Raw genomic sequence first — 54,241 nt, 5'->3', positions numbered from 1 at the left:
GAGCCCGGCCCCGGCCGCGCCGCCCGCGCCCCGCGCCGCCACGGCCCCGCCCGGCTTCAAGTCGCGTGGGACGCCCACGCCCGGCGGCGACACCCTGCGCCAGGCCGCCCGCGAAGGCGGCGGCTGCAACCACGCCGACCTCTACCGCCTGACCAAGGCCGAACGCGCCGCCTGCGACGACAAGCTGGGGATCAAGTCCCGCGACGCGCCGATGTACGCGGTGATCGACCAGGCCAAGAAGGACTTCTTCGACGGCGCCTGCAAGAAGGACGACGAGTGGTGCCTCTACCGCACGGGGCAGGGGCCGTATCCGGGCCTGCTGGCCCTGATGAAGAAGAAAAAGGACGAGTGGTGATCCAAGATCCTCCCCCTTCTGGGGGAGGTGGCCCGGAGGGCCGGAGGGGGGGCGTTTTCAGCTTTCGAGGAGCCGGACGGTCATCACCGACTTCCCCCTCCGTCGGCTTCGCCGACACCTCCCCCTTCAGGGGGAGGATCTTTCAACAAAAAAGGCGGCCCTTGCGAGCCGCCCTTTCCGTCTTCAACCCAAGAAAGCCGGCGCCTAGAAGCGCTTGCTGACGCTCAGGTACAGGCGACGCTCGACTTCCAGGCCGGCGCTCTGGCGCTGGCGGCTGTCGCCGAGGTTCTGGCCGCTGAGGGCCACGGTGACGTCGCCCTCGAAGGTGCGGGCCACGCGGCCGCCGATGGCGGCGTAGGCGTCGATGTCGACCAGGCGCGGATTGGCGCCGACGGCGTAGAGGGCGTAGGCCTGATGGTCGCCCACCAGGGTGACGAAGGCGTCGGCCGTCCACGGGCCGCCGGTCCAGCCCAGGGCGACGTTGCCGCGGTTCTCCGGCGTGGTCGCGCCGAAGGCGGCCGAGCGCAGCACCGGCGAGAAGCCGGCCAGCGGCTCGTCGTCGACCTCGGTGTGGGTCCAGTCGGCGTTCCAGCGGAAGCCGGCTTCGAACTCGCCCGAGGCGGCCAGTTCGAAGCCGGTCATCTTGCTCTCGCCGATGTTGCGATAGCTGAGCACCGGCAGGCTGACGGGCGTGGGGGCCACGTCGATCTGGGCCGAGGTCGGCTGGCCCTTCACGTCTTCGGTCTTCTGGACGAAGGCCTTGGCGCTGACCTGGGCCTTGAGGGCGGGCAGGGCGCGCTCATAGGTCAGCTGGTAGTTGGTGACGATCGCCGGTTCCAGGGTCGGGTTGCCGGCCAGGCCCAGGGTGTAGGGACCGACGCTGACGCGGGCCTGCAGGGCGCCCAGGTCGACGAGGGTCGGCACCTGCACGCCGCGGGCGGCGCTGGCCTTGAAGGTGTCGGCGTCGGTGGCGCGCCAGACGAGGCCCAGGTTCCACGACGGCTCCTCGATCTTGCGATCCCAGTAGCCGTTGCCCAGCGGCGGCGAGCCGGCCGGGAAGGCGCCCTCGCGCGACAGGTCCAGGCTGTCGTAGCGGCCGGCGGCGGTGAAGGCGAGCTTGTCGGTGATCGCCCAGTTCCACATCGCCGAGGCCGACAGCACGTCGTAGCTGACCTCCGCGCCGCCGATCGGGGCGGTGTTGACCTCGTTGTGGCGGTATTCGCCGCCGAGGCGGATGGTGTGCTTCGCGCCGATCTTGAACAGGTCCTGGGCCGAGACGACCGTGATCTTGTTCTCGAACCGCGCCTGCTGGCCAAGGATCACGTGCTTGGCGGTCAGGTCGTTCTGGTAGGCGGAGAATTGCAGCTGGCCGACTTGGGTCTCGGCGGTCAGCGTGCCCTTCAGCGAGCCGGTCAGGTACTTGCTGGGCGAGTAGGCGTAGTTGGACAGCATGTCGCTGACCTGGACGTTCGAGTACGAGCCCTCGATGCGCAGCTCGGCCTTGTCGGTCAGCTGGGTGACGGTGTCGAGGTTGGCCGACACGCGCGAGGGTTCGTTCTGCTGGCTCTTGGCCACGCCGACGGTGTTGTCGAACTCGTCCGACTTGGCCGCGCCGGCCGAGAAACGGGCGCTGAAGCGCTCGCCCAGCTTGAACGACTTGGCCAGCGAGACCTCGCCGTAGCGGGCCGAGCCGCCGCGCACGGTGATGTCGCCGGTCTGGTCGAACTTGGGGTTGGCGGTGATGATGTTGACCACGCCGCTGACGGCGTTGAAGCCGAAGAGGGCGCTATTGGGGCCCTTCACGACCTCGATCTGGCGGATCTCCGACAGCTGCACGGGCAGGGTGGCCCAGGCGGTGTAGCCGTAGTGGTCGAGATAGACCTGGCGGCCGTTGATCAGCACCAGCAGGCGCGGCGACATGGCTTGGTTGTAGCCGCGAACGCTGACGTCGGCGGCGCCCGCGCCCCAGGTCGTCACGTCCAGGCCCGCGATGCGCGACAGGATGGTCGGCAGGTCGACGGCGCCCGAGCGCTCGATGTCGGCGGCCGAGATGATGGTCATGTCCACCGGCGCTTCGGTCGAGCGCTGCGGGGCGCCGGTGGCGCTGGTGGTGACCGGTTCGTTGAACAGCTGCTCGAGCGAGCCGTAGTCGATCGACTGGGCGTGAGCGGCCGAGGCGGCGGCGACGAGGAGGCCCGCGGAAGCGCCGGCCAGGAGAGTCTTTTTCATTGGGATGTCTCTTGTGCTGGCGCGGATCAGACTTCGCGGATCATCATGCGGAAGGCGGACTTGAAGACCGCGCCCACGGCCGCGGCGGCGCCGCGGTTGACGATGATCTCGACCTTGGGGTCGGCCGACACGCTCATGACGCAGGCGCCGCTGGCGGCGCAGGACGCGTCCGAGCCGATGGTGATGATCTTCTTGGCCTTGGCGGCCGCGCCCACGGGGGCGGCGTTGACGCCGGTGGTGACGTAGAGGGCGGCCACGCCGCCCACGCCCGAGACGGCGCCGGCTTCGACCGGCTTGGCCGTCAGGGTCAGCGTGCCGGTGTTGAGGCCGCCGCCGATGGCGGCCATGACGGCGTTCTTCTCGGCGACCGAGGCCGGCTTGGACGGGTCGAACACGACGCCCAGCACGGCCTTGCCGGTGGGACCGTTCTCAAGGAAGGTCAGCGCGCGGCCGGCGATCTGCACGTCCTTGGCGGCGTCGGCGTGGGCGCTGAACGGCGCGACGGCGAGGAGCGTCGCGGCCAGCGCCACGACGGGTTTCTTTTTCGACATTCTGTTGAAATCCCCTGCCCTTTGTTGGGCTTGTGGGCGGGGTGATGGCGCGGCGGATGTAAAGAAGACGTAACGCCGCCCATGTGACGGCGTTATGCAAAATCTTGCACTGGTCGGGTAGCCGACGGATAGACAACTTCAGGTCTGCGCGTGACCTTGCGGCAGGCAAGTTCTATGGCCGCCGACGCGTCATCTTGAGTTGTGTTCGGACAGAATGTCGCAGCCCGGGATTTATTTTCGGATCGCCGAACTTCAGAGGGACAGGCGCTCGGCGGCGACGCCGGCCGCGCGCAGGGCCGCCAGGCGGGCGAAGGCCAGGGTCAGGGCCTTGCGGCGGGCGCCGGCCAGCGGCGTGACCGGCGCGGCCCGCACCACCGCGCCGCCGAAGCCGTCGGCGACGATCAGGCCCGGCTCCTCCGGCAGGATCCCGTCGGGGAACTGCGGGGCGACGGCGAAGTGGAAGGCGTCGCAATATGGGCCGTACTCGCCCCACTTGCGGTCGACGCGATAGTCGTCCAGCCCCGACTTCACCTCGACGATGACGATGTCGCCCTTGGGGCCCAGGGCCATCAGGTCGGCCCGGCGGCCGTTGGGCAGGGTCACCTCGGCCAGCGGCGCATAGCCCAGGTCGACCAGCAGCCGCGCCGCGCCGCGGGTGACGGCCAGGGTGGTCTCGGGGCGCCCCAATGCCGAGGGGGTGAGGCTGATGTCGACGACGACGTCCATGTCGCCACCATGTTCCATCTTTGTTCGCGGTGCAAGCAGGGCGACGGCCGATCAGTCCTGGTCGCGCGTCTCCTCGCGCAGCCTTGCCATCAGGGCGTCGGGGTCGACCGGAGCGCCCGCCAGGGTCGCGACGACCGTTGGCCCGGAGTGGTCGATGACGACCCCGGTCCGGCGCGCCTGCTCCAGGACTTCCTCGGACCGGTCGGGGAGGGAGGATCCGCACCAGGGGCAATGAAAGATGGCCGTGCTGCCGATCACATAGAGCCCGATGCTCTCGTTCCAGCTGACCACGGGCGACCACTCCTGCGCGTGCAGGGCGTCGTATCTCGGGTCGGCGGCGTACTCCTCGGCCGTGCGGGACATGACCTCGAGGGTGTCGCAGCAGGTCTTCACGGCCTTGTCTCCGCGTGGAAGGGCGTCGGCGAAGCGAGCCTGTCACGACCGGCCGCCGATCGCCAGGGCGGGGGCGCTTAGCCCCGGGCGTGCCTGGTCACCCGCAGGCGCGAGACGTCGTAGCCCATGGCCTTGGCCCGGTCGGTCAGGGCCTGGGTCAGGCCGGGCGTGGGCTTGTCGCGGGTCAGCAGCCAGAGATAGCGGCCGCTGCCTTCGCCGACGATCGCCCAGCTGTAGTCGTCGGCGTGGTCCAGCACCCAGTAGTCGCCGACGAAGAACGGGCCGAAGAACGACACCTTCAGCTTGGCCCCCGTGGCCTTGTCGACCACCTTGGCCTTGCCCAGGCTGACCTTCTCGATGCCTTCGGGGCCGCCCTGGCGGCAGGTGTTGCGCACCTCCACGAGGCCGTCTGGGCGCAGCGAATACTCGGCGGTGACGCCGTCGCAGCCCTTCTCGAAGCGGAAGTCGTAGCGGGCCGCCTCGTACCACAGGCCCAGGTACTTGCTGAGCTCGACACGCTTGGCCGGCTGCGGCGGACGGGGATTGCCGGGCGGGCCGGCCCCGGCGCAGGCGGCCATGGCCAGCAGGGCGACGCCGCAGGCGCCGGCGACGGCGAGGCGGATGGCGGCCACCCTCACGTCTCGGGCTGCTGCGGGAAGACCAGCTTCTCGTAGCCCAGGGCCTTCACGCGGGCCAGGGCGGCGCCCTTGGCCGTCTCGTCCATCACCGGCTTGCGTGACAACAGCCAGACGAAGTTGCCGCCGGGCGTGGCCATGATCGCCCACGACGCGTCTTCGGCGTGGTCGAGCACCCAGTATTCCTGCTTCTTCAGGCCGCCCAGGAAGTTCATCGAGAACTTGGCGTTCTCGGACCCGGCGAGGATCTTGCCGCTGGTGTTGAAGGTCTTGGCCTTGCCGGTGGCGCTGTCGCGGCGGCAGACCTGGCGCACCGAGAAGCTGTCGGCGCTCTTGGCGGTGAACTCGGTGGTCGGGGCCTCGCAGTTGCGCTGGCCGGAGTTGGGCGTGCGGGCGATCTCGTACCACTTGCCCGAATAGAAGGCCGCCGCCACCGGCTTGGACGGCGGCTGGGCGCCGGCCAGGGCGGCCGAAGCGATGGCCAGTGCGGGAACGGCCGTCAGGGCGGCCGCGACGGAGATCAGGCTTACGCGCATTCCGACACCTCGCTGCCCCCCAAAGGCTGCGTGGTCTAGTTCAACCACGAGCGGTGCAGAACGCAAGCGTCCCCGCCGAAGTTCCGGCGGAGGGAGCGGAATGCCTCCGGTCCGCTTGCGAGGTCGGAGGCTGCAGCTATTCTGCCTCCATGCACGAGTTCCACCTGGTCGAGCTGCCGGCCGGAGGTTTGGACAGGGTGGAAGAAAGGACGCGGTGCGCGTTGGCGATAGGCGCTATCAGAACGTATGTCTCCTCGCTCGCGGCGCTCGTGGGAAGCGGCTGCACTGCGTTCGCTTCGCCGATCGATGCGGAGCCGACCATGATCGTCGATTTCACCAACGGCAGGGTCACGACGCCGGCTTGGCAGGCCTCGTTCGTCGACTGCTCGACCGCCACGATTGCATGCATCGAGGCGCCCGACCGCTTCCTGATGGCCTTTCCGCGCAATTGTTCGGCGGCTTCCGGACCCTGGAGCGCCGCCGGCCGCGCCTTTCGCATGACCGCCCCCGCGGCCCATCGCGCCCCTCCGAGCGGGGGGTACATTTCCGACAAGTACCCGCACGTCCATCTGTCCTGGAGCGCCGGCGCCGGTTTCGACAAATGGTCCAGGACCGCCGCTACGCCCTATGACGCGGGCTGGAGCCCAGGGGAGCGCCTTGAGGCGTACCGGATCACCTATGTCGGGGCATCGGCGCACTTCGCCTGCACGCCGGATTGACGCGCATCCGCGTCCGCGATCGGCGCCGTTGTGGGCGCCTCGCGCGATCGACGTCGCACAAGGATAGGCGCGGAGGGGAGGGCAAGGGCCTCCCCGCCGGTCTCGACGGCCTTATTCCGCGGCGATGGTCACCGGGACGGCGCGGTCCTTGAAGTTGATGGCCTGCAGGTGGCGGATGCCTTCCTCGGCGATGTCGTCGCCGACCATGCGGTCGCCCTCGGCCTTCAGTTCCTCCAGGTCGACATACATGGCGTAGAACGCCTTGGTGCGGTCGGTGATGATGCCGGCGTTGAGCAGGGTCTTCACCAGCACCCGGAAGATGTTGGTCTGTTCCTTCATGTGCTCGCGACGCAGGTCATCGGTCATGATCTGCCCGTACTCCTCGACCACCTTGTCGGGATCCAGGCCGAACTCGCGATAGAGGTCCAGCTGCTGGTGCGGCGAAACGAGGTTGAACAGCAGGGTCTGGAAGCAGTGCGCCGCCCAGTCCTCGATGATGGCGTGCTCTTCCGGCGACAGCTTGGGCACCGTGCGGTCGGCCCAGATCTTCCCGAACTTGTGGTGGAAGGCCTCGTCGGTCATCACCAGCTGCAGCAGCTTCTTGCCGAGCGGGTCGTGGATTTCCTTGAAGAAGGTGGCGAAGGCGCCCATGGCCAGGCCCTCGACCAGCATCTGCATGCCGATGATCTTCTTGTAGACCTCGGGGGCGGCGATGATCTCGACCAGCAGGCTCTTCAGGGCCGGGCCGCACTCGACCGGCTTGCCCCAGCGGGCCTTGATGTACTTGGCGAAGGCGGTGACGTGGCGCGCCTCTTCGCGGGTCTGGTTGGCGGCGTATTCCTGCGCGCCCTGGTCCTTCAGCACGTGGCACAGGCTGGCCGACAGGTTCAGCGCGCCCTGCTCGCCGTGCAGGATCGACGAGAAGCTGCGCAGCACCGACTGGTTGATGAAGCGGGTGCGCTGCTTGGGATCGGAGAGGTGGTTGGAGACGTAGTCGGTCGACAGGGCGATGACGAGGTCCTCGGGAACCAGCGGCTGGTTCTCCATGTCGAACGGCTCGTCGAAATCGATATAGGCCTTGTCGAGCGGGTCCCAGAAGTGGTCGTGAGTGGCCGAGATGATCTTGTCGAAGGCGCTCGAGCGGTTTCCGTACCGGTCGAGCTCGAGCATGGACTCGAAGTCGTCGGGCGCCACCGCGTCGTACATGGCGTCCTTGGTGATGTTCTTGTCCGTCACGGTCGGCTCCTCTCCTGTGGCCTCTCGGCTGCTCGATGGGGCCCGTCTGTCGCGGGTCTCTCCTCGAGTGAACACTGTCCACTCAAACTTCCGGTACGGTCAAATTAAAAATGACGATGGCGTCACCTTTGCCGCAGCCGCTTGAACCAGAATGGGAAACGCCGCCATGGGCTTGAACGTCTTTGTGCTGACCGGCGCCGGGGTCTCGGCCGAGAGCGGCCTGGGCACCTTCCGCGACGAAGGCGGGGTATGGACGCAGTACGACCTGGCCGAGGTCGCCACGCCCGAGGGCTTCGCCCGAGACCCGGCCAAGGTGCGGGCCTTCTATAACGCCCGCCGGGCCAACCTGGCCGCCGCCGCGCCCAACCCCGCCCACTTCGCCCTGGCGCGGCTGGAGCGCGAGCTGGCGGCGCGGGGCGGGCGGCTCTTCCTGTGCACCCAGAACGTCGACGACCTGCACGAGAAGGCGGGCTCGACGAGCGTCGTCCACATGCATGGCGAGCTGGCCGTCACCCGCTGCCACGCCTGCGAGGCCGTGCGCCCCGATCCCGGGCCGCTGGACGCCGGGGCCGTCTGCGGGTCCTGCGGGGCGGGCGGCATGGCCCGGCCGCACGTGGTGTGGTTCGGCGAGGTCCCGCTGTTCATGGACGAGATCTTCGAGGCCCTGGAGGACAGCGACCTCTTCGTCGCCATCGGCACCTCGGGCTCGGTCTATCCGGCCGCCGGCTTCGTCACCGAGGCGCGGCGGATGGGGATTCGCAGCTGCGAGATCAACCTCGAACCCTCCGACAACGCCCGCGCCTTCGACGAGCGTCTGTACGGGCCGGCCAGCGAGATCGTGCCGGCCTGGGTGGAGGCGGTGCTGTCTTAAGCCAGGCGCGGGCGGAACTGGTCCATCAGGGCTTCGGCCTGTTCGACATCGTCCTCGTCGACCGTGTCGGACGACAGAACCCTGGCCAGGCAGCGCACGGCGGCCTCGATCGATCGCCGCACGCCGAGGCCTTCCAGATAGCACTTGGCCAGCGGCAGGCAGGCGGAATCGTCGCCGGCGGCGGCGCATCGCGCGAACCAGCGGACCATGGCGCGGTGGTCGCCGCGCTCGCGATAGAGGATGGCGATGTTGTTGGCGGAAATCGTGCACTGGGCGCGGCGCCAGGCCCGTTGATAGAGACGCATCGCCTCGTCCTTGTCGGGCGGGGCGCCCAGGCCGTTGTCGTACAGGTAGGCCAGGTTGGTCAGGGCGGTGATGTCGCCCAGCTCGGCGCAGCGCGCATAGCCTTCGCGAGCCCGGGCGTAGTCTCCGGCCTCCTCGGCGTCGAAGGCGATATGCAGCAAAGCTTCGGTCTCGATCATCGGCCAAGCTATGGCACGGCCGCATCGGTGCAGCCTAGGTCGGATCGACATTCAGGGAGGGGCGGCTGTCCGTCCAATCCGTCTTTCCCCCCTTCGCGGGGAAACTCGGTGAGAAGCGACCAAAGTTGCTGGATGCCGACCAGCCTAGTCCTCAACCGCCGGCGGCGGGATCAGGGCCAGGAAGTTGCGCACCAGGGGCGAGGCGTCGCCGGCGCGGGTGGCGATGGCCAGCGGCACCTTGGGCACGGCCCCGTCGAGCGGCCGGTAGACCACCCCGCGCACCGCCAGCTGGGCGATCGAGCCGGGGGCCATGGCCACGCCCAGGCCCGCGGCCACCATGTTGATCATCGCCACGATGTGCGGCGTCTCCTGGCCGATGGTCGGCTCGAAGCGTTCCTGGGCGCAGGCCTCGCGGATCAGGCCCAGGAACGTGCGGCCGATCCCTTGCGAGAAGATCACGAACGGCTCGCCGGCCAGCGCCGCCACCGGCACGCGGGCCTGGGCGGCCAGGCGATGGCCGGCCGGCAGGGCCAGGATCAGCGGCTCTTCGCCAAGGGGCAGCAGGTCCAGGCCCTCGGCCGCGACGTTGCCGGGGCGCACGAAGGCCGCGTCCAGCTCCGAATGCAGCAGGCGCTCGGCCAGGCGGGCCGAGTGGCTCTCCTCGACGATCAGGCTGGCGTCGGGATATTTCCAGTGGAAGACGGCGAAGGCCTCGGTCACCGCCGGGTGGAAGTTGGCCGACGAGGTGAAGCCCACCCGCAACGCGCCCACGTGGCCGCCGCCGGCTCGGCGCGCGGCCTCCCTGGCCCGTTCGGCCTGTTCCAGGAGCAGCCGGGCCTCGGCCAGGAAGGCGCGCCCCGCCTCGGTCAGCTCGGCCCCGTGCGGCCGGCGCAGGAACAGCGGGTAGCCAATCTCCTTTTCCAGGTCGCGGATCTGCTGGCTCAGCGGCGGCTGGCCGATGCCCAGGCGCGCGGCGGCCCGCGTGAAGTTCAGCTCTTCCGCGAGGGCGACGAAATAGCGGACGTGGCGCAGTTCCATGGGGTGTGGCGCGGGACTCGGCGGAAAACTCAGGCGGGCGGAAACTTGCCCCGAACGGTCGGGCGGACGCTTCTCCAGAGGAGCACGGCCAGGGCCGCCAGCGCCGCCGGGATCAGGGCCGCCAACCATACCAGAACCACGACCACCAGTTGCAGCAAGGACAACGCGACCACGAGGGCCTTGTTCTCCGGCTTGCTGGCCTTGGGGGGCGGTATGGACACTGACGCAATCTCTCGCAACGCGGCTGGCCGGGCCGCGCACCGGTAGACGGAGCGCTGCTGACCAGTCGTCAGCGGTGTTGCATCGACCTCCGACGAATCTGCGGGAAGTATTGCGCAGAATCCGTGATATTCAATCGCAAACTCCCGCGACGGGGGATATTGTGTATTTACGCACCGTTCGTTGGGCGAATTTTGAGGCAAAATATGGACGGTGCTCCAGGTATATCTGGAAAGTATTGCTCCATATCTTTTGAATATCGTCGGTCAGCCTTCGAGAGTGGCGAGCACTTTCGGATGGCGACGGGCCAGGTCCACCAGCCGTTCGACCAAGGCCTCGCGGCTGTCCAGCGCCAGGCCGTCGCGCAGCCTCGACATTCGATCGCGCACCGCCTGCAGGCCCGGCTCGTCCAGCGCGTTGGCGGCCACGACCACGGCCGCCTGGTGCTTGCAGGCGCCGAACTTTTCGAACCCCGGACAGTCGCAGCGACCCTCGCCGGCGGGCGCGCGCAGCTCGACCACATAGAGGTCGCCGGCGCTGCCGGTGACGTGGGCGGTCACCGCGTCGTCCTCGATCGACACCAGGGCGACGTCGCCCTTGTCGGCGATGGCCACGCCGCTTTCGAACCAGCGCTCGTCCATCCGCTCGCGCCAGGTTTCAGCGTCAAACAGGCTCATGCCTCGTCCTCGATGCGGTGGATGTCGTCGTCCGACAGTCCGAAGTGATGGCCGATCTCGTGGACCAGCACGTGCTCGATCAGCGCGCCGAGGGTCACATCGCCGCGTTCGCACCATTCGTCCAGGATCGGCCGGCGATAGAGGAAGACCATCGAGGGCTGGGCCCCGACGTCCAGCACCGAGCGGCGCGACAGGTCCACGCCCTGGTAGAGGCCGGTCAGCTCGAACGGATCCTCGATGCCCAGGCTGTCTAGAACCTCGTCGGTGGCGAAGTCGTCGATGCGGAAGACGACGTCGCCGGTCAGGCGGCGGAACTCTTCGGGCAGGCCGTCGAAGGCGGCCTTGGCCAGGGCGGCGAAGTCGTCCAGCGAGGGGGCCAGCGACGGAGCGAGGCGGTCGGTCCAGGTCATGAACTTCACATAACGCGATCCGCGCTTCGGGGAAGGGGCCAGATCGCGCTCGCGCCACACCCGGTCTAAGCTGCCAGATCTGATTCGACCCTTACGCCTTCTGGGGCTAGCGACACGCCGGATGACATCGCTCGATCTGATCCTGGCCGCGACGGCCGGCGCGGTCTGCCTGGCGATCTGCGCCACCCTATGGGCCCTGGCCCAGCGCCGCGCCTTCGACGCCCGCCTGGCCGGCATGCGCCAGCGCCTCGACGCGCTGGAGAGCGGCTCGGTGGCCGCCCAGGCCTCGGCTGAAGCGTTCGACAACGCCCTGGTGGCGGTCGAGGACGGCGCGGCCCGCCTGGTGTCGGGCGACGACAGCCTGCACGCCTGCGCCCAGGTGCTGAACGTCGAGGCCACGCCCGACGCCCTGGTCGAGGCCCTGATCGCCGGCGACCCCGACCACGCCGCCCGCCTGAAGGCCCTGTTCGAGCGCGGCGAGGCCTGCGCCTTCGAGGCCCGCGGTCCCGGCGGCCGGGTCATCGTCGAGGGCCGCGCGGCCGGCGCCCTGGCCTGGCTGCGCCTGGCCGCCCAGACCGGCGACCTGGGCCTGCCCAGCGCCGCCCGTTTCGCCGCCTTCGTCGATGGTTTGTCCGAGCCGGCCTGGATCGCCGCCGCCGACGGCGCGCCGACCTGGGCCAACGGCGCCTATCTGCGGGCCGTGGGCGTCGACAACGCCGGCGAGGCCGCCCGCGCCGGCAAGACCTTCGACCGCGCCGTCGACGCCCTGGCCGTCGAGGCCGCCGCCAAGGCCGAGCGCCGCGAGACCGTGCGCTGGACGCCGATCGACGGCCGCCGCCGTGCCTTCCGCTTCACCGTCAAGCCGCTGGACGGCGGCGGGGCCGGGGTGTTCAGCGCCGACGTCACCGAGGTCGAGGACGTCCGCGAGACGCTGAAAAACCACGTCGCCGCCCACGACGAGACCCTCAACCACATCGCCGACGGCGTGGCGATCTTCAGCGCCAGCCGGCGCCTGTCGTTCCACAACACCGCCTTCGCCGACCTCTGGGGCCTGGAGCCGGCCTGGCTGGCCGAGCGGCCGACCCATGGCGAGGTGCTGGACCGCCTGCGCCAGCGCCGCCGCCTGCCCGAGACGGTGGACTACGCCAAGTGGAAGGCCGCCGAACTGGCCCGCTACGAGGACCTGGGTCCCCAGGCCGACGAGCTGTGGGACCTGCCCGACGGGCGCACCCTCAAGGTCGTGCGCCAGCCCCACCCGCTGGGCGGCATGCTGCTGCTCTATTCCGACATCACCGGCGAGCTGCGCCTGAAGGCCCAGTACAACGCCCTGATCCAGGTGCAGCAGGCCACGCTCGACAAGCTGAACGACGCCGTGGCCGTGTTCGGCTCGGACGGCCGCCTGCGGCTGCACAACGAGGCCTTCGAGACCTTCTGGAACGTCACGCCCCAGGCCCTGCAGGCCGCCGGCGACTTCGAGGGCGTGGTCGAGCTTTGCGTGCGCCGCCTTCATGACCTGTCGTTCTGGCGCGAGCTGAAGGGTCGGGTGGCCGATCCCGATCCGCAGATGCGCGCCCCGACCTCGGGCGAGGTGCGCACGTCCGACGGCCGCATCGTCGTCTACCAGAGCCGGCCGCTGCCCGACGGCGCCACCCTGATCGCCTTCGCCGACGTCACCGACACCCGCCACCTGGAAAGCGCGCTCGCGGACCGCTCCGCGGCTTTGGCCGAGGCCGAACGGCTCAAGCGCGACTTCGTCGGCAACGTCTCCTACGAGCTGCGCACGCCGCTCACCACGATCATCGGCTATTCGGAGCTGCTCGAGCGCGCCGAGGGCCTGCACGAGCGCGGCAAGGGCCACGTGGCCGCCGTGCGCGCCGCCGCCACCCAGCTGGCCCGCTCGATCGACGACGTGCTCGACATGGCCCAGATCGACGCCGGCGAGATGGCGCTGGAGATCGAGGACATCCGCGTCGTCGACCTGTTGCAGGGCGCGTATCAGCGCGGCGGCAAGGACGCCGAGATCGGCGGGGTGACGCTGGAGGTGATCTGCGACGAGGAGGTCGGCCTGATCCGCGGCGACGCCAAGCGCCTGAACCAGACCGTCGACCACCTGGTCGAGAACGCCCTGCGCCAGACCCCGCCGGGCGGCAAGGTGACGATCTCGGCCCAGCGCGCGCTCGGCGAGGTCAAGCTGCACGTCAAGGACACCGGCCGCGGCGTGCCGTTCCACGTCCAGGCCCACATCTTCGACCGCTTCGTCGGCCGCGACCGCGGCGGTCCGGGCCTGGGCCTTGCCCTGGTCAAGGCGCTGGTCGAGCTGCATGGCGGCTGGGTGGCTCTGGAGAGCGAGCCGGGCGCCGGCTCGACCTTCACCTGCCACCTGCCCGAGACCCAGCACCCGGGCGCGGCCCAGCCGGAGTTCGGGTTCTAGGGTCGCTGCCGCCGTGCGTGATCCTCGCCCTTCGACAGGCTCAGGGTGAGGATCAATTCAAGCGGCTGCATTCGTCCCTCATCCTGAGCTTGTCGAAGGACGAGGGACGCGGAACAAAAAAGGGCCTCCCGAGATCCTCGGGAGGCCCTTTCCGTGTCCGGCGAGGCTCCCGGTCGCCCGGGAGCCCGCTCACCCTCAATACTTGTAGGTGAAGCCCATGAAGAACCGGCGGCCGAAGTAGCCCAGCTCGGTCAGGCGGATATCGCCGGCCGTGGAGCGCTCCTCCTCCTTGGTCAGGTTCTTGCCTTCCACGAACAAGGACAGGCCCTTGGGGCCCGGCTTCCAGGTGATCTTGCCGTCCAGATAGCCGGTCGGATCGCGGAACACCGGCTGGCCCGAGGTGTCGGCGGCCGAGACCAGGTACTTGGAGCGGTAGTTGTAGGCCAGGCGGGCGTTGATCGGGCCCTTGTCGTACCAGACCGTGAAGTTGGCGCTGCTCTTGGACAGGCCCGGGAAGGGCAGGGGCGAGCCGTCGAGGGTGGAATAGAGCTCGACGTCCTTGGCTTCCTGGTAGGTGTAGTTGGCGTCGATCCCCAGGCCCGACAGCGCCCCCGGCAGCCAGGTGAAGGCGGTCTTGCCGGTCAGCTCCAGGCCCGAGATCTTGGCCCCGTCGCCGTTGATGTAGGTGCTGTAGTTATACAGGACCCCGTCGCCGTAGTAGTCGACCTTGCCGATCAGGGTGCGCGACGAGACGTAGAACGACTTTATGTCCTTGTAGAACAGCCCCAGCGAGATCTGGGTGTCGCTGTTGGGATAGTATTCGAACGACAGGTCGTACTGGTTGGCGCGATACGGCTTCAGCTCCGGATTGCCGGCCGTGCAGCTGGGCTCGTCGAACTCGCCGTTGGCGTCGGGCGAGTTGTCGGTGGTGCAGCTGACCGTCGGCATCAGGTAGTCCATGCGCGGACGGGCCATCAGCTGGGCGAAGCCGGCGCGGGCCGCCAGCTTGTTGGGCGACAGCCACAGGCCCACGTTGAAGCTGGGCAGCCACACCGTGTAGTCCTTGGTCATGGTGGCGATGCTGTTGCTCAGCACATAGGTGGTCGAGGTTCCGCCGTTGGTCGCCGCATAGGTCTCGCTGCGGGTCTGGGCGCCGGTGCCCTGGGTCTTGGTGTGGACCCGACGCCAGCCGAAGTTGCCGTTCACGTCGTAGCCCAGGAGCGGGAAGGCGTAGTTGAACTTGAGGTACTGGGCGTCGGTCTGTTCCTGGATCCGGTAGGGGATCTGCTCGTAGGTCTCGCCGTCGTTGCCCGTGGTGGTCGTCAGGTTGTTCAGGTTGAAGTGCGACGTGTCGAGGTACTGGGCGACCTTGTTGAAGTCCGGGTACAGCCAGGTCGAGGGCAGGCCGCCGCCGCCGTAGTAGAAGGCGCTGGGCAGCTGGGTCATGGCCTGGGCGAAGACGGCGTTGGAGAACGCCCGCGACCAGGTCTCGCTCGTCGACCAGTAGCCGGTGGTGTAGGCGGCCGAGGCGTTGGTCGGATTGGTCTGGTCGGCCGTCTGGCTGGCCAGGATCGTCGCCGTCGAATTGACCGCGTTGCTGTAGATCACCGTGTCGTCGGTGGTCGAATAGGCGTTGGCGCCGCCGTCGATGATGTAGCCGCCATAGCCGTAGCCCGAGGTCGAGAAGTCGGTGGCGCGGCCGCCGAACTCGATCTTCTTCAGGAACGGTAGGTCGACCTCGTAGTCGAAGTCGATCTTGTACTGCTTCTCCTCCGACTGCGAGTTGGAGGGGCGGTACTGGATCTGCCACTGGCGGATCGCCGAGGCGTCCGAGGGGCTGTAGCCCTGGGCAAACGTGAAGGACGGATTGCCGGTCGACGGATCCAGCGTCACCGTCATGCCGGGCGTGTCGAAGCTGACGCTGACATTGTTGGTCTGCGACACGGTCGAGGTCTCGGCGCTGGAGGCCTGGAACTCGATCTGCAGGCGGTCGCCGCGGTAGTTGGCGCCGATGTTGTAGTAGTCGCTGGTGGACTCGTAGGCGAAGTCGCGGGCGCTGATGCCAAAGCCGTTGTAGCCGCCCGCGCCCGAGGTCGTGAGGCAGTTGCCCAGGGTGTATTGGATGACGTTGTGGTTGGCGTCGGTGACCACCGAGCCGGCCGTGGTGTCGGTGCTCGAGCACGACGTGCCGTTGGCGGCGGTGTTGCGCAGCCGCGTGGCGGACGTGAAGTCGGTGCCGTAGTTGATGTCGTTCAGCCGCTGGCTGCGCTCATTGCGGTTGTAGCTGACCCAGGCGTCGAGCTTGTCGGTGAACTTGTATTGGGCCGTGAACTCGGCCGAGATCCGCTCGTCGGTGCGGGTCCAGACGCCGTAGCGGGCCACGCGCGGGGCGTAGTCGTACCACTGGCTCTGGCAGGCGGTCCGCAGGTTGGTGGTCGAGATCTGGGTGGCGTCGGGCGTCACCAGCGACGAGCAGCCGGCATAGGTGGAGACGCCGCTGGCCAGGTCGACGATGTCCTGGCCGTAAGCGGTGGAATAGTAGTCGACGGTCTTGTCGGCCGAGTTGTCGAAGTCGGCGAACCGGCCCCACGACGAGTTGCGGACATAGTCGCCGCGGGTGTTGACCTTGTCGTAGGTGACGTTGGCCATCAGGCCCAAGCGACCATCGAAGAGCTGGGTTGCGGCGAAGACGTTGCCGCGCGGCTTCCAGCCGTCGACCGTGTCGAGGTTCTGCAGCGAGCCGGTGAACGACAGGGTCGGCTTCTTGAAGTCGAGCGGCTTGCGGGTGGTGACGCTGACCGTGCCGCCGACGCCGCCCTCGGTCATGTCGGCGGTGAAGCCCTTGAAGACGTCGATCGACTTGACCAGCTCCGAGGCCAGCTCGCGGAAGTCGTTGGAGCGGCCGCCGCCGCCGTAGACCTGCAGGTTGCCGGCCGTCGACAGGGTGCTCATGCCGTTGATCTCGACGCGGTTGAGGTCGGGCTCGACGCCGCGGATCGACACCGCGTTGCCTTCGCCGAAGTCGCGGGCCAGCTGCACGCCGGTCACCCGGCCGAGCGCCTCGCCGACGTTCTTGTCGGGAAACTGGCTGATGTCCTCGGCGACGATGGAGTCCGAGATCGTGCCGGCCCGCTTCTTGCGGCCCATGGCCGACTGCAGGCTGGCGCGGGTGCCGACGACGACGATCTCCTCGACCTTGTTCTCGACGGTGGCGGTGGGGGGCTGTTCGGCGGCCTGGGCGAGGGCGGCGGGCGCGCCGATGCCCAGGATGGCGACGGCGAGGCCCGTGGTCGCCAGCAGTTGGTGTTTCATGGGTTTCCTCCGATGAGAGACTGGCGGTGTCCCGCCTTCTTTCGCCGCCGGGCCGCGCGGCCCTTGGGCGTGTTGGTGGATGGCTGGAGGCAAGGCGCGTCGAGACGGCGGCCGCGACTGGCAGGGCGCGGCGGAACGGATGTCGATGCGGACTTGCATGGACGCCGGGGCTCGACGCGGCGGGCGTCGGAGCGCTGGCCGGTCGCCGGATGTCCGGCGGCGGGCTTCGGCGTGTCGCGGTCGGGCGGGGGTTTTCGCGCCGTCGCGGATATAGAGCGGTCTTCACGGTCGTCGCGGATCTCTTGATCTCTGCGACGGCGTCAAAAATCTTATCGAGGAGGCGCTGTTGTCAATCTCTGTTGTCTGAGTTTTGACAACATAACCGTGTATTCGCCTTGATTTGCGTCAATGAAAACTATTCGATCATTTTGATTTCGAATTGTTTCATTATGGAAAATATTGATACGCGATATTCTCATCTTGTGAAACTACATCGCAGAAAGCGGGATTCGTCTTGCAAGGCGGGCGGCGTGAGCCTAGTGGACTGGCTCAGGCGGCAGGCTCCGCCCCTGAGGCGGGCCTGTCTGGGAAGGGGAAATGGGAGGACCAGGATCACCGGCTTCGCAGGGCGCGCCAGGACGCGCGCGGCGGCGCCGGCGGACTTCACGGATAGGATCGAACTGAGCGTGGCGGGTTTTGTTTGTGCGCCACCTGACATGTCGAGGAGGGGCCGGCCGGTTCAGCCCGGACGCCAGCGCATGGCGACGGCGATCTCGGTCTCCGACGGCGCCTCGACGAAGCCGGCCTTGCGATACAGCGCCTGGGCGGGCGCGTTGTCGAACCCGACGTCCAGCGTGATCGACGCGGCGTGGGCCCGCGCGGCCGCGTCCTGGATCCAGGCCATGAGCCCAGATCCCAGGCCAAGGCCGCGGGCCTCCGGCGCCAGCAGCAGGTCGATCAGCCGCCAGTCGGCGTGGGCGCGGTCCAGCAGCAGTTGCCCGACCGGAACATCGCCCGCCAGCACCAGCCAGCGATCGGCCTTGGGATAGGCGCCGGCCACATGGATCTGCTGCAGGCGCAGCTGGTCGGCCATCATCGCCGTCACCTGGTCCTGCGGCCATCCCATCGCCAGGAAGGCCGCGCCGCGGAAGGCCGCGTGCCATTGCGCCAGCAGCGGGCCGTCGCCGTCCTCGATGGCGCGGACGGCGACGTCGCGGGCCAGAAGCGCCTCGGGCAGGGAGGGCATGTCGGATGGTGATTTCATCGCGACGACTCGCGGGTGAATGGGCTAGATCGACGCATAGGTTGCGCTACGGGTTGGGCTCGGGGCGCGATCTGCCAAGACCAGTGCAAGACAGACGAGGGGGACGCCATGCAACTGCTGAAGCCGGAAGATTTCGAACCCTGGGTGGGCAAGCAGGTGCGGGTGGCGACCATTCCGCATCCGGTGGAGATCACGCTGGCGGCCATCTTCCGTCCCGGCTTCGCGCACGACATCCGCGAGCCCTTCTCGCTGATGTTCGAGGCGCCGATGAACATCAACCTGATCGACGGGGCCTACGAGTTCGACTGCGGCAAGGGCGGCCCGCATACGATCGTGATCACTCAACTGAAGCCGCTGCCGGGCGCCCGGGTCTACCAGGCCGTCTTCAACTGACGACGCCGGCTGGGCCGGAAAAGCGCGATCCGAAATAGAAAACGCCGGCCCGTGGACAGCCACGGGCCGGCGTCTTTCGTTTCCGTCGATTAGTTGCGCGAGGGGAAGATGCCCGCGACGCAGATGATCGACTGCAGGCCGAGGTAAGGCTGCATGTTGTCGAACGGCGCGTTGTTGCCGGTGATGCCGACGGTGACGCTGCCGGCGATGCCGGTGACGGTGCCGGCCGACAGGTTCACGGCCGTGCCGGTGGTGCCGGCCGGGGCGAAGATGCCGGCCTGGGCCACGTTGAGCGCGTCGTAGGCGTTACAGATGTGCGCGTTGGCGGTGGGTTGCACGGCTTGCTGGCCGTCGACCACGTTGCCCAGAGCCTGGACGTTCACGGCCGGCGTGCCCGTCGGGGTGAACACCGCGGCGTGGTTGTGGGCCGGCAGGTTGGTGATGTTCAGGGTGGTGGTCGGCGTACCGGCCAGCTCGCCCTGGACGTAAGCCGGCAGGCCAGGGCCTTGGCCCGGGCCGACCATGGTGCGGCTGCGCAGGTCCGGCAGGCCGAAGGTGGTCTGGCCGTTGCCGCCGAAGGTGGTTCCCAGCAGCGAGAACAGCGCGGTGTTCTGCGCGATCGCGATCAGTTGTCCGTTGGTGTACATGAAGTTGCGCGGGGCGAAGTTACCCGCGAACTGCACGATCATAGCCATATAAAAGTCCATGGCGTCAGGCCCTCCCACAATGTTGAGTTGCCAGGCTACACAGCGACGTCCCTAGCGCGCAAGACGCTCGTTTCACGCGGCTGCCCCGACTCCGATCAGGCGCGCGGCAAGTCCCGGAAATCCCTTGAAAACCGGTCACGCACATCGGTGTCTCAACTTTGGGACACACCCTTCGCGCGTGATGTGACAATTCACACGGGAAACGCCTGGAGGCTGTGCATAATGTACAGTTACGTGTAATGGGCTGGTAATGCGCGCGGATGTAGAGTCCGGGGCGGACTACCGCGCGTGGATAATTGGGGCTGGGGAAATTGATGTTCCAGGGGTGGATGACCCGCATTCTGCGGGGTAACGCGACTGCATCGCAGTTTGGCGATGCGCAGGTTCTGCGTGGCCGCGAGCGCACGGTCATGCAGCGCGCGCGCTACATGGTCATGGCCATGGTCGCCTTGCTGGCGGCCGCGGTCGGGCCCTCCACGGCCTTCGCCTCGGCGTTCTGCGATGCGATTAACGCCGGCGCCCTGAACCAGAGCTCGACCTACTCCGGTGGCACGCTCAACACCACAAGCGCGAGGATGACGAGCGGGACCAGCACCCTGAACGGGCTGTTGACACAGCTGTCCAACCACGCAGCGAGAGACAGTTGGTACAACGGCGGAGCCAAGTACAACTATACGGTAGGCGAGCAGGTTACTGTCACCGCCACGTTCAGCGGCGCCACCAATATAAACGCTCGCCTTTACAGGGGTGCGAACGACGTCGGGATCGGCTCGCTCGTCAATAGCCAGAATCTCACCGGCGACGGCACTATCAGCTGGAATTTGGCCGCGTCGGAGTACGCGCTGGAATCCCGGATCGTCGGCCTGGCCGGCGCGGCCGGCACGGTCGTTATCACCGCCAGCTGCTTGCCGCCGGTTCCCACAATCTCAAGCATCTCTCCCTCGGCGGGCCCCACCAGCGGCGCCACGAGCGTGCAGCTCAATGGTGCCGCCCTGGCGAACGCCACCTTGACCGTCGATGGCGCGACCGTGACCCCCTCCGCGGCCAGCGACACCCAGATCACCTTCAACACCCCCGCGCACGCGGCCGGCGCCGTCGTGGTCGCCGTGACCACCGCCGGCGGCACGGCCACCACCAACTACACCTACGTTCCCCCGCCGACGATCTCGTCGCTGTCGCCCACCGCAGGACCGACGGCCGGCGGCACGGCCCTGACGATCAACGGCTCGAACTTCACGGGCGCCACCGTGACCATCGACGGCGTCGGCGTGACCCCCACCTCTTCCAGCCCCACCGCGATCACCGTCACCACGCCGGCCCACGCCGCGGGCGACGTCGTCGTCGCCGTGACCACGACCGGCGGCACGGCGACCTCCACCTTCAGCTACGTGCCTCCGCCGACGATCTCGTCACTGACGCCCAACCAGGGGCCGACCGGCGGCGGATCCTCCGTGAGCATCAGCGGCACGAACCTTTCCGGCGCCACCCTGACCGTCGATGGGGTCACCGTGACGCCCTCGTCCACCAGCGCGACCTCGGTGGTGTTCACCACGCCCGCGCACGTCGCCGCCAGCGTTCCCGTCGTCGTCACCACCACTGGCGGCACGGCTTCGTCCAGCTTCGAGTACGTCGCTGCGCCGACCATATCGAACCTGTCGCCCAATGCCGGATCTACCGCCGGCGGCACGAGCGTGACGATCACCGGTACGAACCTGACGAACGCCGTCTTGACGGTCGACGGTTCCACCGTGACTCCGACCTCGGCCAGCGCGACCACGATCGTCTTCAACACGCCCGCCCACGGCGCGGCCACCGTCGTGGTTTCGGTGGCGACGCCGGGCGGCTCGGCTTCGTCCAACTTCACCTTCGTCGCGCCGCCGGTCGCCAGTTCGCAGACCTATGGGTCGATCATCGCCTATAATACGGGCGCGAACCTGACGACGAACATCGACCTGTCACTCTATATTACCGGGGGCGGTACGCCGACCAACTACGCGGTCGGTTCGGCCACCACGGCCCAGGGCGGCAGCGTCAGCGTCAACAGCAGCGGCATCGCGACCTATACGCCGCCCGTCGGCTACCGGAACGCCAACGACAGCTTCACCTACACGGCGACCAACATCGGCGGCACCTCGGCGCCGGCCACGGTCACCGTCACGATCGGCAATCCGACGATCACGCTGACGCTGCCGGCGCCCACGGCCACGGTCGAACGCGTCTATAACGCCGGCAACAACCCCGTGACCTTCTCGGGCGGCCGCGCGACCTACACCGTCAACAGCATCAACGGTCTGCCTTCGGGCCTCAGCGCCGTCGGCGGCGTGATCAGCGGCACGCCGGCGGTCAACGGGACCTTCACCGTCACCGTCAACGTCACCGACAGCTCGCTGGGCGCTGGTCCCTACAACGCCAACACCACGGCGACCCTGACGATCAGCCTGCCGCCGGCCCCGGTGGCCTCGTCCTTCTCCATCAGCGGCCTGACCTACAATTCCGGTTCGGCCACGGCGACGACCTTCAGCGCGGCTTCGCACGCCACCGAAAGCCCGACCGGCTACCAGGTCGGCGCCTCGTCCTATGGCGCGACGGTCTCCGTCGATAGCGCCGGCCTGATGAGCTACACCCCGCCGGTCGGCTTCCGCGGCACCGACACCTTCAACTGGGTCGCCACCAACGCCGGCGGCACGTCGAACGTCGGCCAGGTCTTCGTGACCGTGGACGACCCGGTGTTCTCGGTCACCCTGCCGGCCTCCACCGGCACGGTCGGCGACGCCTACAACAGCGGCGCCCTGACCGTGACCATGAGCGGCGGCAACCCGCCCTATAGCAACTTCCAGGCCACGGGCCTGCCCGCCGGCCTGACGATGAACAGTTCGGGCGTCATCAGCGGCACCCCGACCACGGCGACCAACGCCACGGTCGTGGTCACCGCCACCGACAGCTCGGGCGGCAACGGCAGCTACACCAGCACGGCCTCGGCCTCGCTGAGCATCGCCGCGCCGACCATCACCCTGTCGCCTGCGTCGGGCGCCCTGCCGGGCGGCCAGGCCGGCGTCTCCTACAGCCAGTCGTTCAGCAGCACGGGCGGCTATGCGCCGATCACCTTCTCCGTGACGGCCGGCGCTACGCCTCCCGGGACCTCGCTGAGCGGCGGCGTGATTTCGGGCACGCCGACGGCGACGGGCACCTACAACTTCACCGTCACGGGCGCCGACAGCAGCGGCAACAACTACCAGGGGCAAGCCTCCTACAGCATCACGGTCAGCGCGCCGACGATCACCGTTTCGCCAGCGCCTGGCTCGTTGCCGCAAGGCACGGTCGCGGCCAGCTACAACGTCAGCTTCTCGGGCAGCGGCGGCACGGGCCCCTACACCATCACCCTCGACAGCGGCACGCTGCCAGACGGTCTGACCTTCTCGGGCAGCTCGATCTCGGGCGTCCCGACGGAGGGCGGCTCGTTCCCGATCACCATCCGCGCCCAGGACTCGACCGCCGGCGGCACGTACTCGGGGACCCAGGCCTATACCCTGGTGGTCGCCGCGCCGAGCATTACCGTGTCGCCGGCTTCGCCGCTGACCGGCGGGACGATCGCGGCCCCCTACACCGCCACCGTCACCGCTTCGGGCGGCACGGCTCCCTACACCTTCGCCTGGAACGGCAGCCTGCCTCCGGGTCTCACCCTCTCGGCCGGCGGCGGCATCAGCGGCACGCCGACGGGCGCGGGGACCTACAACTTCAACATCGAAGCCACCGACTCCAGCACCGGCGGCGGCACGGGTGCGGGCGGGCGTTACGTCCACTCGCAGGCCTACGCCATCACCATCGCCGCGCCCACGCTGTCGCTGTCGCCGAACACCCCGGCGACCAATGCGACGATCGCCACCGCCTATACCCGCACCTTCGCGGCGTCGGGCGGCACCGGGCCCTACACCTATGCCCAGGCCGGCACGCTGCCGACGGGTCTCAGCTTCAGCGGCGACCAGCTCTCGGGCACGCCGACGCAAGGCGGCGGTCCCTTCACCTTCAGCATCACCGCCACGGACAGCTCCAGCGGTTCGGGGCCGTTCCAGATCACCGAGAACTACAGCCTGACGGTCGATGCGCCGACCATCACGGTCTCGCCCGGCTCGCTGACCTCGGTCACCACCGGTACGACGGTGAACCAGACGATCACCGCCAGCGGCGGTACGTCGGGCTACACCTTCGCCCACACCGGGACCCTGCCGACGGGCCTTAGCCTGTCGACCGGCGGCCAGATCACGGGCACGGTGACCGGCGCGGGCGTCTTCACCTTCACGGTCACGGCCACCGACTCCAGCTCCGGCGCGGGTCCCTATACGGGCTCGACGACCTATAACTGGACCATCGGCGCGCCGACGATCGCGCTGGACCCGATCACGCCGATCAACGGCCAGGCCGGGGCCGCCTACAACCGGACCATCACCGCCAGCGGCGGCGTGGCCCCCTACAGCTACGCGGTCTCGGGTTCGATGCCGGCGGGGCTCAGCCTGTCGTCGACCGGCCAGGTCAGCGGCACGCCGACCCTGGCGGGCGCCTTCAGCTTCACCGTCACCGCTCAGGACTCTTCGACCGGGGCCGGCGCGCCGTTCCTCGGCACGCAGACCTACACGGGCTCGTTCAGCGCCCCGTCCCTGAGCTTCGTCTCGACCAGCCTTCCGACCATGACGGCGGGCCAGCCCTACAGCGCCAGCCTCGCCGGCGCCGGCGGGACGGCTCCCTATAGCTTCCTCATGGCCAACGGCACGTCGCTGCCGGCGGGCCTGACCCTGTCGTCGAACGGCCAGATCACCGGCACGCCGACCGCGTCGGGTCCCTTCAACTTCGACATCGAGGTCCGCGACTCCACCACCGGCGGGGGATCTCCGTTCGGCGCCACGCAGACCTTCAGCACCACGGTCGACGGTCCGACCCTGGCTCTGAATCCGGCCAGCCTGCCGGATGCGGTCCAGCACTCGGCCTACAGCCAGACCATGACCACCACGGGGGGCACCGCGCCCTACCAGTACAACATCGTCGCTGGCGGCGGCTCGCTGCCCACCGGCGTCACCCTCAGCACGGGCGGGGTCCTCTCGGGCACGCCGACGGTCGTGGGCAACTTCAGCTTCACGATCCGCAGCACCGACGCCACGACCGGCGCCGGCCCCTACCACGTCGAGACCATCTACTTCCTGACCGTGAACGCCCCGGCTCCGCCGACGGCTAACGCGGTGGCCGCGACCGTGGCCGCCAACAGCACCACCAACACGATCACTCCGAACCTGACCGGCGTGCCGGCGACCGGGGTCACCATCGCCACCGCCCCAAGCCACGGGACGGCGACGCTGGTCGGCGCGGGCCCGACCGCCACCTTCGACTACGTGCCGACGCCCGGCTTCTCGGGCACGGACACCTTCACCTATACGGGCGACAACGCGGGCGGGTCCTCGGCCCCGGCCACGGTCACCGTCACCGTGACGGCGCCGACCCTGGTGGTCGCCGGCACGCCGCCCGGCGGGACCGTCGCGGTGGCCTATGTCGACGCGACCTTCACGGCCACGACCGGCACGGCGCCCTATAGCTATGCCGCCACCGGCCTGCCGGACGGCCTGACCCTCAGCACGGCCGGCGTCCTTTCGGGGACCCCGACCGTCGCCGGGACCTTCAACCCGCTGATCTCGGCCACCGACGCCTACGGCGCCATCGGTTCGGCCAGCTTCCCGATCGTCATCAACGCTCCGACGGTGACGATCACCGCTCCGGCGGCCGGCGCCCTGCCGAGCGCCACGGCCTTCATCGCCTATCGCCAGGACTTCACGGCGACGGGCGGCGTGGCGCCGCGCACCTTCGCGGTCACCGCCGGCGCTCTGCCCAGCGGTCTGACCCTGAGCCCGGCCGGCGTTCTTTCCGGCTCGGCCACGGTCACCGGGACCTTCAACTTCACGGTCACGCCGAGCGACGGCTCGGGCGCGCCGGGTCCCTATGCCGGGACTCCGACCGCCTACAGCCTGGTGGTCGGCGCGCCGTCCATGACCCTGTCGCCGGCGGCCGGTCCGCTGCCGGCCGGTACGGCCACCGTGCCCTACAACGCCACCTTCTCGGCGGCGGGCGGCACCTCGCCCTACAGCTACGCGGTCACCGCCGGCGCCCTGCCGGGCGGCCTGACCCTGAGCCCGGGCGGCGTGATCTCGGGCGCGGCCCTGCAGACCCAGACGGGGACCTTCAACTTCACGGTCACCGCCACGGATGCGAACGGCTTCCCGGTCGCCCAGGCCTATAGCGTGGCGATCGCCCAGGTCACCCTGGTCACCACCTCGCCGGCCAACGGCGTGGCGGGCCAGGCCTACAACCAGGTGCTGGCCACCAACGGCGGCACGGCGCCCTACAGCTACACCATGACCGGCGCCCTGCCGGCCGGGGTGACGCTGAGCAGCGCCGGCGCGCTTTCGGGCACGCCGACCGCTTCGGGGTCCTTCGGCTTCGAAGTCACGGCGACCGACGCCTACGGCGCGGTGGGCGTCAACCAGCTGACCCTGGTCATCGCCGGGGCGAACCTGACCCTGACCCCGGCCTCGATCCCGGCCCAGGCCTATGGCGCGACCGTCAACGTCACGTTCCAAGCCGCCGGCGGCGTGCCTGCCTACAGCTACACGCTGACGGGCGCCCTGCCGGCTGGCCTGAGCTTCTCGGGCAGCACGCTGTCGGGCGTCGTCACCGAGCCGGGCTCGTTCCCGCTCACCGTGACGGCCACCGACTCGTCCACGGGCAACGGTCCGGCGACGGCCCAGTCGACCTTCACCCTGGAGGTCGCCGAAGCCCCGCCGCCGGTCGTCGAGCCGGTCGCCACCGACACGCCGGCCGGCCAAGCCGCCGTCATCGACGTGTCCAGCGAGATCAACGGCTTCTACGACAGCGTCATCATCACCCAGCCCCCGGCCAACGGCACGGCGGTGGTGAGCGGCGGCGCCTCGCGGATGCGCTCGCAGTCCGGCCCGTCGGTGACCATCACCTACACGCCGAACCCGGGCTATTACGGCCAGGACAGCTTCATGTACGCGGCTGTCGGTCCGGGCGGTCAGTCCGCCCCGGCCCAGATCACCGTCCAGGTCGCCGCCCCGGCTCCGGTCGTGGTCGCCGACACCGCGACCGTCAACGCCAACGCCTCGGTGGCCATCCCGGTGACCACCAACGACACCGGTCCGATCACGACCATCGCCATCGCCACGGCTCCGGCCAACGGCACGGCGACGATCTCGGGCCTGGAAGTGAACTATGTCCCGGCCACGAACTTCTTCGGCACGGACACCTTCACCTACACGGCGACCGGCCCCGGCGGCACGGGCGGTCCGGCGACGGTCACCGTCACGGTCAACCCGCTGGCGGTCCCGACCCAGACGGCCCAGACGATCACCGTCCTGGCCGGCCAGTCGGTGACCCTGGCCGCCACCCAAGGCGCCACCGGCAGCCCGTTCACGGGCGTCGCGGTCGCCACCGCCCCGACCAAGGGCACGGCGACGGCGAACGGCGAGACCATCGTCTACACCCCGGCTACCGGCTTCTCCGGTTCGGACAGCTTCACCTATCGGATCAACAACCCGTTCGGTGCGTCCAACCCGGTTCCGGTGACCGTCACCGTCAATCCCGCGCCCCTGACGGCGCCGCCGATCACCGTCGAGATCCTCGCCGGCCAGAAGGCGGTCGTTAATCTGGTGGCCGGGGCCAGCGGCGGGCCGTTCACCGGGGCGGCGGTGGTGTCGATCACGCCCGCCAACTCCGGCGCGGCCGTGGTGACCAGCCCCTCGTCGGGCGCCTACACCCTGACCTACACCCCCGACAACGCCTTCGCGGGCACGGCGGTGGTGACCTACACCCTGAGCAACGCCTTCGCGACTTCGGCCCCCGGCCGGATCAACGTGATCGTCACGGCTCGTCCGGACCCGTCGAAGGATCCGGAAGTGAAGGGTCTGATCGCGGCCCAGGACGCAGCGGCTGTCCGCTTCGCCGACGCCCAGATCAGCAACTTCAACCGTCGCCTCGAGCAGCTGCACAACGGCGGCGGCGCGGGTCGCGGGTTCGGGGTCAGCGTCAACGGTGGTCGCACCGAGCGCGATGACGGACTGGAAGCGCGCGAGCGGTTCCGCAAGTACGCCAGCCTCGGCATGAACGACGCGGTCGATCCGTCCAGCCCGCTGCTGCCCGCCGACACGGCCGGCTACACCGAGAAGGACGACGGCGAAGACGGCCAGGCCGGTCCCAAGCGCTGGGGCGTCTGGGCGGCTGGTTCGGCGGACTTCGGTATGCGTGACGCGGTCGGGTCGCAAAGCGGCTTCCGCTTCACCACCGACGGCCTGACCGGCGGCGTCGACTACCGGGTGAACGAAGACTTCGCCTTCGGCCTGGGTCTCGGCTACGGCCGCGACTCCAGCCGGATCGGCAAGTCGGGCACCAAGAGCAAGGCCGAAAGCTACAGCGCCGGCCTCTACGCCAGCCTGAAGACGGGCGAGAAGACCTTCATCGACGGGGTCCTCGGCTACGGCACGCTCGACTTCGACACCCGCCGCTACGTCACCTCGACGGGCGAGCTGGTGAACGGCGAGCGTGACGGCGACCAGGTGTTCGCGGCTCTGACCTTCGGGATGGAGCACCGGACGCAGACCAGCCTGCTGTCGCCCTATGGCCGCGTCGCCTACAGCCGCTCGAACCTGGACAAGTTCTCGGAAGACGGCGGTGGGCCCTTCGGCCTGACCTACCATGCCCAGACGGTGAAGAGCCTGACGGGTACGCTGGGTCTGCGCGGCGAGTTCCTCCGCAAGACGGCGGCCGGCCTGCTGGCTCCGCGCTTCCGGGTCGAATACTCGCACGACTTCGAGAAGGCCAACGACGCCCTGCTCAACTACACCGACTGGGTGGGCGGGCCGACCTACCGCCTGACGGTGGATCCGATCGACCGCGACCAGCTGCGGCTGGAGCTCGGGGCCGACCTGACCATCAAGAGCGGCCTCAAGCTGGGCCTGGACTTCGACAACATGGTCACGAAGGACAGCGACAGCCAGGGCGTCAGACTGACGGTCCAGTCGCCCTTCTGATCGAGGGCGAAGGACTGACCTAAAGAGGGCGGCGTCGGAAACGGCGCCGCCCTTTCCTTTGGCTCCTCTCCCGTTTCACGAGGGAAGAGCTCGAGGGCCCAAACGAAAACACCCGGCGGGACGAACCCGCCGGGTGTTTGCTGTTTCAGGCCTTCAGGGCGCGGGGGCGCGCCCGCGGGGTCTAGCGGTCGAAGTTGCGGGCCAGCAGGAAGCCGAACACCGCGCCGGCCACGAAGGTCCCCAGCGCCAGGGCCAGCGGGTGCTCCTCGGCGGCCTTGTGGGCGGCCTCGGCCTTGGGCTTGGACCAGGCGACGGCGGCGTCGGTCTTGTCGTGCACGTATTCGCGGGCGACCTGGGTCTTCTCGGCGGTCGTCTCGGCGATGGTGGCCGCGGCCTTCTTAACGGCGGCGGTGGCCTTGGCGGCGGTCTTCTTGGCGCCGGCCTTGGCTGCGTTGGCGTCGCCGGCGAGGTCGGTCTTGATGGTGGCGTCGGTCATCGGCGTCTCCCGGTGTGAAAGGGCGTGTTCCCAAAAGGCTGTTCCGGGGCGCGACGCGAGCGCGCCTCCAGGCGTCTGGAGACTAACACCTGGCGAGCCGGTTTGGTTCGGGCAAGAGGCGATCGCGCACGTTTTGCGCGAACCCGCCGCCAGGCGCCAGTGACCGGGCTCCGGCTAGTTGTCGCGGACGACCTTCAGCACCGCCTCGCCATAGCGGTCGAGCTTGCCCTGGCCCACGCCGCCGGACTTGCCCAGGGCCGCCAGGGTCAGCGGGCGGGCGGCGGCGATCTCGGCCAGGGTCGCGTCGTGGAAGATCACGTAGGGTGGTACGTGCTGGGCCGAGGCCTGGTCCTTGCGCCAGGCGCGCAGGGCCTCGAACAGCATCTGGTCGCCCGGCGGCACGGTCAGGGCCTGGCGCCGGCGCAGGCTCTTTCCTCCGCTGCCGCCGCTCTTGCCCCCTTCGCCGCCCGGGGCCTGGCGCAGGGAAACCTGCCGCTCGCCGCGATAGACCTGGCGCACGCCCTCGCCGTCGCCCAGGCCGATCAGCGGGCGGCCGTCGTTGGGGTCCTCGCGCAGCAGGCCCTCGAACACCAGGGTGTCGAGCAGGTCGCGCCAGCCCTGAGGGCTGAATTCCTTGCCGATGCCGAAGGTCGACATCTGGCCTTCCTGCTGGGAGACGTCCTTGGTCTTGCCCAGCAGGTGGTCGATCAGTCGGCCGCGCCCGAACCGGCCGCCCAGGCGATGGGCGGCCGACAGGGCCTTCTGGGCGGCCTGGGTGGCGTCGACGCCGGTGGGGGGCGAGATGCAGATGTCGCAGGTCCCGCAGCGCTCCACGCCCTCCTCGCCGAAATAGCGGCGGACGGCGGCGGCGCGGCAGGTCATGCCTTCCAGCATGGCGTAGAACTGCCGCAGCTTGCGGCTCTGCACCTGCTTGACCTCGTCGGGGGCCTCGCGGGCGTCGATGCGGCGGCCGGCCCAGGCGAGGTCCGCGCTGCTGTAGAGGGTGATGCCCTCGGCCGGCTGGCCGTCGCGCCCGGCGCGGCCGATCTCCTGCCAATAGGCCTCGATGGCGGCCGGCGGGTCGGCGTGGATCACGAAGCGGACGTCGGGCTTGTCGACCCCCATGCCGAAGGCGATGGTCGCCACCATCACCGCCTCGTCGGCCTCGAGGAACTGCTCGAGGCGGCGGGCGCGGACGGTCTTGTCGAGGCCGGCGTGATAGGCCAGGGCCGGCACGCCGTTGTCGATCAGCATCTGGGCCAGCTTCTCGGTCGAGTCCCGGCTGCCGGCATAGACGACGCCGGCGCGGCCCGGCCGCTCGGTGACCAGCTCGATCACCCGGTCGTGGCCCTTGCCGCGCTTGCGCTCGGCGTTGAGCGCCAGCTCGGGGCGGGCGAAGCTGTCGACGAACTCGGCCGCGCCCTGCAGGCGCAGCTCCATGCGAATGTCGTCGCGGGTGCGGGCGTCGGCCGTGGCGGTCACCGCCAGGCGCGGGACGTTGGGGAACACCTCGGCGATGCGGCCCAGCATCCGGTATTCGGGCCGGAAGTCGTGGCCCCACTGGCTGACGCAGTGGGCCTCGTCGACGGCGACCAGCGACAGGTCAAGCCGCGACAGCCGCTCCAGCATCCAGCCCTGCATCAGGCCTTCGGGCGACAGGTAGAGCAAATCCAGCTGCCCGGCCTCGATGCGCCGCCAGATCTCGGCGCGCTCCTCGGGCAGGGTGTTCGAGTCCAGGCGCTCGGCGGCGACGCCGGCCTGCTGCAGGCCCGCCACCTGGTCGGCCATCAGCGCGATCAGCGGCGAGACGACGAGACCCAGGCCCGGGCGGACCAGGGCGGGGATCTGGTAGCAGAGGCTCTTGCCGCCGCCCGTCGGCAGCACCGCTAGGGCGCTGCGCCCTTCCAGCAGCTCGCCGACCACCTGCGCCTGCAGGCCGCGGAAGTCCTGGTGGCCGAAGGTGCGGCGCAGGACATCGCGCGCGGCGTCGAGCGAGGGCGGGGAGGCGAGGGCGGTGGACACGGCGCTCTTTTGGCAGGGGCGAGACTCCGCGCCAAGGCCGGAAACGGCGGATTTTGCAGATCCTCTGCCTCAGTCGCTTCGCGACAGCCCCCAGAGGGGAGCATCTCTTGGCGCTTTAGATCCTCCCCCTCTGGGGGAGGTGGCCCGGAGGGCCGGAGGGGGGGCGTTTTCAGCTTCCGTAGCCCCGACCGATTTCGCACCAACGCCCCCCACCCGATCGCTGACGCGATCGCCTCCCCCACAGGGGGAGGTTCCTGGTTGTGGGACACGCCCCGGCCGGTTCTCCCCCGCTTGGTTAAACCGCGTTCACCTGTCGTCAATTCTATCGCGTGTTTGGTCGCTGTGAGCTATGACACCGCCACGCGGGCGGGGCTAACGAGACCTAGGGTTACAGATGGCTAACGGCGCCTTCGGCGGAAACAAGCCGGCGAAGACTCAACGCACGCCCCTCCAGGCGCTGCTGTACTGGACGACGGTTCTGGGCGTGTGGGGGCTGATCTTCGTGGTCACCTTCTTCGCGGTGTTCGCGCGCGACCTGCCCGACACCTCCAAGCTCTACGACGTCACCCGCCAGCCCTCGATCAACTACCTGGATCGCTCGGGCGCCCTCCTGGCCGTGCGCGGCAGTCAGTACGCGCCGCCGGTCGACATCGACGCCCTGCCCGAATACGTGCCGGCCGCCTTCGTCGCCATCGAGGACCGGCAGTTCTACCACCACTTCGGGTTCAACCCGTGGGGCATCGCCCGCTCGCTGATCTGGAACATCACCCATGACGGCGGCCCACAGCGCGGCGGCTCGACCATCACCCAGCAGCTGGCCCGCAACCTGTTCCTCAGCCCGGCCCAGAACTACAAGCGCAAGGCCCAGGAGCTGATCCTGGCCGTCTGGCTGGAGCTGAAGTTCAGCAAGAAGCAGATCCTGGCCCTATACATGAACCGGGTCTATTTCGGCGCCGGCGCCTACGGCATCGAGGCCGCCTCGCAGCGCTACTTCAACAAGCCCGCGAAAGACCTGACCATCGGCGAGGCCGCCCTGCTGGCCGGCATGATGAAGGGCCCGGCCCGCTACTCGCCGGTCAGCGCCAGCGAGCGCGCCGCCCGCCGCGCCACCGTCGTGCTCGACGAGATGGTGCGCCTCAAGGCCATCACCCCCGAGCAGCGCGACGAGGCCTTCAAGACCCCGGTGCAGGTGTCGGCCACCCTGGCCAACCAGCGCGCCCAGTATTTCACCGACTATGTCGACGCCCAGGTGCGCTCGCTGGTCGGCGAACCGACGGAAGACCTGGTGGTCGAGACCACGCTGGACCTGCCGATCCAGGTGGCGGCCGAGCGCGCCGTGCAGCTGGGCGTCGAGGGCCACCTCAAGCAGGGCGTCCAGCAGGCCGCCCTGGTGGCCATCGACGGCGAGGGTCGCATCCGCGCCTATGTCGGCGGCGAGGACTACGGCCAGAGCCAGTTCGACCGCGCCACCAGCGCCCGCCGCCAGGCCGGCTCGGCCTTCAAGCCGTTCGTCTACCTCACCGCCATGGACCAGGGCCGCAATCCCAGCGTCATGGTCGTCGACGAGCCGGTGAAGATCGGCAACTGGGAGCCGCGCAACTACACCAACACCTTCCTGGGCCCCATGACCCTGCAGACGGCCCTGGCCCAGTCGATCAACACGGTCGCCGCGCGCCTGGCCAACGAGGTCGGCACCAGCAACGTGGCCGCCACCGCCCGACGCCTGGGCATCACCAGCAAGATCCAGCTGGACCCGTCGATGGCCCTGGGCGCCGTCGAGGTCAGCCCGCTGGAGATGGCCCAGGCCTACGCCCCGTTCGCCAACGGCGGCTTCCTGGCCAAGGGCTACGGCATCGAGCGCATCCGCACCGCCTCGGGCAAGGTCCTCTACGACCACAGCGTCGACAGGCAGCCGCGCCCCTCGGTGATCGGCTCGCCGTCGCTGCAATACATGAACCAGATGATGCGCCAGGTGGTGAACGGCGGCACCGGCGGTCGCGCCAAGGTCGCCGGCTACGACATCGCCGGCAAGACCGGCACCACCAGCGACTACAAGGACGCCTGGTTCGTCGGCTACACGGGCGGCTTCGTCGCCGCGGTGTGGACCGGCAAGGACGACAACACCGCCATGAAGCGCGTCAGCGGCGGCGGCCCGCCGGCCGAGATCTGGAAGGTGTTCATGAGCTCGGCCCTGCCGCGCCTGAAGGCCACCCCGATCCCCGGCGGCACGGCCGAGCCCCCGCCGCCGACCGAGGACCCGATCGGCGACATCCTCGGCGACGGCGAGACCCCGACCGCCGATCCGGGCGCGGCCCCGCCGCCCGCCGGAACCCCGCCTGCCCAGACGGCCCCGGAACTGCCTTACTAGACAAGACCCATCGCCCCGGATGTCACCCGACATCCGGGGCGATCTTTTTGACCCTCTCTCTTAGAGAGAGGGAGGGGCCCATGCGAAGCATGGGAGGGTGAGTGGTTACACCCTCAGCCGGCGTGCCGGCACATCGCCCGCAACAGAGCCAAGATCGTCCAGGGGCTTCGCCTATCCTCTCACCCTCCCACGCCTGGCGGCGCGGGCCCCTCCCTCTCTCCATGAGAGAGGGTTTCTTGGGGCGGCGTTGGGACCTTTGCCGGTGTCTACGAACAGCCTTGCCGCGACTGGGGCAGGGAAGGGCGTCCGATCCAGCCCCAATCCCACCAACAGCGTAAACCGTTGTTAAGGCTCACTGTTAAGGTCTGCGACACCTCTCCGAAAGCCGGTGTTTACCCCCTGCCTGTATCACTCTGAACCAACAAGAGTCGCTCTCCACGTGGGCGCGGCCGGTTCTGGTGGATGGCCTTCAATGACCAAGACGGTGCTCGTCGTCGACGACGATCCGACCCAACGTCGACTGATCCAGGCGGTGCTGGAGCGCGAAGGTTTCGCGGTCTGCCACGCCGAGAACGGCGACGCGGCCATGGCGCACCTGGCCGCCGGCGCGCCGGCCGACGTGATCCTGCTGGACCTCGTCATGCCCGGCCTACCCGGCCAGGAGGCGCTGAAGGAGATGCGCGCGCGCGGCTACGCCCAGCCGGTGATCGTGCTGACCGCCAGCGGCGGCGTCGACACCGTGGTCAAGGCCATGCAGGCCGGCGCCACCGACTTCTTCATCAAGCCGGCCAGCCCGGAGCGGATCACCGTGTCGATCCGCAACGCCCTCTCCATGGGCGACCTCAAGGGCGAGGTCGACCGCCTGAACAAGCGCGTCTCGGGCCGCACCACCTTTTCCGACCTGATCGGAACCTCGCCGGCCATGACCATGGTCAAGCGCATCGGCGAGCGCGCCGCCAAGAGCGCCATTCCGGTGCTGATCACCGGCGAGAGCGGCGTCGGCAAGGAGCTGATCGCCCGCGCCGTCCACGGCTCGTCCGACCGCGCCGGCAAGCCGTTCGTGGCGGTCAACTGCGGCGCCATCCCCGAGAACCTCGTGGAGTCGATCCTGTTCGGCCACGAGAAGGGCAGCTTCACCGGCGCGTCCGACAAGCACTCGGGCAAGTTCAAGGAAGCCGACGGCGGCACCCTGTTCCTCGACGAGGTCGGCGAGCTGCCGCTCGACGTCCAGGTCAAGCTGCTGCGCGCCCTGCAAGAGGGCGAGATCGACCCGATCGGCTCCAAGCGCTCGGTCAAGGTCGACGTGCGCATCGTCTCGGCCACCAACCGCGACCTGTCGGCCGCCGTCGCCCAGGGCCTGTTCCGCGAGGACCTCTATTACCGCCTGAACGTCTTCCCGGTGGAGGCGCCCAGCTTGCGCGAACGCCGCGAGGACATCCCGGCCCTGGTCGAGGCCTTCGTGCGCCGCTTCAACATCGAGGAAGGCAAGCGCGTGGTCGGGGCCTCGCCCGAGACCCTGCAGATCCTCTGCGCCTTCGACTGGCCCGGCAACGTGCGCCAGCTGGAGAACGCGGTCTATCGCGCCATCGTGCTGGCCGACGCGCCCTACCTGCAGCCCTACGACTTCCCGGCCATCTCGGGCGTGGTGGCCCCGCCGCTGGAGCCGTCGCCGATCGAGCCGCTGCCGGTGATGATCCAGGCCGCCGCCGTCCACGCCGAGACCGGCGCGCTCGGCGAGGCGCCGGTGCGCATCCTCGACGGCCACGGCCACCTGCGGACCCTGGAGGAGATCGAGCGCGACCTCATCCAGCACGCCATCGAGGTCTATGCCGGCCACATGAGCGAGGTGGCCCGGCGCCTCGGCATCGGCCGCTCGACCCTCTACCGCAAGGTCCGCGAGCAGGGCATCGACGTCGACGTCAAGGAAGCCTCCTAAGCGCCTTTCCGGCAGTTGAACTTACGATCGTAAACTGATCTTCTGTCCCTCCATGATCGCGTGGAGGGGGCATGATCAGGATCCTGTGGCCGCTGGCGGCCGCATTGACGGCCGTCTGGGCCGTGGCCGCCTCGGCCCAGCCGTTGAGCCCGGCCGAGGTCGCCCAGGTCGACGCCGTCGCGGCCAAGGCGCTGGCCGACAGCCCGACGCCCTCGCTGTCCATCGCCGTGGTGCGGGGCGGGCGCCTCGTCTTCGCCAAGGCCTATGGCCTCAAGCGCCTCGACCCGCCCACGCCGGCTGATGTGGACGCGCGCTACAACATCGGCTCGGTGTCCAAGCAGTTCACGGCCGCGGCGCTGCTGCGGCTGGCCGATCAGGGGCGGCTGTCGCTCGACGACAAGGCCGCCGCCCATGTGGCCGGGCTTTCCGGCGCCGACCGCATCACGTTGCGCCAGGCGCTGAACCATACCGCCGGCTACAACAGCTACTTCATGCTCGACTTCATGCCGGCCGAGGCCGGACGCCCGGTCGATCCGGCGGAGATCGCCCGGCGATGGGGCGGGGCGCGGCTGGACTTCGCGCCCGGCGCGCGGTGGGACTACAGCAACACCGGCTATGTCGTGGCGGGGCTGGCGGCGGAGCAGGCTTCCGGGCGGTCGCTGTCGGCCCTGCTGGGCGACGAGATCTTCACGCCCCTGGGCATGACCGGCGCCGGGGCGGTCAATGATCGTCCGCTGGGGGGTGGCGACGCCGTCGCCTACACCCGCATCGCCACGGCTCCGCCGCGCGTCGCGCCGACGGTCGGGCAGGGGTGGGAGTTCGCGGCGGGCGGCCTGGCGATGACGGCCTCGGACCTGGCGCGCTGGGACATGGCCATGCTGGAGGCCCGCGTGCTGTCGCCGGCCGCCTGGACACAGCTGACCACGCCGGCCCGGCTGAACGACGGGGCGCTCACCGACTACGGCCTGGGCGTCTATGTCGACACGGCGGGGGAGCGGCGGCGCGTCCGCCACGACGGCGTCACCTCCGGTTTCGCGGCCGAGAACCGGGTCTATCTCGACGAGGGCGCGGCGATCGTAGTGCTGGCCAACGCCGATTTCGGTGGCGCGCCCCAGCAGGTCGCCGATGCGATCGAGGGGATACTGGCTTCGGCCAGCGTCGAGGCCGCCGAGACCTCGCCGGTCCAGGGCCCCGCCGCCGCCGGGCCGGTCGACAGGAAGGCGCTGGCCATCGCCAAGCGATTGCGGGCGCAGCTGGCGACGGGAAGGCTCGACCGGTCGCGGCTGACGCCAGAGCTTTCGGCCCACCTCAGCGGCGCGGTCCTGGCCGATTATGGCCGCAGCCTGGGCGGCCTGGGGGAGCCGACGGGCTTTGTCCAGTTACGGCGCGACGACATCGGGGGGTTGCGGGCCAGCCTGTACGAGGTCGACTGGGGCCACACCAAGCTGATCTGTGTGCTGCGCCTGGCGCCGGACGGAAAGGTCGCTTCCTTCGCCCTGTTCGAGCCGTAGGGGGGGCTGCTCAGGCCGCCTCTTCTTTGCTGATCGTTCCTTGTCCCGCCTGGCCCTGGCCCCAGCGGGCGACCAGGGCGATGGGAGCGCCCACCAGCACCAGGTGGGCCCCCAGGTTGTTGATGAAGCGCGGCCAGGCGAAGGCGGCGGCCGGACCCACGTGGCTCAGCGGCAGCACGACATAGTTCATGACCCCATAGGTCGCCGCGCCATAGGCCAGGCCCATCAGCAGCGGCCTGCGGACCAGCACGGGCATGCGCCGGGCGGCCAGCACGTAGAGCGCCGCCATCACCGACATGATGAAGTAGTGCAGGAAGAGCCCCAGGGCCGCCGTGGCGTTGCCGCCCTGGAAGGCCGCCTTGCCCAGCAGGCCGCTGGCGATCGACTGCAGGATCCGCTGCGGCGGCACGGCCTTGGTCACGCTCCAGAAGGTGAAGGCGTCCAGGATGTCCAGCGTGCCGGCCAGCAGGGTGGCGGCGGCGATGACGAGCAGCACGGGGCGCGTCGCGCCGCGGTCGATAGCCATGGACCGGTTCCTCCCCCCATCTGTGGCGGCGAGGCTAGTCCGGCGAACGGCGTTCGGCAATCACGCGCCTTCCAGGTCGTGTTTCAGGCGGTTGAGCAGGTCGGCGGCGGCCAGGGCGTAGGGGCCGATCCAGCGGTCGTGGATGTCCTGGAAGGGGCCGGCGTCCAGGTGATTCCAGCGCACCCGGCCCTCGCGCCGCACGACGATCAGTCCGGCCCGCTCCAGCACGCCCAGGTGCTGCATGACGGTGCAGCGGTCGAGCGTCCCGGCAAAGTGCTCGCACAGCGCTCCCGTCGTGCGCGGGGCGGCCTTCATCAGGTCCAGCATCTGGCGGCGCCGGGAATCGGCCAGGGCCTTGAACAGCAGGTCGTCTTGGGCGGCGCTTGACATGTTATAGAATTATAACCTTACATGCCCGCGTTCGCCAAGGGAGGACCGCCATGTCCAGCGACGCTCATTTCAACAAGGCCCCTCTGGCCGACAAGACCCCGCTGGCCTTCGAGGTGCAGCTGAAGATCCGCAAACCCGCGGCCGAGGTGTTCGACGCCGTCGTCGATCCGAAAAAGCTCAGCGGCTATTTCCTGCGCGAGGGCAGCGGCCCGCTGGTCGCCGGAACCACCGTGCTGTGGCGGTTCCCCGAGTTCGAGGAGCGCTATCCGGTGGTGGTGCGCGAGGTCGCGGCCCCCGAGCGCATCGTGCTGGAGTGGGGCTCGGCGATCGCCGGCGATCCCGACACCCGGGTGGTGATGACCTTCGTGGCGCTCGACGGCGCGAACACCATGGTCAAGATCGGCGAGTCCGGCTGGCCGCACACGCCCGAGGGCCTGAAAGCCTCGCACGGCAACGCCGGCGGCTGGATGCACATGATGGCCGCGATGAAGGCCTATCTGGAATACGGCATCAACCTGCGCGAGGGCGGGGCGTTCTAGGAGGGGCGATTGGCTCCGCCTCCAACCTCCCGTCATTCCCGCCCTTGTGGCGGGAACCTCTGGTTCCGTTCGCACGTGAAGCGCCAGCGGACTGCTCGGCAGTCCGCCCCTCCCGCCCTTGCGGCTGACAGAGGGGGTCCCGCCACAAGGGCGGGAATGACGGGCGTTGAGGGGGGGAGGGCGTGAGCGATCGCCTACCCCTCGTCCTCTTCCGTCTCGATCTCCGCCTCCGGCCGGCCCTTGCGCGTGAAGCCCTTGCCGCGCTTCATCGGCTTGCGCTCGCCCTTGGCCTTGGCGGTGATCTCCTTGAGCTTGATGGTCTGGTTGACCGACAGGGCCTGGCCGGCGCCGCCCTTTTCCGGGTCGCCGAAGGCCCGGCCATAGGTCTCGATGCGCTGGGCCACCGAGCCGAGGAACTCGCCCTCCCAGTCGGAGAGCTCGACGCCGCCCTTGTCGGCCATCCGCCTGGCCTTCTTGAGGGCGTTCAGCGCGGCCTTCCTGGCCTGGGCGCGGGGGTCTTGGGCTTTGGGGGCGGGCGGCTTGGCGCGCATGGGGCGACCCTAGCATCAAAAAGGCCCCCTTCCAGGGGAAGAGGGCCTTTGAAAACTCTGGTCTCGGACAGTCGAGGTCTGGGGAAATCAGATCTCGCCGATGGCCGAGAGGTAGAGGTCGAGGATGGCGTCCTCTTCCTGGCGCTTGGCGCGGTCGGTCTTGCGCAGGCGGACCACCTTCTTGAGCACCTTGACGTCGAAGCCGTTGCCCTTGGCCTCGAGGTAGACTTCCTTGATCTGCTCCATGATCTCGGCCTTCTCGACCTCGAGGCGCTCGACGCGCTCGATGATCGACTTCAGCTGGCCCTGGGCGGTGGAGTTCAGAACGTCGGCGTGCGGGATGGCGTCGTCGGCCATGGAGATCTCTCGCGAAAAGGGGCTGAAAACCGGAGGCGCGGAAACTAGTTCGGACGCGCCCCGAGGGAAAGCCGATTCCGAGCGCCGAGCGTGTAGAGGCCTTCGAAACCTGTGGTCCAGACATGCGAAAAGAACCGGCCGAGATCGACCGGTTCTTTCGAAGACCCTTCGCGTGGAGCGCGGCCGGCGGGGCCGCGGCTTCAACGTCGCGGACGTCCCGGAGCAGGGCCCCGGGCGCGCGTCATCAGCCTTGCTTGGCCTTGAAGCGCGGGTCGGTCTTGTTGATGATGTAGATGACGCCCTTGCGACGCACCATCTTGCAGTCGCGGTGGCGACCCTTCAGCGACTTCAGCGAGCTGCGAACCTTCATGACCGTCTCTGTTGTCAGCGGAGAGGTTCGGGCGCGCCATCAAGCTCGCCGGAACATCCGGATGTTTCGGAGGGCGTGCGTATAGGCAAGACGGGGCGATGAGTCAATCGGCCAAGGCCCCGCTGCGCGCAGCCGTCGCGCCGTGTTGCGCTCAGGCCCCGGTCGGGATGACGGGCTTGAACGACAGCCCCTTGGGCGGGGGCGGGCCGAAAGCGTTGTCGGCCGCTTGGCCGGGCAGGCCGCCCAGGGCCGACAGCAGCACCGGCAGCACCAGAACCGCCACGCCCAGGGTGTTCTGGTAGGCCTGGGGCGGGATGACGAAGCCGCCGCCGAAGAACAGGGCCATGAGCGCGATGAACACCCCGCCGGCCCACCAGCCGGTGCGGCCAAGGTCGTGCAGGCGGGGGATGGCGGCGATCAGCATCACCACCAGGGCGGACGGCAGCTGCCGCCTGAACACCAGGCTCGCGACCAGCATGGCGGCGATCGCCACCCCGACGATGACCCAGTAGCTGGCGCGGTTGATCCGGCCCTTCAGCAGCTGCACGTCTAACCCCTCGCGCGACCTCAAGTGTGTCGAAGCCTTCTAGAGCAAAGCTTGTGGAGAGGCGATGCGGACCGGGAACTCACTTCGTCCTGGCGTCCTTGTGATTGAAGCTTTCGCACGAACCCCGGTAGCCTGCCCCGATGGATAGACGCGTATTCCTCGTTCTGCTGCTGGCCGGCTGCGCCGACACGACCGTCAACGCCCCGCTGGCGCCGTCGACCCCGACCGCGCCGCCGCCGGTCGCTTCCACGCCCGCCGCCCCGACCCCGCCTTCGGCGGTCACCGCGGTGGAGACGGGCGGCCAGGTCGCCGCCTTCAACGCCTGGCTGGCCGACTTCAAGCCGCGCGCCGTGGCCGCCGGCGTGCCCCAGGCGGTGGTCGAGCGCGAGCTGAACGGCCTGACGCCCAATCCCCGCGTCATCTCGCTGGACGGCCGCCAGCCGGAGTTCTCCAAGCCGGTGGGCGACTATATCAAGGGCGTGATCAGCGACGACCGCGTGGCCGTGGGCCGCGGCAAGCGCGACGCCCTGCCGTTCCTGCCGGCGGTCGAGCAGCGCTACGGCGTGCCGCGCGACATCCTGCTGGCCGTCTGGGCGATGGAATCGGCCTTCGGCAAGATCCAGGGCGACTTCGACGTCGTCCGCTCGATGGCCAGCCTGGCCGCCGACGGCCGCCGCCGCGCCTGGGCCGAGGGCGAGCTGATCGCGGCCCTGAAGATCATCGCCTCGGGCGAGGACACCCGCGACCAGCTGAAGGGCTCGTGGGCGGGCGCCATGGGCCAGACCCAGTTCCTGCCGTCCAATTATCTGTCGACCGCCGTCGACTTCGACGGCGACGGCCGCCGCGACATCTGGCGCAGCGACGCCGACAGCCTGGCCTCGGCCGCCAACCTCCTGGCCAAGGGCGGCTGGAAGCCGGGCGTGGGCTGGGCCAAGGAGGTGATCCTGCCGGCCGGCTTCGACTACAGCCTGGCCGAAGGCCCGCGCGAGCTGCCCGCTTGGTGGGAAGCCAAGGGCGTGAAAAGAGCCGACGGCCTGCCCTGGACGGCCGCCGACGCGGCGTCGCCGGCCGGGCTGATCCTGCCCGCCGGCGCGGCCGGCCCGGCCTTCCTGGCCCTGCCCAACCACTTCGCGATCCGCAGGTACAACAACTCCACCTCCTACGCCCTGGGCATCGGCCTGCTGGCCGACCGCTTCGGCGGCGGCGGGCCGCTGGTCGCGTCCTGGCCGGTGGAGCAGCCGCTGTCGCTGGCCGACCGCATGGCCGCCCAGATCGCCCTGGCGCGCCTGGGCTTCGATCCCGGGCCGGCCGACGGCGTCATCGGCGCCGGCACCCGCAAGGCCCTGCGCGCCTGGCAGCAGAGCCGCCAGCTGCCGGCCGACGGCTACCTGTCGTCCGACATGGTGGGCAAGCTCAAGGCCCAGGCGGCGATTTCGTAGGGAAAGAACCTCCCCCAGTGGGGGAGGCGGCCGAAGGCCGGTGGGGGGACGTTTTCAGCTGCCGAGAAGGCGGCCGATTTCGCACTCGCTCCCCCCACCGATCGCTTCGCGATCACCTCCCCCACATGGGGAGGTTCCTCAGTGTAGAAGTCTTTAAGCCGCCTGGCTGACCTGCGGCGGGAACACGTCGTCCATGCGCAGGTAGGTGATCAGGCGGGTGTCGACCGACAGGATGGCTTGCACGAAGCGCAGCTCGTCGGCGCCCATGTCCGGGGCCGGCTGCAGGTGGTCGCGGGTGATGGTGAAGGTTTCCGAGACGGCGTCCACCAGGATCCCGGCCAGGCGGTCGTGGCACTCGACGACGACGATGACGTGGCGGGTCTCGGGGATGGTGACGCCCAGGCCCAGGCGGTTGCGCAGGTCGATGACCGGCATGATCGCGCCGCGCAGGTTGATGACGCCCTTGAGGAAGCCCGGCGCATGCGGGATCGGGGTCGCCGGGGTCCAGCCGCGGATCTCGCGGACCGTCTTCACGTCGATGCAGAACTCCTGCTCGCCGATGCAGAACGAGATCAGCTCGAGGGCCGGTTCGGCGTGTTCGGTCATCAGGAAATCCCCGGGGTCTGGAAGGCTGGCGCGGACGTCTCCGCTCGCCTGCCACAAGAGCCCGGGCGCCGTTTAACAACGGTTAATGCTGAAGTTTCTCGTGGCGCGCGAGGGCGAGACCGATTGTCGCGGGGCAGGGCGCCTAACCGGCGGCCAGCCGCGCGCGCTTCTTGAGGAACATCGCCGCGTCGGCCTCGGCCAGCGAGACTTCCGGCTCGGCGCCGGCCTCGATCTCGCGCACGCCGAACGAGACGTGCAGCGGCGCGCTCCATTCGCCGAATTGCACCGGAACGCCACGGATGGCGCCCGCCAGGCTTTCGCCCTTCATCTCGGCGGTGGCCTTGTCGGCCTGGACCAGCAGCACGGCGAACTCGTCGCCCCCCATGCGGCCGACGATGTCGCTTTCGCGCACATTGGCCAGCAGGCGCTCGGCCACGGCCTTCAGCGCCGAGTCCCCGGCCGCGTGGCCGAAGCGGTCGTTGACGGCCTTGAAGTTGTCGAGGTCGAAGAACACCAGGCTGGCCGGCGAGCCGTAGCGCTGGGCGAAGGCCGAGACGCGGCGAACCTCGCGCAGGAACGCGCGGCGGTTCAGCACCGGGGCCAGCACGTCCATGTCGGCCAGGGTCTCGGCCTCGTTGAGGCGATACTTCAGGCGCGAGACCTCGGTGCGCAGGTCCTCGACCTCCGACATCAGGGTCTGCAGGGCGGCCTGCACCTTGGGGGTCAGGTCGGCGGGCTCCAGGCCCAGGAACCCGGCCTTGTCGACGGGCACGGTTCCGCGCGGCGCGGCCGAGACGCCGGCGGCGTCGGCGAGCGCCCGGCGGCGGATCGCGGAGAAGGTTTCGGTGCGGGCGCCGGAGATCTTCATCGGAGGGGCGGCGAATCACTTCTGCTCAAGCTGGAAGGAAATCTGCGTTTTCTCGTTAACCATGACAATGGCGGTGGTAACCCGGCGCCAATAAGCCGCAGGTGGAGGGCGAGGGGCCGCAGGCGGAACAACGGTCGAAAACGTCCGAGAACGGGCTTTGGCCCGGGGAGACGACCCGCTATAAGGCGCGCGATTCAAGGGGCCGCCCCAGGTTTCTTGGTATACCCTTTATCGTTCGAGGAAGACGCCGATGACCACGTCCGCGCCGCCTGTCGCCATCGTCATGGGCAGCCGCTCAGACTGGCCGACGATGAAGAAGGCGGCCGACGCCCTCGACGAGCTGGGCGTCGCCTACGAAGCCAAGGTCGTCTCGGCCCACCGCACGCCCCAGCGCCTCGTCGAGTTCGCCACCGGCGCCAAGGCGGCCGGCCATCAGGTGATCATCGCCGGGGCCGGCGGCGCCGCGCACCTGCCGGGCATGGTGGCGTCGATGACGCCGCTGCCGGTGCTGGGCGTGCCGGTTCAGTCCAAGGCCCTCAGCGGCCTCGATTCCCTGCTGTCGATCGTGCAGATGCCGGGCGGCATCCCCGTGGCCACCCTGGCCATCGGCGAGGCGGGCGCCCGGAACGCCGGCCTGCTGGCCGCCCAGATCCTGTCGCTGGCCGACCCCGCGCTGGCCCAGCGCCTGGACGCCCAGCGCGCGGCCCAGACCGACAGCGTCGCGCAAAGCGTCGAGGACTAAGATCATGACCGCCTCTCCGGCTCTTCCTCTGCCCCCCGGCTCCACCCTCGGGATCCTCGGCGGCGGGCAACTGGGCCGGATGCTGGCCCAGGCCGCCTCGCGCCTGGGCTTCGACGTGGTGATCCTCGATCCCGAGGAGAACAGCCCGGCCGGCCGAGTCGCCGCCCGCCAGATCGTCGGCGCCTATGACGACCGCTGGGCGCTCAAGCGCCTGGCCGAGGCCTGCCACGTCGTCACCTACGAGTTCGAGAACGTCCCGGCCGAGACCGTGGCCGAGCTGACGGCCCTGGGCTGCGAGGTCGCGCCGGGCGCGGCCGCCCTGGCCGCCGCCCAGGATCGCGTCGTCGAAAAGACCTTCCTGGCCGAGATCGGCGTGCCCACCGTGGCCTTCGCCCCGGTCGACGACGAGGAAAGCCTACTGGCGGCCGTTGCGAAGATCGGCGCGCCCAGCCTCCTGAAGACCCGCCGCGAGGGCTATGACGGCAAGGGCCAGGCCTGGATCCAGCGTCCGGGCGACGCCATCGCCGCCTTCGAGAAGATCGGCCGCCAGCCGGCCATCCTCGAGGCCCCGGCCGATTTCGGCCGCGAGCTGTCGGTGATCGCCGCGCGCGGCCGCAACGGCGAGATCGTCTGCTACCCGCTGTCGGACAACCACCACGAGGGCGGCGTCCTGCGCCGCACGATCGCGCCGGCCAAGGCCACGCCGTCCGAGCGCGACCAGGCCGAGGCCATCGCCGCCAAGATCCTCACCGCGCTCGACTATGTGGGCGTGATCGGGGTGGAGCTGTTCGAGCTGGCCGGCGGCAAGCTGCTGGTCAACGAGTTCGCCCCCCGGGTGCACAACACCGGCCACTGGACCCAGGACGGCTGCGAGGTCGACCAGTTCGAGCAGCACATCCGCGCCGTCGCCGGCTGGCCCCTGGGCCCGACGGCGGCCCTGGCCCGGGTCGAGATGACCAACCTGCTCGGCCCCGAGGTCGACGCCTGGAAGAAGCTGGCCGCCGAACCGGAGACCCGCATCCACCTCTACGGCAAGGGCGAGGCCCGCGCCGGCCGCAAGATGGGCCACGTCAACCGCCTGCGGCCCCTGGAGGGCTAGGGGAAGATCCCCTCAGTCGGTCCGCGAGATCCTCCCCCTCTGGGGGAGGTGGCCCGGAGGGCCGGAGGGGGGACGTTTTCAGCTTTCGAGGCGCGGTGGTCGGTCATCACCGACTTCCCCCTCAGTCGCTTCGCGACAGCTCCCCCTTCAGGGGGAGCATCTTGGGTCAGCTCCGCGCGTACCGCATCTTGGCCAGGGCGGTCAGGAACTCCGCCGCCAGGTTGGGGGCCTTCACGCCGGCTTTCCACTTCTCGAAGGCCATGACGCCTTCGATACGGGCGTCCAGGTGCTTGAGGGCCGACTCGCGGCCCGAGGCCAGGTCGACCGCCAGGGTCGAGACCAGGATCCCAGACAGGATGGCCCGCTTGGAATAGTGGTTCTCGTCGGTGGCGACGTCGCCGGCCCAGCGCCACAGCTGGTCGGCGCTTTCCCACAGCAGAGACAGCGCCAGCGGAAGGTTGGTCGGGAAGGCCAGGAACGCGGCCCAGCGCCGCACGGCCTCGCTGTCGTGGGCGGCCGCGTCGATGCGGGCGATCACGCCCTCGCGGATCTTCTGGCGGATCTTCAGGGCCGCCGGATCCAGCTTGGCCAGCGATTCCATGGCCTTGGCGTCATGCCGGCGGGCCAGGATGGCGGCGAGATCCCGGGGGCCCTGGGGCAGCAGGAGATCGGTTTCCCCGGGTGACAGCTGGGCCGCCGCCGCGGCCGCGCGGACCAGGCCGGCATTCCAGCCCAGGCGCGGCGACAGGCGCAGGGCCTCGTCCAGAACCCGTTGTTCGGCCTTGTCGGCCCAATCCTGCGTTGCTTCGGCGGCGGTCTGGCTCATGAATCCGAGTCTACACCGGTGTTTAGCGCTCGTCGCGCATGGACACGCGCCCTCGCCTCTGCTATCTGCCGCCCCTCGTCGCCCGGAAGCACCCCTTCCAGGGCGTAAGGTTTTTATTCGCCCGCCCGGCCCCTCAAGAGGGACTTGGGAAATTGGTCGGGCCGTCGAATGGAGAGTCACCCCTGGTCCAGATTTTCGTCCGCGACAACAACGTCGATCAAGCCCTGAAGGCCCTCAAGAAGAAGATGCAGCGCGAAGGCTCGTTCCGCGAGATGAAGCGCCACGTCCACTACGAAAAGCCCTCGGAAAAGCGCGCCCGTCAAAAGGCCGAAGCCGTCCGTCGCGCCCGCAAGCTGGCCCGCAAGCGCGCTCAGCGCGAAGGCCTGCTGCCGATGCCGAAGAAGGCTTCGCGTTAAGAGCGCTGTCGAGGCGCGGCTCTTCGCGCCTCCGCGTTCCACGCACCCGAAAACAGACGAAACCCGCGCCGGGCGACCGGCGCGGGTTTTGTTTTGGCCGTAGAACTCCTCCCTCGCGAAGCGGGGGAGGTGGCGCGCTGCGGATACGCAGCGTGACGGAGGGGGCGAGGGACGAAGCGCCGAGCCCAGTCTCGCCCCCTCCACCCCTTCGGGGTCCCCCTCCCCCGCAAGCGGGGGAGGAGCCGTTTGTTTCGCTTCCACGCCGAAAGCCCCCTCGACGGATCGCCGGACCTCGCCTAGGTTCGCGCGGAACAAGAAGGGAACGCGCATGAGCGGCGACATCCGTATCGGCATCGGCGGCTGGACCTTCGAGCCCTGGCGCGGCCACTTCTATCCGTCCGACCTGAAGCAGAAGGAGGAGCTGGCCTATGCCAGCCGCCAGCTGACGGCGATCGAGATCAACGGCACCTACTATTCCAGCTTCAAGCCCGACAGCTGGCGGAAGTGGCGCGACGAGACGCCCGACGACTTCGTGTTCGCGGTGAAGGCCTCGCGCTTCACCACCAACCGCAAGGTGCTGGCCGAAGGCGGTGAGTCGGTGGCCAAGTTCCTCGACCAGGGCCTGACCGAGCTGGGCGACAAGCTTGGCCCCATTCTCTGGCAGTTCATGCCGACCAAGAAGTTCGACGAGGCCGACTTCGGCGCGTTCCTGGCCCTGCTGCCCAAGGAGAAGGACGGGCTGCGCCTGCGGCACGCGGTCGAGGTGCGCAACGACACCTTCATGACCCCGGCCTTCCCGGCGCTTCTGAGGGAGCACGGCGTGGCCGGCGTCTACGCCAAGCACTTCGACTATCCCGAGTTCGCCGACGAGGCCGCCGACTTCGTCTACGCTCGTCTGCAGACGGGGTCTGACGCGGTGGCCACCGCCTATCCCGAGCCGGAGCTCGACGCCTGGGCGGGCCGGCTGAAGACCTGGGCCGCCGGCGGCGCCCCGGCCGACCTGCCGCGCATCGACAAGGCCTCGGTTCCGGCCGCCAAGCAGCGCGACGTCTTCGCCTTCATCATCCACGAGGGCAAGGTCAATGCGCCGCACGGGGCGATGGCGCTGATCGATAGGGTGAAGTAGCCGCCTGCGGCGGCCCCTCAGTCGGCTTTGCCGACAGCTCCCCCAGAGGGGGAGCATTTCGAAGAGCGCCGGCGCCATTAGATCCTCCCCCTGTGGGGGAGGTGGCCCGGAGGGCCGGAGGGGGGACGTTTTCAGCTTCCGAAGCGTCTGAAGGATCCCATCTCTTCCCCCCACCGATCGCTGCGCGATCGCCTCCCCCACAGGGGGAGGTTCCCGAAGGTCACGCCGCCGCAGCCGCCGCCATCTCGCGCCAGCCCTTGGCCTCGCGACGGAACCGCGGATGGGTCTTGGAAAGCCGCTTGTCGAGTTCGGCCAGGACTTCGCGGGCCTCGGCCTTGCGGCCGGTCTCGCCCAGGAACACCGCATAGCGGGCCATGCCCTCGAAGCCGGGCAGGTGGGCGGCGGCCCAGCGCAGGGAGACGTCGGCCTCCTCGTTGCGGCCCAGCGCCGCCTGGGCGCGGCCCAGGGCCAGGGCGGTCTGCGGCGTGCGGCTCTTCTCGCCCTGTTGCCCCAGGGCTTCCAGCAGCGGCAGGGCCTCGGCGGCGCGGCCAAGCTCGATCAGGCTGTTGGCGCGGGCCAGCATCAGGGCCGGGTCGTCGGCATAGTGGCCCTGCAGGGCCTGGGCGTAGATCCGCTCGGCCTCCTCGTGCTTGCCAAGGCCCGTGGCGGCGGCGGCCAGGCGCGAGAGGTTGGTGACGGTCGGGGCGTCCTCGGCGTCGCGGCTGGCCTCGCGATATTCCCGCTGCGGATCCAGGGCCTGGCGGGCGGCGGCCTTCATCTGCTGGGCCTTGGACCCGCCCATGAACTCCGGCGCGATGATGGCCAGCAGATAGACGATCCCGCCCAGCGGCTGGAACATCAGGATGATCAGCAGCCAATACATCGCCTGGCCCGTGCGCACGACGTGAACGCAGAGGGCGATCGAGAAGATCAGCGACAGGCCGATAGCGGGGAACATCAACAAGGTCTCCGGATGCGTCCCGGCTATGTGTGGCCCCCATGCCGGGCCGTCAATCGGCGAGGCCGCCACAGGGCGAGGTTTCACCGCCCGCTTCGGAAGGTTCCCGCAACGCCGCCTCTTGCGCGTCCACTGTGTGTCTGCCTAATGTCATTATATTGCGAGAGTGCAATCCACTATGTGGGATTATCTCGCAACGAACACATAAGCAGACCGGGCAAACCGGCGCTTGGGTTGGAAACATAAGGGCGGGTCCATGGAGACGCCGCCGTCAGGAGGGACCTATGTCGTCGTCGTCCTCGTATGGTTCGCGTCTGCGGACGGGCTGTTCCCTGGCCGTCCTGATGTCGGCGGCCCTGGCGGCCAGCGCGGCGAGCGCCCAGACAGCCCCCCAGCCCTCCGGCGAGACCACCGAGAACGCGGTGGAAGAGGTGATCGTTACCGGCTTTCGCGAGAGCCTGAAGAGCGCGCTGAACGTCAAGCGCCAGTCCTCGGGCGTGGTCGACGCCATCAAGGCCGAGGACATCGCCGACTTCCCCGACGCCAACCTCGCCGAGTCGATCCAGCGCGTGCCCGGCGTGTCGATCACCCGCGTGGCCGGCGAGGGCCGCACCATCACCGTGCGCGGCCTGCCGCCGAACTTCACCCGCGTGCGCATCAACGGCATGGAGGCCCAGTCCACCAGCGGCGCCACCACCAGCGACCGCGGCGCCAACCTTGGCCGCGGCTTCGACTTCAACACCTTCGCCTCGGAGCTGTTCAGCGGCATCGCCGTGCGCAAGACCGCCCAGGCCGAGGTGATCGAGGGCTCGCTGGGCGCCACCGTCGACCTCGACATCGCCAAGCCGCTGGACCAGAAGGGCCGCACCTTCGTGGTCGGCGGCTCGCTGGGCTACAACGACCTGTCGAAGAAGAACGACAAGAAGCTCTCGGCCGTGCTCGGCGACCGCTGGGACACCGCCTGGGGCCAGTTCGGCGCCCAGGCCTCGCTGGCCTGGAGCAAGCGCGAGTTCCTCGAGGACCAGTGGGGCTCGGGCGGCTGGAACCCGGCCACCGTCGACGGCGGCTTCTGCACCCCGGTGGGCCGTCCCGTGCCCAACCCCGCTTTCAACGCCGCCAACGGCACTGACGCCGCCAACTGCGCCACCGGCGTGCCGCGCCCGGCCGCCAACGACACGCTGTTCGACCTGGGCAACCGCTCGACCGTGTTCTTCCCGCGCCTGCCGCGCTACGGCCGCTTCCACCACGACCAGGAGCGCACCGGCGCCACCCTGGCCCTGCAATGGAAGCCCAGCGAGCGCACCTCGTTCGGCTTCGACGCCCTCTATTCGAACTATGACGTGGTGCGCGAGGAGAACTGGCTGGAAGGCTTCTCCTTCGCCCGCGCCATCAGCCAGAACGGCAAGCCGCAGACGGCCATCCGCGAGCTGATCCTGCGCGAGGCCGGAACCAGCCATACCGCCGGGGTCAACAACGGCCTGCCGGTCTACGACGTGGCCTACGCCCGCTTCGACGGCGTCGACGTGCGCTCCGACACCCAGCACGACGAGTTCCAGAACGTCTTCCAGCAGTACACTTTCAACGGCAAGCACGAGCTGACCGACAACATCACCATCTCGGGCCTCGTCGGCTATTCGAAGTCGGACTACGACCAGCCGATCACCACGACGATCATGTTCCAGCGTCCCAACACGAGCATGACCATCGACTTCCGCGACGACCGCGACCAGCCCAAGATCACCCACGGCTTCAACGTGGCCGACGCCAGCCAGTACACCTTCGCCGCGCCCAACGCCGAGGTGCGGCTGTCGCAGATCTTCACCACCAACATCTACAAGACCGCCGAGTTCAACCTGGCCTGGGCCGTCGACGACGACCTGACCATCAAGGTCGGCGCCCACCACCACGAGTTCACCTTCGACACCTCGGCCCGCCAGCGCAGCAACAACTTCCTGGTGCCGACCCTGACCACGGCCCAGCTGCAGGCGGTGACCAAGGTGGTCGACGACTTCGGCGGCAACGGCATCAAGAAGGACGTCTTCCCGTCGTCCTGGGCGACCATCGACTACGACAAGTTCGTCTCCAGCCAGAACCTCTACAGCGACAGCGGCATGTACGCCCTGATCCCCAACTACGGCGGCATCCGCCGGGTGGAGGAGAAGGTCACCTCGGCCTATCTGCAGGCCGACCTGCGCACCGAGATCGCCGGCCTGCCGGTGCGGGGCGACGTCGGCTTCCGCATCGCCCAGACCGACCTTGCGTCGCGTGGCTACCAGATCGGGGCCACGCCCCAGCAGGTGACCGCCGAGCACAGCTATCACGACGTGCTGCCGTCGCTGAACTTCGCCGTCGACCTGCGCGACGACCTGGTGGTGCGCTTCTCGGCCGCCAAGGTGGTGTCGCGTCCGGACCTCGGCTTCCTCACCCCCGGCGGCAGCCTGAACCTGACCGGCACGCCGTCGATCGCCTCGGGCAACCCCGAGCTCGACCCGATCCGCGCCACTACCGTGGACCTGGGCGCCGAATGGTACTTCGCCCCGGGCTCGGTGCTGGGCGTGGGCGTGTTCTACAAGGACATCGCCACCTACGTTCAGAACCAGTCCCAGCAGATGACCTTCCGCGAGACCGGCCTGCCGCTGTCGCTGATCGGCACCTCGGGCGTGGATCCCGACAACACCCCCATCACGGTCACCCGCCCGGTCAACACCCCCGGCGGCCCGCTGAAGGGCTTCGAGATCAACTACCAGCAGACCTTCACCTTCCTGCCGGGCTTCCTGCGCCACACCGGCGCGCTGGTGAACTACACCTATGTCGACTCCCAGATCGACTACTTCCTGGCCGCCGGCGGGGTGACCACCAACGACCTCGTGGGCCTGTCGAAGAACGCCTACAACGCCACGCTCTACTACGAGGACGCCAAGTTCAGCGCCCGCGTCTCGGCCTCGTACCGCGACAAGTCGATCGTCGCCCTGCCGGCCAACAACCCGCTGCAGGACGTCGAGGGCTACGACGCCAACCTGACCTTCGACATGGCCGCCTCGTACCAGATCAACGACCGCCTGAAGCTGTCGCTGGAGGGGCTGAACATCTTCGACCGCTTCAACCGGCAGTTCATCGACTCCGACCGCGACAGCACCTTCGTCTACACCCACACGGGCCGTCAGTTTAATCTGGGGCTTCAGTACCGGTTCTAGGGTCTGATCCCTCTCTCTGAGAGAGAGGGAGGGGCCCGCCGCGCAGCGGTGGGAGGGTGAGAGGTTACAGCCTCTCACCACTTCCATCGTCATCTCGGAAAGCGCCTGGTGCGTATCCGGGACCCGGGGCCGTCGCACTGCGCCGGCCCCTTTCATTGAAGGCGCACCGGAGGTCGCTCCGGCCCGTGCAGAACGCCAGCCAACTGGACGGTCGGCGCCGCGAAGACGTGGCGCTGGACACCTCGCAGCGGTCGCCGGAAACTTCCGAGAAGGGTGGTGAGCGGACCCGTGCCGGTCTAGCGTCGCCTTATGAATAAGCGCTGGATAGTTGTCTTAGCCGTTGTCCTCCTCGGGCTCGCTGCGTCGGCCATCTACGTTCGGTTCTCACCGGCTGTGGCCCAGGATGCTTGCCTCGATGGAGGTGGAGCATGGCGGAATGGTGAGTGCATCCGCGAACAAAAGGCCGCGCACTCCGCGGTTCCTGAGGACGCAGTCATGCAAGGGGCATTGACGCGAAACGGCTCGCTGGACGGGCGGGCCGCGTTCGATATTGATCTGCCTGACGACTGCAAAATGACCACCAAGGGCTTCATGGTGGACTATCAGGTGTTCAAGGTCACCTGTGGCAAAGGGGATTACGCCGGGGTCTATGTCGGCAACTTCGGAGATGAGACGGTCCCGAGAAGCCGGACCCTTCGCACCCAGTTTGGCTGGCCGACCCAAGTACAAGTCTGGAGCAACATCGTTCCAGGTGATCAAGCCCGCGCCGACGCTATCGCCGCATCGGTGCGGCTAAGAGCGCTGAAATAGCGGGGCACCTGTGCGATTGTCATCGGACATTCCCGAAGCCGGCTAAGGGTCGGGAGCGGGAATTAGCGCCGGCGCTGAACGCGGACATGGCGCCCGTCGCCAACGAGCGGACTATTCTGGCGTCAGCTGGGGGTGGTGAGAGGACATCGGCGCGTATAGCGTCGCCAGATGGAAACGCCCGCGTGGACACCATCCGAATTGGATCCAGTCGTGATCCCCCAAGCCATCGCTGGCGCGCACAAGGTTGCCACTAGCGGGACTGTGGTGTGGCACACGGCAGGCGCACCCTTCGCGACCATCGAGTTCACAAGGATCGGAGGCGAACCTGGGCTCGATACCGAACTCATAGACGTGGCCGTCAGCGACCTACTCTTCGACACCGATGCGGGGCCGGTCGGCGACAGAGTGCTTTCAAGCTTCCTGGCCGATCCAACCATCATGCCAGCGGTCAGTCTGGAGACGTTGAGTGATGATCGGCGTCTAGCGAGGCCGGGCCTTTTTCCATCTGGCTTGATGAAGCGCGTCGCAAAGGCATGGACCACACCTCTTAGCCAATTGAGCTGCGCCCACGCTCGCGTCCTCGTCGGTCAGAAATTCGGGTTGCGCTGGCTGGCCTCGCCGGTGGCGGAGTTTCTCATCCAACACCCGCGCGCCGAGTGCGACCTCTATCCCGGTGATCTCATATGCGGTGCGCTACGGGCGCATAGGGAGTTCTTGGAATTCGCTCCTGACAATGCACGCGCGCTGTTCGCCGGTGATTTCGCTTGGATGGAGGCCACATTCGCATTTGATCCGGATGGCCGGCTTTACCTAGAGGCGACAGAGGACCTAGCCAGCGCCCGGCGACTGCTAGGCTTGGTCTAGTCACTCCGGCAAAGGAGACTTTCGGCAGATCCGACTAGGGTGGTTATCGGGCAATGGCTCAAAGCCTAGGGGTCGACTTCCCGAGTACTGCTTTCCAAGGCGAAGGTGCTGAGTCTGGGGCATCCTATAAAATGATCCCGCGCTGGAGAACCTTAGCGAAGTCCGTATTTCGTGAGTAGCTCCGATATGGGCCAGACTCGCACGATAAAGTTTGGGTATTGTCTTGCAAATTCCTCCGTATTTTGCCGAACATAATCGACGCTGACTTGGGAATCATCCACCACGAAGGCAAGAATTATGGGCATCATGAGGCCCTGAAGACTGGAAGAAATATCCTTTGATCTCTTCATTACGCTGACGCGATTGCGAATAAGGCGAACTTCCACAGCATAACTCTGTCCCTCGGCTTCGATGATTCCATCGAGGCGATAGACACGATTGTTAAGCGACACGCTCACATCCCGACGCACGGAAGCATCGAACTCACGCTGAAGCTCCTGAAACGCCAATGTCTCTGCCAGCAGAGCTTGTCGCATCATGTTCTGGTGCGGCTCGGCCGGAGGGGGGGCGGCTCGGGTATCACTGGGTTCTGGCGCTGCGTGGGCGCTGGGAGGAGGAGCAGGCGGCAACTGCTCACCCTTTACGCTTGAGGGCGTAGTGTCCGCCGATGCTGGCGTTGGAGCTTCCGCGCTTTCGTCGAACCGCCCGCCAAAACTGAGCGGGCTGTTGTGGAACGCAGCGTCGGTTCGGTACTCGCTAGGACTGTAGAGTTTCGCGTGGTGTTTGGCGACGAGCCACGCGAACACCCAGAGGACGGCGGCCGGGAAGGCCACAAGAAAAAGCACCAGAATTGTCTGGTTCCACGCCGTCAGGGTTTTCACCGCCACCCCGAACAGGAGCGCAGCCATCCCGTAAATCAGCGCGATGAACAGAGCCAAAATGCTGAGCGGGTTGCGGGAGGACCACGATGGGAGAGACGGGAAGGCCATGCTTTAGCTTCGCGCAAAGCGCTAGGTGATGTCAAAGCTCAACCTTGGTAGACGCCGGGCCAGCGGCTATATCGCCCTCAAAGTCGGTGGAGGCGATACGCTTCCCCCATACCTTGCTTCCCGGACTTTCCTTTCTATCGACACGGATGCTCGTCGATGGCGCCAGGATTGCGCTTCATATTGCCAGCGCCCATTCATGGGTCTCACAAGCGTCCGTATCAGCGCACCTACGCCGATCTACGAAATTGTATTCGGGAGCACGCCGAGCCGCCGCGAGCACGCCCCGAATGCGGGCGCGACCGATGTCCGCTAAGGGTCGAGGCTGTGCGAAAACTCGGCCGCTCTGCTCGAAGGTGCTGGCGCGGCGGAGTCGTCGCGGCATCTTCTCAGGTTCGGATCGCCGCCATCAGCGGCTGGGCGCCCA

The 54,241-nt window shown here is 68.7% G+C and carries 45 protein-coding genes and 1 pseudogene; 18 read left to right on the top strand and 28 right to left on the bottom strand.

The annotated features are described in order from the left end of the window. Positions 1-355, top strand: a pseudogene (locus DDF62_RS25590) (hypothetical protein); the annotation flags it as partial. A 204-nt stretch (positions 356-559) separates the two neighbouring features. Here DDF62_RS25590 and DDF62_RS10870 read toward each other — a convergent pair. The 6 genes from DDF62_RS10870 to DDF62_RS10845 all read right to left on the bottom strand — a co-directional run bounded on the left by DDF62_RS10870 (position 560) and on the right by DDF62_RS10845 (position 5,425). Next, positions 560-2,584, bottom strand: a complete 2,025-nt coding sequence (locus DDF62_RS10870) for a TonB-dependent receptor plug domain-containing protein (RefSeq protein WP_116489134.1) — start codon at positions 2,582-2,584, stop codon at positions 560-562. Positions 2,585-2,610: 26 nt separating this feature from the next. Then, entirely contained in the window at positions 2,611-3,135 is a 525-nt protein-coding gene (locus DDF62_RS10865; RefSeq protein ID WP_116489133.1) for a hypothetical protein, read from the bottom strand. 252 nt (positions 3,136-3,387) lie between these two features. Further along, positions 3,388-3,861: a DNA repair putative endonuclease MmcB gene (mmcB, locus tag DDF62_RS10860; protein WP_116489132.1), complete on the bottom strand. Its 474-nt coding sequence runs from the start codon at positions 3,859-3,861 to the stop codon at positions 3,388-3,390. Between the two features lie 51 nt (positions 3,862-3,912). Continuing rightward, the gene (locus DDF62_RS10855) at positions 3,913-4,254 is read right to left on the bottom strand and encodes a hypothetical protein (RefSeq protein WP_116489131.1); all 342 of its coding nucleotides are present in this window, start codon (positions 4,252-4,254) and stop codon (positions 3,913-3,915) included. 77 nt (positions 4,255-4,331) lie between these two features. Then, on the bottom strand, positions 4,332-4,832 hold the full coding sequence (locus DDF62_RS10850; RefSeq protein ID WP_116489137.1) for a lipocalin family protein: 501 nt from the start codon (positions 4,830-4,832) through the stop codon (positions 4,332-4,334). A gap of 56 nt (positions 4,833-4,888) precedes the next feature. Then, a complete protein-coding gene (locus DDF62_RS10845) occupies positions 4,889-5,425 on the bottom strand; it encodes a lipocalin family protein (protein WP_116489130.1) in 537 nt (178 codons plus the stop codon). 320 nt (positions 5,426-5,745) lie between these two features. Here DDF62_RS10845 and DDF62_RS10840 point away from each other — a divergent pair, with 320 nt between their 5' ends. Further along, entirely contained in the window at positions 5,746-6,144 is a 399-nt protein-coding gene (locus tag DDF62_RS10840) for a hypothetical protein (RefSeq protein ID WP_133244914.1), read from the top strand. Positions 6,145-6,255: 111 nt separating this feature from the next. On the opposite strand, the gene DDF62_RS10835 is transcribed toward DDF62_RS10840, so the two are convergent. Then, the gene (locus tag DDF62_RS10835; RefSeq protein ID WP_116489128.1) at positions 6,256-7,380 is read right to left on the bottom strand and encodes a ferritin-like domain-containing protein; all 1,125 of its coding nucleotides are present in this window, start codon (positions 7,378-7,380) and stop codon (positions 6,256-6,258) included. Positions 7,381-7,546: 166 nt separating this feature from the next. On the opposite strand from DDF62_RS10835, the gene DDF62_RS10830 reads away from it, so the two are divergent. Continuing rightward, complete coding sequence (locus DDF62_RS10830) at positions 7,547-8,251, top strand: SIR2 family NAD-dependent protein deacylase (RefSeq protein WP_116489136.1); 705 nt, start codon at positions 7,547-7,549, stop codon at positions 8,249-8,251. Here the strand turns inward: DDF62_RS10830 and DDF62_RS10825 are convergent. The 5 genes from DDF62_RS10825 to DDF62_RS10805 form a co-directional block, all read right to left on the bottom strand. Continuing rightward, the gene (locus DDF62_RS10825; protein ID WP_165832230.1) at positions 8,248-8,733 is read right to left on the bottom strand and encodes a tetratricopeptide repeat protein; all 486 of its coding nucleotides are present in this window, start codon (positions 8,731-8,733) and stop codon (positions 8,248-8,250) included. The genes DDF62_RS10830 and DDF62_RS10825 overlap by 4 nt on opposite strands. Before the next feature lie 144 nt (positions 8,734-8,877). Continuing rightward, positions 8,878-9,771: a LysR family transcriptional regulator gene (locus tag DDF62_RS10820; protein WP_116489126.1), complete on the bottom strand. Its 894-nt coding sequence runs from the start codon at positions 9,769-9,771 to the stop codon at positions 8,878-8,880. A 29-nt stretch (positions 9,772-9,800) separates the two neighbouring features. Beyond that, positions 9,801-9,992, bottom strand: a complete 192-nt coding sequence (locus DDF62_RS10815) for a hypothetical protein (protein WP_244286790.1) — start codon at positions 9,990-9,992, stop codon at positions 9,801-9,803. A gap of 264 nt (positions 9,993-10,256) precedes the next feature. Continuing rightward, a complete protein-coding gene (locus DDF62_RS10810) occupies positions 10,257-10,667 on the bottom strand; it encodes an SWIM zinc finger family protein (RefSeq protein ID WP_116489124.1) in 411 nt (136 codons plus the stop codon). Further along, positions 10,664-11,077, bottom strand: a complete 414-nt coding sequence (locus DDF62_RS10805) for a metallopeptidase family protein (RefSeq protein ID WP_116489135.1) — start codon at positions 11,075-11,077, stop codon at positions 10,664-10,666. Before DDF62_RS10805 ends, DDF62_RS10810 begins: the two co-directional genes overlap by 4 nt. A 121-nt stretch (positions 11,078-11,198) precedes the next feature. Here DDF62_RS10805 and divL point away from each other — a divergent pair, with 121 nt between their 5' ends. Further along, entirely contained in the window at positions 11,199-13,508 is a 2,310-nt protein-coding gene (gene divL, locus DDF62_RS10800; protein ID WP_116489123.1) for a cell cycle protein kinase DivL, read from the top strand. 195 nt (positions 13,509-13,703) lie between these two features. Here the strand turns inward: divL and DDF62_RS10795 are convergent, their stop codons facing one another. Next, entirely contained in the window at positions 13,704-16,820 is a 3,117-nt protein-coding gene (locus tag DDF62_RS10795; protein ID WP_116489122.1) for a TonB-dependent receptor, read from the bottom strand. Positions 16,821-17,559: 739 nt separating this feature from the next. Then, positions 17,560-18,084, bottom strand: a complete 525-nt coding sequence (locus DDF62_RS10790) for a GNAT family N-acetyltransferase (protein ID WP_116489121.1) — start codon at positions 18,082-18,084, stop codon at positions 17,560-17,562. A 108-nt stretch (positions 18,085-18,192) separates the two neighbouring features. On the opposite strand from DDF62_RS10790, the gene DDF62_RS10785 reads away from it, so the two are divergent. Next, positions 18,193-18,477: a DUF6916 family protein gene (locus DDF62_RS10785; protein WP_116489120.1), complete on the top strand. Its 285-nt coding sequence runs from the start codon at positions 18,193-18,195 to the stop codon at positions 18,475-18,477. A gap of 89 nt (positions 18,478-18,566) precedes the next feature. Here the strand turns inward: DDF62_RS10785 and DDF62_RS10780 are convergent, their stop codons facing one another. Continuing rightward, complete coding sequence (locus DDF62_RS10780) at positions 18,567-19,172, bottom strand: phage tail protein (protein WP_208866850.1); 606 nt, start codon at positions 19,170-19,172, stop codon at positions 18,567-18,569. Between the two features lie 326 nt (positions 19,173-19,498). On the opposite strand from DDF62_RS10780, the gene DDF62_RS10775 reads away from it, so the two are divergent. Continuing rightward, positions 19,499-28,267 carry a putative Ig domain-containing protein gene (locus DDF62_RS10775; protein ID WP_116489118.1) on the top strand — a complete coding sequence of 2,923 codons (8,769 nt, stop codon included), beginning with the start codon at positions 19,499-19,501 and terminating at the stop codon, positions 28,265-28,267. A 181-nt stretch (positions 28,268-28,448) separates the two neighbouring features. Here the strand turns inward: DDF62_RS10775 and DDF62_RS10770 are convergent, their stop codons facing one another. Next, the gene (locus tag DDF62_RS10770; protein ID WP_116489117.1) at positions 28,449-28,763 is read right to left on the bottom strand and encodes a hypothetical protein; all 315 of its coding nucleotides are present in this window, start codon (positions 28,761-28,763) and stop codon (positions 28,449-28,451) included. Positions 28,764-28,937: 174 nt separating this feature from the next. Continuing rightward, positions 28,938-30,785, bottom strand: a complete 1,848-nt coding sequence (recQ, locus tag DDF62_RS10765; protein ID WP_116489116.1) for a DNA helicase RecQ — start codon at positions 30,783-30,785, stop codon at positions 28,938-28,940. 394 nt (positions 30,786-31,179) lie between these two features. On the opposite strand from recQ, the gene DDF62_RS10760 reads away from it, so the two are divergent. The 3 genes from DDF62_RS10760 to DDF62_RS10750 all read left to right on the top strand — a co-directional run bounded on the left by DDF62_RS10760 (position 31,180) and on the right by DDF62_RS10750 (position 36,600). Next, the gene (locus tag DDF62_RS10760) at positions 31,180-33,153 is read left to right on the top strand and encodes a transglycosylase domain-containing protein (RefSeq protein ID WP_116489115.1); all 1,974 of its coding nucleotides are present in this window, start codon (positions 31,180-31,182) and stop codon (positions 33,151-33,153) included. Positions 33,154-33,625: 472 nt separating this feature from the next. Further along, on the top strand, positions 33,626-35,089 hold the full coding sequence (locus DDF62_RS10755) for a sigma-54-dependent transcriptional regulator (RefSeq protein ID WP_116489114.1): 1,464 nt from the start codon (positions 33,626-33,628) through the stop codon (positions 35,087-35,089). Positions 35,090-35,160: 71 nt separating this feature from the next. Beyond that, positions 35,161-36,600: a serine hydrolase domain-containing protein gene (locus DDF62_RS10750; RefSeq protein WP_116489113.1), complete on the top strand. Its 1,440-nt coding sequence runs from the start codon at positions 35,161-35,163 to the stop codon at positions 36,598-36,600. Between the two features lie 10 nt (positions 36,601-36,610). Here the strand turns inward: DDF62_RS10750 and DDF62_RS10745 are convergent, their stop codons facing one another. Continuing rightward, complete coding sequence (locus DDF62_RS10745) at positions 36,611-37,126, bottom strand: hypothetical protein (RefSeq protein WP_116489112.1); 516 nt, start codon at positions 37,124-37,126, stop codon at positions 36,611-36,613. A gap of 60 nt (positions 37,127-37,186) precedes the next feature. Further along, a complete protein-coding gene (locus tag DDF62_RS10740) occupies positions 37,187-37,516 on the bottom strand; it encodes an ArsR/SmtB family transcription factor (RefSeq protein ID WP_101718585.1) in 330 nt (109 codons plus the stop codon). 50 nt (positions 37,517-37,566) lie between these two features. On the opposite strand from DDF62_RS10740, the gene DDF62_RS10735 reads away from it, so the two are divergent. Further along, positions 37,567-38,055: an SRPBCC domain-containing protein gene (locus tag DDF62_RS10735; protein WP_116489111.1), complete on the top strand. Its 489-nt coding sequence runs from the start codon at positions 37,567-37,569 to the stop codon at positions 38,053-38,055. Between the two features lie 194 nt (positions 38,056-38,249). On the opposite strand, the gene DDF62_RS10730 is transcribed toward DDF62_RS10735, so the two are convergent. The 4 genes from DDF62_RS10730 to DDF62_RS10715 all read right to left on the bottom strand — a co-directional run bounded on the left by DDF62_RS10730 (position 38,250) and on the right by DDF62_RS10715 (position 39,880). Next, positions 38,250-38,606 (bottom strand): hypothetical protein, encoded by a 357-nt coding sequence (locus tag DDF62_RS10730; RefSeq protein WP_116489110.1) that lies wholly within the window; start codon positions 38,604-38,606, stop codon positions 38,250-38,252. A gap of 87 nt (positions 38,607-38,693) precedes the next feature. Next, on the bottom strand, positions 38,694-38,963 hold the full coding sequence (gene gapR / locus DDF62_RS10725) for a nucleoid-associated protein GapR (protein WP_058348015.1): 270 nt from the start codon (positions 38,961-38,963) through the stop codon (positions 38,694-38,696). A 244-nt stretch (positions 38,964-39,207) separates the two neighbouring features. Continuing rightward, on the bottom strand, positions 39,208-39,333 hold the full coding sequence (gene ykgO, locus DDF62_RS10720) for a type B 50S ribosomal protein L36 (protein ID WP_004616427.1): 126 nt from the start codon (positions 39,331-39,333) through the stop codon (positions 39,208-39,210). 151 nt (positions 39,334-39,484) lie between these two features. Next, positions 39,485-39,880 (bottom strand): DUF805 domain-containing protein, encoded by a 396-nt coding sequence (locus DDF62_RS10715; RefSeq protein ID WP_165832228.1) that lies wholly within the window; start codon positions 39,878-39,880, stop codon positions 39,485-39,487. A gap of 140 nt (positions 39,881-40,020) precedes the next feature. Here DDF62_RS10715 and DDF62_RS10710 point away from each other — a divergent pair, with 140 nt between their 5' ends. Continuing rightward, the gene (locus tag DDF62_RS10710) at positions 40,021-41,319 is read left to right on the top strand and encodes a lytic murein transglycosylase (RefSeq protein ID WP_116489108.1); all 1,299 of its coding nucleotides are present in this window, start codon (positions 40,021-40,023) and stop codon (positions 41,317-41,319) included. 153 nt (positions 41,320-41,472) lie between these two features. On the opposite strand, the gene DDF62_RS10705 is transcribed toward DDF62_RS10710, so the two are convergent. Continuing rightward, complete coding sequence (locus DDF62_RS10705; RefSeq protein ID WP_058348012.1) at positions 41,473-41,925, bottom strand: chemotaxis protein CheW; 453 nt, start codon at positions 41,923-41,925, stop codon at positions 41,473-41,475. A 142-nt stretch (positions 41,926-42,067) separates the two neighbouring features. Continuing rightward, positions 42,068-42,793: a GGDEF domain-containing protein gene (locus DDF62_RS10700; protein ID WP_116489107.1), complete on the bottom strand. Its 726-nt coding sequence runs from the start codon at positions 42,791-42,793 to the stop codon at positions 42,068-42,070. A gap of 250 nt (positions 42,794-43,043) precedes the next feature. Between DDF62_RS10700 and purE the strand changes: the two genes are divergently transcribed. Together purE and DDF62_RS10690 are read left to right on the top strand one after the other, a co-directional pair. Continuing rightward, a complete protein-coding gene (gene purE / locus DDF62_RS10695) occupies positions 43,044-43,535 on the top strand; it encodes a 5-(carboxyamino)imidazole ribonucleotide mutase (protein ID WP_116489106.1) in 492 nt (163 codons plus the stop codon). Positions 43,536-43,539: 4 nt separating this feature from the next. Then, positions 43,540-44,634 (top strand): 5-(carboxyamino)imidazole ribonucleotide synthase, encoded by a 1,095-nt coding sequence (locus DDF62_RS10690; RefSeq protein ID WP_116489105.1) that lies wholly within the window; start codon positions 43,540-43,542, stop codon positions 44,632-44,634. 166 nt (positions 44,635-44,800) lie between these two features. Here DDF62_RS10690 and DDF62_RS10685 read toward each other — a convergent pair whose 3' ends face one another. Then, entirely contained in the window at positions 44,801-45,460 is a 660-nt protein-coding gene (locus DDF62_RS10685; protein ID WP_116489104.1) for a COQ9 family protein, read from the bottom strand. A gap of 182 nt (positions 45,461-45,642) precedes the next feature. On the opposite strand from DDF62_RS10685, the gene rpsU reads away from it, so the two are divergent. Beyond that, positions 45,643-45,876 (top strand): 30S ribosomal protein S21, encoded by a 234-nt coding sequence (rpsU, locus tag DDF62_RS10680; protein ID WP_081612876.1) that lies wholly within the window; start codon positions 45,643-45,645, stop codon positions 45,874-45,876. Between the two features lie 328 nt (positions 45,877-46,204). Further along, positions 46,205-47,002: a DUF72 domain-containing protein gene (locus tag DDF62_RS10675; protein WP_116489103.1), complete on the top strand. Its 798-nt coding sequence runs from the start codon at positions 46,205-46,207 to the stop codon at positions 47,000-47,002. Between the two features lie 220 nt (positions 47,003-47,222). On the opposite strand, the gene DDF62_RS10670 is transcribed toward DDF62_RS10675, so the two are convergent. Next, positions 47,223-47,960 carry a tetratricopeptide repeat protein gene (locus DDF62_RS10670; protein ID WP_116489102.1) on the bottom strand — a complete coding sequence of 246 codons (738 nt, stop codon included), beginning with the start codon at positions 47,958-47,960 and terminating at the stop codon, positions 47,223-47,225. Between the two features lie 284 nt (positions 47,961-48,244). Here DDF62_RS10670 and DDF62_RS10665 point away from each other — a divergent pair, with 284 nt between their 5' ends. From DDF62_RS10665 to DDF62_RS10655, 3 genes are all read left to right on the top strand, one after another. Further along, complete coding sequence (locus DDF62_RS10665; protein ID WP_116489101.1) at positions 48,245-51,154, top strand: TonB-dependent receptor; 2,910 nt, start codon at positions 48,245-48,247, stop codon at positions 51,152-51,154. Positions 51,155-51,649: 495 nt separating this feature from the next. Then, complete coding sequence (locus tag DDF62_RS10660; protein WP_116489100.1) at positions 51,650-51,964, top strand: hypothetical protein; 315 nt, start codon at positions 51,650-51,652, stop codon at positions 51,962-51,964. A gap of 210 nt (positions 51,965-52,174) precedes the next feature. Then, entirely contained in the window at positions 52,175-52,828 is a 654-nt protein-coding gene (locus tag DDF62_RS10655) for a contact-dependent growth inhibition system immunity protein (RefSeq protein WP_133244913.1), read from the top strand. Between the two features lie 152 nt (positions 52,829-52,980). On the opposite strand, the gene DDF62_RS25385 is transcribed toward DDF62_RS10655, so the two are convergent. Continuing rightward, positions 52,981-53,817 (bottom strand): hypothetical protein, encoded by an 837-nt coding sequence (locus DDF62_RS25385; RefSeq protein ID WP_133244912.1) that lies wholly within the window; start codon positions 53,815-53,817, stop codon positions 52,981-52,983. Between the last annotated feature and the right edge of the window lie 424 nt (positions 53,818-54,241).

The organism is Caulobacter radicis, from assembly GCF_003094615.1.
GTDB lineage: Bacteria > Pseudomonadota > Alphaproteobacteria > Caulobacterales > Caulobacteraceae > Caulobacter > Caulobacter radicis.
Note: the sequence above shows the minus strand (reverse complement) of the source record. Positions and strands in the feature narration are given on the sequence as shown.

Excerpts from the sequence above, each read along its gene's own strand:
- DDF62_RS10870 (WP_116489134.1), bottom strand. The coding sequence starts at position 2,584 with ATGAAAAAGACTCTCCTGGCCGGCGCTTCCGCGGGCCTCCTCGTCGCC.
- DDF62_RS10865 (WP_116489133.1), bottom strand. The coding sequence starts at position 3,135 with ATGTCGAAAAAGAAACCCGTCGTGGCGCTGGCCGCGACGCTCCTCGCC.
- mmcB (WP_116489132.1), bottom strand. The coding sequence starts at position 3,861 with ATGGACGTCGTCGTCGACATCAGCCTCACCCCCTCGGCATTGGGGCGC.
- DDF62_RS10850 (WP_116489137.1), bottom strand. The coding sequence starts at position 4,832 with ATGGCCGCCTGCGCCGGGGCCGGCCCGCCCGGCAATCCCCGTCCGCCG.
- DDF62_RS10845 (WP_116489130.1), bottom strand. The coding sequence starts at position 5,425 with ATGCGCGTAAGCCTGATCTCCGTCGCGGCCGCCCTGACGGCCGTTCCC.
- DDF62_RS10840 (WP_133244914.1), top strand. The coding sequence starts at position 5,746 with ATGATCGTCGATTTCACCAACGGCAGGGTCACGACGCCGGCTTGGCAG.
- DDF62_RS10830 (WP_116489136.1), top strand. The coding sequence starts at position 7,547 with ATGGGCTTGAACGTCTTTGTGCTGACCGGCGCCGGGGTCTCGGCCGAG.
- DDF62_RS10825 (WP_165832230.1), bottom strand. The coding sequence starts at position 8,733 with ATGATCGAGACCGAAGCTTTGCTGCATATCGCCTTCGACGCCGAGGAG.
- DDF62_RS10820 (WP_116489126.1), bottom strand. The coding sequence starts at position 9,771 with ATGGAACTGCGCCACGTCCGCTATTTCGTCGCCCTCGCGGAAGAGCTG.
- DDF62_RS10810 (WP_116489124.1), bottom strand. The coding sequence starts at position 10,667 with ATGAGCCTGTTTGACGCTGAAACCTGGCGCGAGCGGATGGACGAGCGC.
- DDF62_RS10805 (WP_116489135.1), bottom strand. The coding sequence starts at position 11,077 with ATGACCTGGACCGACCGCCTCGCTCCGTCGCTGGCCCCCTCGCTGGAC.
- divL (WP_116489123.1), top strand. The coding sequence starts at position 11,199 with ATGACATCGCTCGATCTGATCCTGGCCGCGACGGCCGGCGCGGTCTGC.
- DDF62_RS10795 (WP_116489122.1), bottom strand. The coding sequence starts at position 16,820 with ATGAAACACCAACTGCTGGCGACCACGGGCCTCGCCGTCGCCATCCTG.
- DDF62_RS10790 (WP_116489121.1), bottom strand. The coding sequence starts at position 18,084 with ATGAAATCACCATCCGACATGCCCTCCCTGCCCGAGGCGCTTCTGGCC.
- DDF62_RS10785 (WP_116489120.1), top strand. The coding sequence starts at position 18,193 with ATGCAACTGCTGAAGCCGGAAGATTTCGAACCCTGGGTGGGCAAGCAG.
- DDF62_RS10780 (WP_208866850.1), bottom strand. The coding sequence starts at position 19,172 with ATGGCTATGATCGTGCAGTTCGCGGGTAACTTCGCCCCGCGCAACTTC.
- DDF62_RS10775 (WP_116489118.1), top strand. The coding sequence starts at position 19,499 with ATGTTCCAGGGGTGGATGACCCGCATTCTGCGGGGTAACGCGACTGCA.
- DDF62_RS10770 (WP_116489117.1), bottom strand. The coding sequence starts at position 28,763 with ATGACCGACGCCACCATCAAGACCGACCTCGCCGGCGACGCCAACGCA.
- DDF62_RS10760 (WP_116489115.1), top strand. The coding sequence starts at position 31,180 with ATGGCTAACGGCGCCTTCGGCGGAAACAAGCCGGCGAAGACTCAACGC.
- DDF62_RS10755 (WP_116489114.1), top strand. The coding sequence starts at position 33,626 with ATGACCAAGACGGTGCTCGTCGTCGACGACGATCCGACCCAACGTCGA.
- DDF62_RS10750 (WP_116489113.1), top strand. The coding sequence starts at position 35,161 with ATGATCAGGATCCTGTGGCCGCTGGCGGCCGCATTGACGGCCGTCTGG.
- DDF62_RS10745 (WP_116489112.1), bottom strand. The coding sequence starts at position 37,126 with ATGGCTATCGACCGCGGCGCGACGCGCCCCGTGCTGCTCGTCATCGCC.
- DDF62_RS10740 (WP_101718585.1), bottom strand. The coding sequence starts at position 37,516 with ATGTCAAGCGCCGCCCAAGACGACCTGCTGTTCAAGGCCCTGGCCGAT.
- DDF62_RS10735 (WP_116489111.1), top strand. The coding sequence starts at position 37,567 with ATGTCCAGCGACGCTCATTTCAACAAGGCCCCTCTGGCCGACAAGACC.
- DDF62_RS10730 (WP_116489110.1), bottom strand. The coding sequence starts at position 38,606 with ATGCGCGCCAAGCCGCCCGCCCCCAAAGCCCAAGACCCCCGCGCCCAG.
- gapR (WP_058348015.1), bottom strand. The coding sequence starts at position 38,963 with ATGGCCGACGACGCCATCCCGCACGCCGACGTTCTGAACTCCACCGCC.
- ykgO (WP_004616427.1), bottom strand. The coding sequence starts at position 39,333 with ATGAAGGTTCGCAGCTCGCTGAAGTCGCTGAAGGGTCGCCACCGCGAC.
- DDF62_RS10710 (WP_116489108.1), top strand. The coding sequence starts at position 40,021 with ATGGATAGACGCGTATTCCTCGTTCTGCTGCTGGCCGGCTGCGCCGAC.
- DDF62_RS10705 (WP_058348012.1), bottom strand. The coding sequence starts at position 41,925 with ATGACCGAACACGCCGAACCGGCCCTCGAGCTGATCTCGTTCTGCATC.
- DDF62_RS10700 (WP_116489107.1), bottom strand. The coding sequence starts at position 42,793 with ATGAAGATCTCCGGCGCCCGCACCGAAACCTTCTCCGCGATCCGCCGC.
- purE (WP_116489106.1), top strand. The coding sequence starts at position 43,044 with ATGACCACGTCCGCGCCGCCTGTCGCCATCGTCATGGGCAGCCGCTCA.
- DDF62_RS10690 (WP_116489105.1), top strand. The coding sequence starts at position 43,540 with ATGACCGCCTCTCCGGCTCTTCCTCTGCCCCCCGGCTCCACCCTCGGG.
- DDF62_RS10685 (WP_116489104.1), bottom strand. The coding sequence starts at position 45,460 with ATGAGCCAGACCGCCGCCGAAGCAACGCAGGATTGGGCCGACAAGGCC.
- DDF62_RS10675 (WP_116489103.1), top strand. The coding sequence starts at position 46,205 with ATGAGCGGCGACATCCGTATCGGCATCGGCGGCTGGACCTTCGAGCCC.
- DDF62_RS10670 (WP_116489102.1), bottom strand. The coding sequence starts at position 47,960 with ATGTTCCCCGCTATCGGCCTGTCGCTGATCTTCTCGATCGCCCTCTGC.
- DDF62_RS10665 (WP_116489101.1), top strand. The coding sequence starts at position 48,245 with ATGTCGTCGTCGTCCTCGTATGGTTCGCGTCTGCGGACGGGCTGTTCC.
- DDF62_RS10660 (WP_116489100.1), top strand. The coding sequence starts at position 51,650 with ATGCAAGGGGCATTGACGCGAAACGGCTCGCTGGACGGGCGGGCCGCG.
- DDF62_RS25385 (WP_133244912.1), bottom strand. The coding sequence starts at position 53,817 with ATGGCCTTCCCGTCTCTCCCATCGTGGTCCTCCCGCAACCCGCTCAGC.